Source organism: Micromonospora sp. URMC 103, from assembly GCF_051386435.1.
Taxonomy (GTDB): Bacteria; Actinomycetota; Actinomycetes; order Mycobacteriales; family Micromonosporaceae; genus Micromonospora.
The window spans coordinates 961,594-1,018,085 of the sequence record NZ_JBPQTR010000004.1; the positions used below are offsets into that span (position 1 = coordinate 961,594).

The following is a 56,492-nucleotide window of genomic DNA, read 5'->3' on the forward strand; positions in this document are numbered from 1 at the left end:
CAGCCGTCGGTGGCGGCGCGCATGGCGGCGCAGCGGTCGACGAGGTCGGCGAGCGGCGCGTACGAGTCGGGGCTGATCTCGCCGCGCCGGAGCCGGGAGACGAGGCTCTCCGGGCGGGTCGGGCCGTAGGTGAGGTCGATGGCGCGTAGCTCGGCCACCGCGTCCCGCAGCGCCTCGCCGACACCCCGTCGGCTTAGCGTGGCCGGAGCGTTGAGCAGCAGCGTGTACTCCGCCGTCGCGGTCCGGACGCTGTGCTGCACGGAGATCCGGTCCGCGCTCACGCCGCCGGCCCGGTCGATCCGGTGGGTGCGGCTGCCGAGCCGGAGGTCCGGGCGGCGGTGCCGAAAGGCGGACGGGTCGGGCCAGCGGGTCCTCGGCTGCTCGTCGATGCGCATGGGATCGCCCCCTCGCGACTGGCGGCCGCGCCATCGCGGTCGCCGGGCACGGGCCCCCGTGACCCGTACGCCGACAGGCTAGGCAGCCAAGATGACCGCAGCATGAAACTCACCTGGGAGGGTCCTGTGTATCCGTACTTCCCAGAATATGGACGTCGCGTACCGGGACGCGGGACGGCGACGTACGGTGGTCGGGACGGCGAGCAGAGGAGCGCAGGTGGCACGGATCGCGGTGGTGGCCGGGGATGGAATCGGTCCCGAGGTGGTCGCGCAGGCCCGCAAGGTCCTCGACGCGGTGCTTCCCGGCGTGCACGCCACCGAGTACGACCTCGGCGCCGCCCGCTGGCACCGCACCGGCGAGGTGCTGCCCGACTCTGTCCTGGCCGAGCTGGCCGGGCACGACGCCATCCTGCTCGGCGCGGTCGGCGACCCGACCGTGCCGCCCGGCGTGCTCGAGCGTGGGCTGCTGCTCAAGCTGCGGTTCGCCTTCGACCAGTACGTCAACCTCCGCCCGTCCCGGCTCTGGCCCGGTGTGGCCGGTCCCCTCGCCACCGTGAAGCCCGGCGAGGTCGACCTCGTGGTCGTGCGCGAGGGCACCGAGGGGCTCTACGCGGGCGCCGGCGGGACGCTGCACCGCGACACCCCGGCCGAGGTCGCCACCGAGGAGAGCCTGAACACCCGGCACGGCGTGGAGCGGGTCATCCGCGACGCGTTCGCCCGGGCGGCGCGCCGGGAGCGGCGCAAGGTGACCCTCGTGCACAAGACGAACGTGCTCACCCACGCCGGCTCGCTCTGGTCGCGCGCCTTCGAGGCCGTCGCCGCCGAGCACCCGGACGTCACCACCGAGTACCAGCACGTCGACGCGGCGGCCATGTTCCTCGTCACGCAGCCGCAGCGCTACGACGTGGTGGTGACCGACAACCTCTTCGGTGACATCCTCACCGACATCGCGGCCGCCGTGACCGGCGGCATCGGGCTGGCGGCCAGCGGCTGCATCAACCCGGAGGGGGCGTACCCCTCGATGTTCGAGCCCGTCCACGGCTCGGCGCCGGACATCGCCGGCCAGGGGGTGGCCGACCCGGTCGCCGCCGTGCTCTCCGCCGCCCTCCTGCTCGACCAGCTCGGTCACGTCGAGGCCGCGGCGCGGGTCACCAACGCGGTCGCCACCGAGCTCGCCAACCGCGCCCCCGGCGTACCGCTGCGCACCGCCGAGGTGGGCGACCGGCTCGCCGGTCACGCGGCCGGCTGACGCCCCTTTCCCACAGCCCGTCCGTCCGGCGGCGCCGGCCTGCGGGTCGCGGCGCCGCCACGCGCTGTCACGGACGCGGTCCGCCGCGGCACCCTCCGTTCGGCGCCGGCCGTCGGGCCGGGCGGCGCTACCCGCTGAACGAGCGTTCGGGGTAAGTTTCTGAGCACCAGTTAACCGGTGTGCGGTCCCGCACGCCGTTGTCCAGCAGGGAGGTCAGCGCGATGAGCGGTGGTGACAAGCTCGACTTCGAGATCCGTCCGAATCCCGCGCCGGTATCCGCGGCGGACCGGGCCGCCCTGCTGGCCAATCCCGGCTTCGGCCGGATCTTCACCGACCACATGGTGACCATCCGTTACGCCGACGGCAAGGGCTGGTACGACGCACGGGTCGAGGCGCGCGCGCCCATCCCGATGGACCCGGCGGCCGCGGTGCTGCACTACGCGCAGGAGATCTTCGAGGGGCTGAAGGCCTACCGCACCGCCGACGGCGGGGTCACGATGTTCCGGCCGGAGGCCAACGCCGCCCGGTTCGCCGCGTCCGCGCAGCGGATGGCGATGCCAGCGCTGCCGCCGGAGGCGTTCGTCGACTCCCTGCACCGGCTCATCGAGATCGACCGGGAGTGGATCCCCACCGACCCGGACGGCAGCCTCTACCTGCGACCGTTCATGTTCGCGAGCGAGGTCTTCCTCGGGGTCCGACCGGCCAACGAATACCTCTACGTGGCGATCGCGTCGCCGGTCGGGTCCTACTTCACCGGCGGGGTGAAGCCGGTGTCCGTGTGGGTCTCCCCGGACTACACCCGCGCCGCCCCGGGCGGCACGGGCGCCGCGAAGTGCGGCGGCAACTACGCCGCCTCCCTCGTGGCCCAGGCGGAGGCCATCGAGCACGGCTGCGACCAGGTGGTGTTCCTCGACGCGGTGGAGCGCCGGTACGTCGACGAGCTGGGCGGCATGAACGTCTTCTTCGTCTACGACGACGACACCCTGGTGACGCCGCCGCTGACCGGCACCATCCTGCCCGGCATCACCCGCGAGTCGGTGCTCGCGCTGGCCGCCGAGGCCGGCCAGCGGGTCGAGGAGCGGCCGGTGAGCTTCGCCGACTGGCAGGCGGACGCGGCCAGCGGCCGGCTGCGCGAGGTCTTCGCCTGCGGCACGGCCGCGGTCATCACGCCGATCGGCCAGGTGAAGTTCCCGGACGGGGAGTTCCTGGTGGGCGGTGGCGGGCCCGGGCGGGTCACCATGACCCTTCGTCAGCGCCTGGCCGACATCCAGCGCGGCAACGTCCCCGACACCCACGGCTGGGTCGACCGGGTGCTCTGAGCGCGCGGCGTTCTCTCCCCGCGGCCGTCGCCGCGGGGAGGGAAGGCGCGGTCAGTCGAGCAGATGGTCGCGCAGAGCGGCGAGCTGGGCGTCGGTGACCCCGGCGTGCCGCAGGTAGCCCTCGGCCGACCCGTAGCCCTCCCGCAGCTCGGCGAGGAAGAGCCGCATGGTCTCGGCGGGCGACGCGAGGAACGGCGGCGGCGGCTCCTCGGTCTCGGCGGTGCTCGCGGCCAGCCACGCGTGGAACCGCTCCGAGGCCGCGCTGCTCAACGCGTAGTCCGCGGCGATGTCGTCGTCGGAGACACCCAGCACCGCGAGGGTGAGCCCGCAGACGATGCCGGTGCGGTCCTTGCCGGCGTGGCAGTGGACCACCACCGGTGCGTTGGCCGAGTCCGCGATCAGCCCCACGGCCTCGGCCAGCCCGGCGGTGCCGGTCTGGGCGAGGTCGGCGTACCGGTCGGCGAGGTAGCGCGCCAGGTCGCTGCCCGAGCGGTAGGGGGTCTCGTCCCACTCGGCGTGCTCGGGGTGGATGTTGTGCCAGGTCAGCCCGTCGAAGTGCGGGACCCGGCCGTCTCGTTCGATCTCGTACGGGCGGCGCAGGTCGATGACGGTGCGGACGCCGAGAGCGGCGAACGCCTCGCGGTCGGAGTCGTCGATGCGGTGCAGCGAGTCCGAGCGGTAGAGCCGCCGGTGCCGGACGGTGCGGCCGTCGTGGCCGGCGTAGCCGCCGACGTCCCGGAAGTTGAACGTGGTGGAGAACGGGATGTGCCGGTTGACCTCGGTAGCGTCCACCCCCGACACGGTACCGGCCGGCGGGGCGCAGCCCCACCGGCCGGAAACAGGAACAACCGTTACCTGGCGGTACCCGGGGGGATGGCCGCGTACGTCTCGCCGTAGTAACCACCGAGCTTGTCCCGGTAGGCCGGGTCGGTGTCGGCGGTCTCGTCGAACTCGGGCGCGGCCTTGATCTGGTCCTTGCTCCGGTCGACGTAGACCTTCCGCTCGTCGTGGTCGACGTGGTTGACGGTGCCGGCGGGGATCATCACCTTCTTGCCGAAGATCCACGGGCCGGTGTCGACCACGAGGTAACTGGAGTTGACCTCGTGGCTGGACCGGTCCACCTTGCCGATGCCGCCGTCGGTCGCCTCCACCTTGTAGCCCACCAGGTCGACGCCGGTCACGCCGGCGTCGTCGCGGTAGCGCCACGGGTCGAAGATTCCGCCGGGCGCGCCGCCCGGGAAGGCGCCCTGTCCACCGTGCGCGAGCGGGTCCGGCGTCCCGTGGGTCGTGCGAGGATCGAGCCGCTCCATGGCGTTTCACTCCTCTACTCGACGTGTCGGGGTTGGTGCCCTGTCTGGGGACACTTCCTACCCGGCCGGCGTGATCGCTACACCCGCCGGTTTCCGCCCGCGTCCCGACATGTGGGTTTGGCTTCCCAAAATCGAGCGCCGAATGGCAGAGTAACGGTCGTGACCAGGACTGCCCTTCTTATTGGCAGCTAGCGCGCCGGCTTCCTCTCCGCCGAGCGCGCAGACCTCCCGCATCCGCGGGGGGTCTTTTTGTTGCTCCCGGCGGTCCTGCCCGGCCGCGGCCCGCTTCCGCACCCGTCCACGAGAGAGGCGCACCACGATGTTCCAGGTGTACGACACCACGCTGCGCGACGGCGCGCAGCGCGAGGGGCTCACGTACTCCGTGGTCGACAAGCTGGCCGTGGCCCGGCTGCTCGACGAGTTCGGCGTCGGGTTCATCGAGGGCGGCTGGCCGGGAGCGGTGCCGAAGGACACCGAGTTCTTCCGCCGGGCGCGTACCGAACTCGACCTGCGGCACGCGCTGCTCGTCGCGTTCGGCGCCACCCGCCGCGCGGGCGTCGCGGTCACCGCGGATCCACAGGTTCGCGCGCTGCTCGAGGCCGAGACACCGGCCGTGGCCCTCGTGGCGAAGGCCGACCTCCGGCACGTCGAGCGGGCGTTGCGCACCACGGCGGAGGAGAACCTCGCGATGATCCGCGACACGGTGGCGCACCTGGTGGCGGAGGGCCGCCGGGTCTTCGTCGACGGCGAGCACTTCTTCGACGGCTACCGCCACGACCCGGCGTACGGCGCGGCCGTCGTCGAGACGGCGCTCGCCGCCGGCGCCGAGGTCATGGTTCTCTGCGACACCAACGGCGGCATGCTCCCGTCCCAGGTCACGGCCGCCATCACGGACCTGGCCGGCCGGCTCGGCGTCGACCCGGAACGGCTCGGCATCCACTGCCAGAACGACACCTCCTGCGCGGTGGCCAACACCATCGCGGCCGTGGAGGCGGGCGTCCGCCACGTCCAGGGCACCGCGAACGGCTACGGCGAACGGCCGGGCAACGCCGACATCTTCGCGGTGGTCGCCAACCTCCAGCTCAAGCTCGGGCTGCCCGTCCTACCGGAGGGCTGCCTGGAACAGATGGTGCGGGTCTCGCACGCCATCGCCGAGATCGCCAACATCGCACCCGACACCCATCAGGCGTACGTCGGGGCCGCCGCCTTCGCCCACAAGGCGGGGCTGCACGCGAGCGCGATCAAGGTCGACCCGTTGCTCTACAACCACGTGGACCCCGCCGTGGTGGGCAACGACATGCGGATCCTGGTGACCGAGATGGCCGGCCGGGCCAGCGTCGAGCTCAAGAGCCGCGAGCTCGGGCTGGACCTGGCCGGCCATCCGGACACCCTGGCCCGGGTCACGAAGCGGGTGAAGGAACTGGAGGCGGGCGGCTGGTCGTTCGAGGCCGCCGACGCCTCGTTCGAGCTGCTCGTCCGCTCGGAGCTGCCCGAGGGCGCCCCGGCCCGGCCGTTCGCCCTCGAGTCGTACCGGGTGCTCGTCGAGCACCGCGAGGACGGCGCCGTGGTCTCCGAGGCCACCGTGAAGATCCGGGTACGCGGCGAGCGGGTGATCGCCACCGCCGAGGGCAACGGCCCCGTCAACGCCCTCGACGAGGCGCTGCGGGTCGGCCTGGCCCGGCACTATCCGGAGCTGCGCGGCTTCGAGCTCGCCGACTTCAAGGTGCGCATCCTGGAGGGCACCACCGGCACCGGGGCCGTCACCCGGGTGCTGCTGGAGACCGCCGACGGTGACGGCCGCGACTGGACGACCGTGGGCGTGCACCCGAACGTCGTGGAGGCGAGCTGGCACGCCCTCGTCGACGCCCTCACCTACGGCCTGGCCCGCACAAAGGTCTGACCCCCGTCCACCCTCCGTCGATCATGCACTTGTGGTGGTGGATGAATCGGGCTGGACCGGAATCCTTCGGGCACCACAACTGCATGATCGGCCGGGCGGGGGGCGGGCAGGGCGCGGGCGGGGGCGGGGTTAGGGGACTGGGAGTTGGAGGGTTGCCAGGACCGGGCGGTGGTCGGTGCCGGGGAGGTGGAGCACCTCGACCGCACGCGCGGCGATCCGGCGGTCGACCAGGACGTGGTCGATGGTGACCGGGGGGATCGGGTCGCCGTCGTACGGACCCCACGTGCCGCTGAGCCCCGCCCCGGTGGCGTCGGCCGCGTCGACGTAGCCGGTGCGGAGCAGGGCGCGCAGCGGGCCGTGGTCGAGGGTCGCGTTGAAGTCGCCGGCCAGGATGCCCAGCGTCCCGTCCGGGCTGGCCGGTGGCTGCGCCGCGAGGTCGGCGCGCCAGAAACCGACCTGGTCGAGCGCGTACGGCGCGGCCGGATGCGCGGACTCCACCCGCACCGGTGGGGCGCCGGGAACGTGGACGGTCCCGTACGCCTGCGTGAAGCCCCAGGCGCCGCGGTGCTGCCGTACGCCGACGTCGCTGAGCGGGAAGCGCGCGTAGAGGCCGGAGCCGGGGGTGCCGTCGAGTGGGTTGAGCTGCCGGTGCGGCAGCAGCCGGTCCAGCCCGAGCCGGTCGAGTTCGGCCTGCGCGCGGGGCGTGAACTCCTGGACGACCAGCACGTCGACCCGGTGCCGGCGGACCAGGTCCACCAGCGTGCCCGGGTCGGCACCGCCGGCGAGCAGGTTGGCGGTGAGCAGCCGCACGGTCGGCCCGGTCGCCGCGGGCGGCGTCGAGGCGAGCGCGCGGGGCGCCACCACGGCCACCAGGGCCGCGACGACGACCGCCGCGACCACGGCGGGCCAGCGACGCCGTAGGGCGAGCGCCAGCACCAGCGGCACCGCGCTCCAGGCCGCGACGTACGGGGTGAAGGCGAGCGCCTGCACGAGCGGGCCGCGGTCCAGACCGGCGAGCCGGAGCACGGCCCAGACCGCCCCGGGCGCCACGGCGAGCCAGCAGAGCAGCTCGACCCGTCGGGTCCGGGTGGCAGGCGTGCGTTCCGGGGCACCGACGGTCATCGGAGCAACCTATCCCACGACGGCCGAGCACGGTGGACCGCTCGAACGTGAATCGTCCACCGTTCACTTTTCACAATTTCCCGAGCCGCTTTCCGGACAGTTTTCGCAGGCGCGACGGCTATTGACTGCCGGCTTTTCCCGGTGCTACGTTCCACCTGGTCGAAATCCCGCAACTCTGAGTAGTAATACCTGCTCAGCCAGGGTCTAGATCGCCGAGGATCCGACGATTAAGGTGCGCTCGATCTTTTTCCTCGACGATTTATGGCGGGTCGCTCGACGATGGATAAATGGCATCATCCGTCCCGCCCCGCGGGTCGGCCGAATTCTCACGGTCACACAAGGGGGACCTGTCATGTCCACATCATTCCGACGCAAGGCGGCCGCAATCGCGTTCGCCGTCCTCGGCCTCACCCTGGCCGGCGGCGGCATCGCCGTCGCCCAGCCGGCGGCGAAGGCGCCCGACGCCGTCCAGCCGGCCGCGCGGGGCACGAGCGCCCAGCCGCCGGTGTCGGCGGAGTCGGCCCGCGTGTCGCGGGCCCTCCGGGCGAACGCGACCACCCTGGCGGCCACCACCAGCATCACGGTCGTCAACGCCAACGGCACCCGTGCGCGCGGCACCGGGACCGTCATCAAGTACGGCACGGGCCAGTACGAGGTCCAGTTCGCCTTCACCGTCAGCTCCGGCGTCTTCGTGGCCACCATCGGCCGGGCGGACGCCTGCTGCATCCCGCCGGCCGGCGAGATCTCGGTGTCGGCGCGGCTCAGCACGCCCAACGGAGTCTTCGTGCAGACCCGCAACTCCGCCGGCACCCCGGCGGACCTGCCGTTCCACCTCGTCGTCCACACCTCCTGACACATCCGACGTCGGCCCCCGCGCGATCCACGCGCGGGGGCCGCGTCGTGCCCCGGCGTCCCGTCTGCGTCCGCCCGTGCCGCTCGTGCCGGCCCGGGCCTTCCGTCCCACGCTCGGGCGCTGCGGCACCATCCGGCACCGGCACGTCCCGTCCGGCCCCGATAATCCGACGTTTGTCGGTCCGCCGGCCCGGGAAGCAAGCACCGTGACGGACATCTCGGACACCCTGGCCAGCGTGCCCAGCCCGGCGGAAGCCGAACCGACAGCAGACGAGCTGGAACAGACCCTCTCCGAGGTCAAGCGCGTGATCGTCGGGCAGGACCGGCTCGTCGAGCGCCTGCTCGTGGCCCTCCTCGCCAACGGGCACTGCCTGCTGGAGGGCGTTCCCGGCGTGGCCAAGACACTGGCCGCGCAGACCGTCGCCACCGTCGTGGGCGGCACCTTCTCCCGGATCCAGTTCACCCCGGACCTCGTGCCCTCGGACATCGTGGGTACCCGCATCTACCGGGCGTCGCAGGAGAACTTCGACATCGAGCTGGGCCCCGTCATGGCCAACCTGGTGCTCGCCGACGAGATCAACCGGGCGCCGGCGAAGGTCCAGTCCGCGCTGCTGGAGGCGATGGCCGAGCGGCAGGTCTCGATCGGCGGGCGCAGCTATCCCGTCCCCGCCCCGTTCCTGGTGCTCGCCACCCAGAACCCCATCGAGTCGGAGGGGGTCTACCAGCTGCCGGAGGCGCAGCGGGACCGCTTCCTGCTGAAGGTCACCGTCGGCTACCCCAGCGACGCCGACGAACTGGCCATCCTCTACCGGATGAGCACCGACCGGCCCACGCCGCGACCGGTGCTCGACCCCGAACGGCTCCGGCAGCTCCAGGCCCGGGCCGAGCGCGTCTTCGTCCACCACGCGCTGGCCGAGTACGTGGTCCGGCTCATCCTCGCCACCCGGGATCCCGGACGGTTCGGGCTGCCCGAGATCGAGCCGCTGCTCGCGTACGGGGCGAGCCCGCGGGCCACCCTCGGCCTGGTCGCCGCGGCGCGGGCCCAGGCACTGCTGCACGGGCGCGAGTACGTGCTGCCCGAGGACATCCGCGACCTGGCCGGTGACGTGCTGGCCCACCGCCTGGTGCTCTCGTTCGACGCGGTGGCCGACGGTGTCACGGCCGAGTCGGTGGTGCGTCGGCTCGTCGAGGCGGTGCCCCCGCCCCGGCTTGCCGCCCAGCCGGAACAGGCGTCGGACCTGGCGGCGGCATGAGGCGCGGCAGGGCGCCCGCGGCCGTGCCAGCCGATCCGGGCCTCGCCGAGCTGGCCCCCGACCAGCGGTTGCGGCGGCTGGAACTGACCGTCACCCGGCGCCTCGACGGGCTGCTGCACGGCCAGTACCGCGGCCTGCTGCCCGGACCGGGCAGCGAGCCCGCCGGCAGCCGCGAGTACCGGCCGGGCGAGGACGAGGTGCGCCGGATGGACTGGGCGGTGACGGCGCGCACCACGGTGCCGCACGTCCGCGAGGTCGACGCCGACCGGGAACTGACCACCTGGCTGCTGGTGGACGCCAGTCCCAGCATGGAGTTCGGCACGGCCGAGCTGGACAAGCGGGAGTTGTCGGTGGCCGCGGTCGCGGCCGTCGGCTTCCTCACGGCGGGCGTCGGCAACCGGCTCGGCGCCCACCTGCTCGTGCCGTCGGGGCTGCGCCGGTTCCCCGCCCGCAGCGGCCGCACGCACCTGCTCGGGCTGCTCCGGGCCCTCCTGGCCGCCCCGCGCACCGGCGGGTACGACGAGGAGACGGCCCCCCTCGCGCCGCCGGACCTGGCCGACGCGCTGGCCGCGGTGCACCGGGTGGCCAACCGGCGGGGCCTGGTCGTCGTGGTCTCCGATTTCCTCGACGGCCTGCCCGACGACCCCGACGAGCCACCGCCGTGGGAACGCACCCTGCGCCGCCTCGCCGTCCGCCACCAGGTGCTGGCCGTCGAGGTGACCGACCCGCGCGAGCTGGAGCTGCCCGACGTCGGCCTCGTCACGCTTGTCGACCCGGAGACCGGTCGCCGTCGCGAGGTCTGCACCTCCGACCGCGGGCTGCGGGACCGGTACGCGGCCGCGGCAGCCGCCCAGCGTGACCAGGTACGCCAGGCGCTGCGCCGCAGCGGCGCCACCCACCTGCCGCTGCGCACCGACCGGGACTGGTGCGCCGACATCGTGCGACACGTGCAGGCCCAGCGCCGGCTGGCCGTCGCGCCGGCGGGGCCCGTCCGGGGAGGTGGCGCGTGACCTGGTTGTCGCCGGGCCGGCTCTGGCTGCTGCTCGGGGTGCTCGCCCTGGTGGTGGGTTACCTCGCCATGCAACGGCGACGCAGCCGGTACGCCGTCCGCTTCACGAACCTGCGCCTGCTCGACCGGGTCGCGCCGCAGCGCCCCGCGTGGCGCCGCCACGTGCCGGCCGGACTGTTCCTGGCCATGCTGGCCCTGCTCGTGGTCGGATTCGCCCGGCCGACGGCCGAGGTGCGCGTGCCCCGGGAACGGGCGACCGTCATGGTGGCCGTGGACGTGTCCACGTCGATGCTCGCCACGGACGTCGACCCGGACCGGCTCGCCGCGGCCAAGAGCGCCGCGAAGCGCTTCGTGGACGGGCTACCCGAGGAGTTCAACGTCGGGCTCGTCGCGTTCGCCGGCAGCGCGGCGGTGCTGGTGCCGCCCGGCACCGACCGGGAGGCGCTGCACGAGGGGATCGGGCGGCTCGCCGAGGGTGTCACGGGCGTGCAGGGGACCGCCATCGGCGAGGCCATCAACACGTCGCTCGGCGCCGTGAAGGGCCTCGACAGTCAGGCGGCGAAGGAACCACCGCCCGCCCGGATCGTGCTGCTGTCGGACGGGGCCAACACGTCCGGGATGGATCCCATGGAGGCCGCCACCGAGGCCGTCGCCGCCAAGGTGCCCGTGCACACCATCTCGTTCGGCACCCCGGGCGGCTTCGTGGACCGCGGCGGACGTCCCATACAGGTGCCGGTGGACGGTCAGACCCTGCAGGCGGTCGCCGACGAGACGGGCGGGATGTTCCACGAGGCCAGCACCACCGAGGAGCTGCGCGCGGTCTACGACGACATCGGCACCTCGGTCGGCTACCGGACCGAGCGGCAGGACGTCTCGGCCCGCTTCATCGGCCTCGGGTTGGTTCTCGCCATGGGAGCGGCGGCCGGCTCGATGCGCTGGTTCTCCCGCCTGCCCTGACGCACCTCCGGCCGGTCCACGCCCGGCCGGCGCCGCAGGACACCGACGTGAGGAGTACGCATGGCAGTGCAGACCGGACTGGGTGAGCCCCGCGGTCCGTGGTTCGTCTCGCCGGAGCTGGATCCGGACGGGCGGGCCCGGTGGGACGGCCCCGGGTCGGGACGGGACCCCGGTGGCCGGCGCTGGCGGGGGCGGCTGCTGGCCGCGCTGGCGGTGGTGGCGCTCTCCACCGTCTCGGGCGCCGCGGCGGGAGGCTGGGTGGCGAGCCGTGGCGGCGCCCCGGGTGAGACGGCCGCGTCCGCGGCGCCGGTGCCGGCGGAGCTGGTCACGGCCGCCGAGCGGACGGTCCCCGGGGTGGTGTCCGTCCTGGTCGGCGGCGGCTCGGGCGGTGCGGCGGCCAGCGGGTCCGGCTTCGCGATCGACGACCAGCAGCACATCATCACCAACGACCACATCCTCGCCAAGGGCGGCGGGGGGTCGGTCACGGTCGAGCTGCCCGACGGGCGCCGGTATCAGGCGGAGGTGGTCGGCCGCGAGTCCGGCAGCGACCTCGCGGTGCTCAAGGTGCCCCCGTCCGCGGGGCTCGCGCCGCTGCCGCTGGCCAAGCCGGGCTCCACCCGGGTCGGTGAGCCGGTGCTCGCCGTGGGATCGCCGCTGGGCCTCTCCGGCACCGTCACCGCCGGCATCGTGAGCGCCCTGAACCGCCAGGTGCGGCTGGGTACGAACCGGCACACGGCCGTGCAGACCGACGCCTCGATCAACCCGGGCAACTCGGGCGGGCCGCTGGTCAACGCCCGCGGCGAGGTGGTGGGCGTCAACACGGCCATCGCCACCATCGACGGCAACGGGTCGATCGGCATCGGCTTCGCCATCCCGATCGACCAGGTGCAGCAGACCGCCGACACGATCATCGGCAAGGGAGGCTGAGCTGCGGGTACGGGTGGATCTCGCCGATGGGAAGGCCCCCACTGTCGGATATCCGGCCCGAAAGCATCGGGCCATGGAAATATTACGCTGAGTATGGATACTGGCGGAGGTGGACGGTCCTCTCATCGCGGTCCTCCTGCTGGTGGGCCTGCTCGTCGGAAGTGGTGTGGGGTCGGCGTACGCCCGCGCGAAACGCGGCTGGGCCGACTACCAGACGGTGAAGAAGAGCGTGCCGGGCGCCCGTAAGACGGCCTGGCTGCTCATCCGGGCGGTCACCACGAAGATCGGCGTGATCGCCCTGCTGCTCATCGGCGCCGTCGCGTACGCCGCCGTCGGCCCCGACGACGAGACGGCCGGCCCAGCGCCGAGCCCGTCCGGAACCCCGAGCCCATCCGTGACCTCGACCGGCCGTCCCGGGCGTTAGCCTCAGGGTGTGGATGGCGAACTGCGGGTGACCGACCGCTGGGCCGTTCCCGCAGCCGAGCTGAGGGAACGCTTCTCCCGGTCGTCCGGGCCGGGCGGGCAGGGCGTCAACACGGCCGACACCCGGGTCGAGCTGAGCTTCGACCTCGCCGGCTCGTCCAGCGTGCCCGAGTCCCTGCGGGCCCGCGCGCTGGACCGACTCGCCAACCGGCTGGTTGACGGCGTGCTCACGATCACCGCCAGCGAGCACCGGGCCCAACTCGCCAACCGCGAGGCGGCGCGGGAGCGGCTCGCCGCGCTCCTGCGCGAGGCCGTGGCCCCGCCACCTCCGCCCCGGCGGCCCACCCGCCCGTCCCGGGGCGCCAAGGAGCGCCGGCTCGCCGAGAAGAAGCGCCAGTCCCAGCGCAAGCGCGAGCGCCGCGTCGACGGCGAGTAGCCGCCACCGGGCCGGAATTGATGGCGGGCGCCGGAATTAATGGCGGGCGCAGCCGCCGCGCCGCCCGTACCGTTTCCGGGCATGACCACCGACACCCTGCGGGACCTGCACGGCGTACCCGTGCTCGACTGCGCCGACGACGGCCCGGTGCTGCGCGACGCCGGTGACGCCCTCGACGTGATCGGCGACGCCCTGGGCCGCGGCGCGGAACTCGTCGTGCTGCCCGCCGGCCGGCTCGCCGACGACTTCTTCCGGCTGCGCAGCGGGGTTGCCGGCGATTTCGTGCAGAAGTTCGTCAACTACCGGCTGCGGCTGGCCGTGGTCGGCGACATCTCGGCCCACCTGGACGCCAGCTCGGCGCTGCGCGACTTCGTGACCGAGTCGAACCGGGGCCGGCAGCTGTGGTTCCTGCCGACCCGGGCGGACCTCGACGAGCGGCTCCGGCCCGCCGACCGGGGCGGGGCGTGACGGGCGTTTCCCGTCCTCACCGGTAAGCGGGTCGTGCCGCGGGTGAGAGCACCCGGTCGCACTCGGCGAGCAGGCGTGCGCGTAGCGGGGCGGCCCGTTCGGTGAACGACCGCTGCGCCCGCACGTACTCCTGCCTGCCCTCGAAGGTCTCGACCTCGATGGGCGGGTAACCCAGGTCGGCGAGGTCGTACGGCGAGGCCCGCATGTCCAGGGTCCGGATCTCGCGCGCCAGCGCGAAGCAGTCGGCCACGAGTTCGGAGGGGACCAGCGGGGACAGCTTGTACGCCCACTTGTACAGATCCATGTTGGCGTGCAGGCAGCCCGGCTGCTCGTTCGCGTGCTGCGTCTCCCGCGTCGGGGTCAGCAGGTTCAGCGGTCGGGCCGGGGCCGTGAAGAACCGGTACGCGTCGAAGTGGCTGCACCGGATCCGGTTCGCCTCCACGGTCCGCGCGGTCTGCTCCGGGCTGAGCCGCAGCGGCCACGCGTTGTGCCGTACCTCCGCCTGCGTCTGCCGGTAGACCATGGCCCACTCGTGCATGCCGAAGCAGCCGAAGTGCGGCTGTCGCCCGGCGGTGGCGGTCAGCAGCGAGCGGATCCAGCGGATCGAGTCGGCGCGCCGGGCGCGTACGGCCTCGGTGTCGAGCGTCACCCCCGCGGCGGTGGCCCGGTAGTCCCGGCCGAACGCGGCCGGCTCGGCCCCGCGCAGCTCGACCCCCGCGCCCGGATGCCAGCGGCGCAACTGCGCGGGACGGTGCGAGTAGTAGGTGAAGAGGAAGTCCTCCACGGGGTGCTTCTCGCCGCGCCGCCGCCGCGCCAGGTGCGGGGTGAGCCAGGCGTCGACCCGTTCCTCGTGGGCGCGCTGCCGCGCCGCCCAGTCCGCCGTGTTGAGCACGGTGGCGGGGGCGAGGGCGGCGGTCACCGCACCAGGGTACGACCGCCGCCCGCCCGCCGGTCAGGGCACGTCGACCCGCACGCCGGCGGAGAACACCCCGCTGCGCAGCTCGAGCTGCTTCGGCGGCTCCCGCCCGTCGACGCTGAAGACCAGCGGCAGCACCAACCGGCTCCCGGCGGCCACCGGCTGGGCGAACACGTCGCGGCCGAGGTTCGCCGTCCGGGTGGCCGGTTCGTCGATGGTCACCCACCGGCCGCCCGGCAGGTACGCCCGTTGCAGCTCCCCGTGCCAAGCCTGGTGCTCCGGCGTGAGGTTGCGCACCCCGACGGTGGCCTGGCACTGCCGGCGGGACGCCGCACCGGCGGCCGAGCAGGCGACCCGGTACACGGTGAACTCGAACGCCGTCTCGCGCAGCGGCACACCCACCTGCCCGGTGGCCCCGGTGCCGCGCCACGCGCCACTCGTGGGCTGCTTGTCCGTGTCGATCGCGGCGACCCGGCGGGTGGCCGTCCAGCCGGCCAGGCCAGCCACCCCGGCGAGCACCGCGAGGGCCACAACCGTCAGCAGCCAGACCGGCGGTCTGCGCCGGCGGTCCACGAGGCGGGGGCTCGCCGGGCGAGGGTAGATCGTGCCCCGGCCCTGTCGGGGATCACCGGCCGGCGCTCCACCGGAGGCCAGGGCCGCCGCGACGATCGGGCGCCGCCGCCGCTGGCGGCGCCACAGCCACCAGCCCGCCCCGGCCAGGAGCAGCACCCCGGCCACGGCGCCCAGGAGCACGGGGAGCTGCTTCCACGGCGGCGTTCCGGCGGGTCCGGGCGCCGCGGCGGGCGCCGCGTTCCAGGTCGCGGTGGCGCAGTCGTACGGCCGGTTGCCGTCGCTCGTGAAGGCGCACGCGGGCGCCGTCACGGCCTGGCCCGCCGGGCCCGGGGCGAGGGACGTGTTCAGCGTGGTGACGCTCCGCGCCGGCAGCTTCAGCCGCCAGGTGACCTCGCTGGCCGAGTGGCCGGCCATGCGACTGGCCCGTCCACCGGCCGTGATGACCGACGGCGCGGCGCCGGCGGGCAGTTCCTGGCGGATGGTGGTGTCCACCGGCGCGTTGCCGGTGTTGCGGACGTGGATGCGGTAGGCCGGCGCCGGTGTGGGCGCCGGTGCCACCGCCACGGTGACCGGTGGCTTGGCCGGCGGCGGCAACGCCCGGGTGGGCGTCGGGACCGCCGGCGGCGCGGAGGGCAGCCGGGCCGGTGACGACTCGGACGGCGACGGCTCCGGGGCCGCCACCGCCGGTCGCGCACGGGCGGCCGCCGGGTCGGGCGCCACCGCCGGCAGGGCCGGCACGGCGGCGAGGATGCCGAGGCAGTGTACGAACACCGCGAGGGCCTTGTGGTGTCGTGTCGATGCAGGCATACGAACGAACCTCCGGAGCCGACGCTATGGGCGCGGGCACGTCGTGCGGGTATGAAGTCGTGAAACCCGCCCCGACCACCGCTCCCTCGCGTACGCTGCCCGCCGGCGACGCACTCCGGGGCGGTCCGCGCGGCGCGCGACCCGGTGGGGCCCGCCCGTGTCGCCGGCGGGGCTAGATTTGCCTGGTGCGTATCGCTCGTTTCGCTCATGCCAAGGGAATGTCGTTCGGGGTCGTCGAGGGGGAGTCGCAGGCCGGTTCGCAGGGCCTGACGATCGCCGAGATCGAGGGGCACCCGTTCGGCCAGATCAGTTTCTCGGGCGCCCGCTGGGCGCTGTCCGACGTCCGCCTCCTCTCGCCGATCCTCCCGAGCAAGGTGGTGTGCGTCGGCCGCAACTACGCCGAGCACGCCGCGGAGCACGGCAGCGAGGTGCCGAAGGAGCCGCTGCTGTTCCTCAAGCCGTCCACCTCGGTGATCGGGCCGCGCGACGCGATCCGGCTGCCGATCTTCTCCAAGCAGGTCGAGCACGAGGCGGAGCTGGCGGTCGTGATCGGGGCGCCGGGGGCCCGCCGCGCGGACCGGGCCGCCGCCGAGCGCGCCATCTTCGGTTACACCTGTGCCAACGACGTGACCGCGCGGGACCTCCAGCGCTCCGACGGCCAGTGGACCCGGGCGAAGGGGTTCGACTCCTTCTGCCCGCTGGGGCCGTGGATCACCACGGGGCTGGACGTCACGGACCTGGAGATCCGCTGCGAGGTGGGCCCGGACCCGGACGCGCTGGAGGTACGCCAGCTCGGGCGTACCAGCGACATGGTCTTCGACGTGCCGGCGCTGGTGTCGTACATCTCGCACGTGATGACGCTGCTGCCCGGCGACGTCGTGCTCACCGGCACGCCGGCGGGGGTTAGTCCGCTCACCGACGGGGATACGGTGAGTGTGCGGATCGAGGGGATCGGCGAGCTCAGCAACCCGGTCGTGCCCGTCGCCTGATCCGGCTCCGACACCCGCGTACCCCCTGGTCAGGTGGGGTTCGAGGGGTTGGATTTGGCCTGCTGGCAGCGGGAGGGTAAAGTTCATTCCCGGCGCCGCAAGGGGCCAATGGGGTATGGGGTAATTGGCAGCCCGACTGATTCTGGTTCAGTTAGTCTAGGTTCGAGTCCTGGTACCCCAGCAACCGGTGTTCGCAAGAGCGTCGGTCGTTGGATTCTGCTGGAGTCCGCGTCGATCCCGGAAGGGGTTCGGCAGCGGGCTCTGATAGGGTTCGGCGGCACCGCCCGCACGGTGGTGTGGAAGAAGGTTCTGGCCCCGTCGTCTAGCGGCCCAGGACGCCGCCCTCTCAAGGCGGTAGCGCCGGTTCGAATCCGGTCGGGGCTACATCCGGGCACGGCCCGTCCCGCTTCGGTGGGGCGGGCCGTGACGCTTCTTCTGCCCGGTCTACCCACCCTGACCCGGTCCACACCCCGGGAGGGGACGCCGCTAGACTACAGCGGCAGCCGCCCGGCAGGGCGGTGAGCACGGAAAGTGCCTGGCCCCGTCGTCTAGCGGCCCAGGACGCCGCCCTCTCAAGGCGGTAGCGCCGGTTCGAATCCGGTCGGGGCTACATCGAACGGCCCGTCCCGCTGCGCGGGACGGGCCGTCCCCATTCTTGCCCCACCCCCCAGCCCGCCCGGACCCCCTCGCCCCGGCGCCTCCCTGCCGGTTGATCAAGAGGTTTGCGTCAGCGGCGGGCCCGTTCCTGACGCAAACCTCTTGATCACCGGGATGGGTGCGGGGCGGGGGCGGGGGGGCGCGGGCCGGGTGGGGGTGCGGGGTGGGGGGTTAGAGGCCGGAGAGGCGTTGGCCGGCGCGGACGACCGCCATGGCGTGGCGTTCGCCGGGTCGGCGGCCGAGGCGCTCGATCGGGCCCGAGATGCTGATGGCCGCGATCACCCGGCCGGTCCGGTCGCGGATCGGCGCCGAGACGCTCGCCACACCGGCCTCCCGCTCGGCGACGCTCTGCGCCCAGCCGCGCCGGCGGACCTCGGCCAGGGTGCGGCCCGTGAACTTCGACCGGGGGAGCAGCGGCATGACCGCCTCCGGCGGCTCCCAGGCGAGCAGGATCTGCGCCGCCGAACCGGCCGTCATGGGCAGCACCGACCCGACGGGGACGGTGTCGCGCAGTCCGCTGGCACGCTCCGCCGCGGCCACGCAGATCCGTTCGTCGGCGCGGCGCAGGTAGAGCTGCGTGCTCTCGCCGGTGGCGTCGCGCAGGGCCGACAGCAGCGGCTCCGCGGCCGTCAGCAGCACGTCGGGTGCGGCGTTCGCGAGCTCGCCCAGCCGCGGCCCCGGACGCCACCGCCCCTGTGTGTCCCGGACCAGCATCCGGTGGATCTCCAGCGCCTGCGCGAGCCGGTGCGCGGTGGCCCGGGGCAGCTTCGTGCGTTCAACGAGTTCGGCCAGGCTGGCGCCGTCGACGCAGGCGGCCAGGATGACCACCGCCTTGTCGAGAACGCCGACACCGCTCATACTGTGTCCCACAAGCCGAAACTTACCTCCCAAATTTTAGGATGTCCAGATGGTGGGAGTCAATCCTGAGCCGAGGACCCTGGCCGAGAAGGTCTGGGACGCGCACGTCGTACGGTCCGCCGCCGGCGAGCCCGATCTGCTCTACATCGACCTGCACCTGCTGCACGAGGTGACCAGTCCGCAGGCGTTCGACGGGCTGCGGCTCGCCGGCCGCCGCGTACGCCGCACCGACCTGACGATCGCGACCGAGGACCACAACACCCCGACGGGGTACGCCGACCCGGCGTTCCGCGCGCGCCGCGGCGACCTGCTCACCGTCGAGGACCCGACGTCGCGCACCCAGCTCGAGACCCTACGGCGCAACTGCGCCGAGTTCGGGATCCGGCTGCACCCGCTCGGCGACGACAACCAGGGCATCGTGCACGTCATCGGCCCGCAGCTCGGGCTCACCCAACCCGGCACGACCATCGTCTGCGGCGACTCGCACACCGCCACCCACGGCGCCTTCGGCGCGCTCGCCTTCGGCATCGGCACCAGCGAGGTGGAACACGTCCTCGCCACCCAGACGCTGCCGCAGAGCCGGCCGAAGACGATGGCCGTGAACGTCACCGGCCAGCTCGCCCCCGGCGTCACCGCCAAGGACCTGGTGCTCGCGCTGATCGCGCAGGTCGGCACGGGCGGCGGACGCGGGCACATCGTCGAGTACCGCGGCGAGGCGATCCGCGCGCTCTCCATGGAGGGCCGGATGACCGTCGCCAACATGTCCATCGAGTGGGGCGCCAAGGCCGGCATGATCGCGCCGGACGAGACGACCTTCGCGTACCTCAAGGGCCGGCCCAACGCGCCGCGGGACGCCGACTGGGACGCGGCGGTCGCGTACTGGCGGACGCTGCCCACCGACGAGGGGGCGACCTTCGACGCCGAGGTGACCCTGGACGCCAGCCGGGTGACGCCGTTCGTCACCTGGGGCACCAACCCGGGCCAGGGCGTCCCGCTGGGCGCGCGGGTGCCGGACCCGGAGGAGTTCGTCACCGAGTCCGAGCGGGCCGCGGCCCGGCGCGCGCTGGAGTACATGGGCCTGCGCCCCGGCACCGCGCTGCGGGACGTGCCGGTCGACGTGGTCTTCGTGGGCTCGTGCACCAACGGCCGTCTCGAGGACCTGCGCGCCGCCGCCGACGTGCTCCGCGGGCACAAGGTCGCCGACGGCGTACGGATGCTCGTCGTGCCCGGCTCCGCCGCGGTGCGGGAGGCGGCCGAGGCGGAGGGCCTCGACAAGGTCTTCGCCGACGCGGGCGCCGAGTGGCGGTTCGCCGGCTGCTCCATGTGTCTCGGAATGAACCCGGACACGCTGCGGGCCGGTGAACGCTCGGCCTCCACCTCCAACCGCAACTTCGAGGGCCGCCAGGGCCGGGGCGGACGCACCCACCTGGTGTCCCCGCCCGTCGCCGCCGCCACCGCAGTGGCCGGTCGGCTGGCCGCTCCGGCCGACCTGTGAAGAGGGGACACCGCTGATGGAGAGCTTCACCACCCACACCGGCACCGCGGTGCCGCTGCGCCGGTCCAACGTGGACACCGACCAGATCATCCCGGCCGTCTATCTCAAGCGGGTCACCCGAACGGGTTTCGCCGACGGGCTCTTCAGCGCGTGGCGCGAAGATCCGACATTCGTACTCAACGATCCCTCCTATTCGGGAGCGTCGATTCTCGTGGCCGGCCCGGAGTTCGGCACCGGGTCGTCCCGGGAGCACGCCGTCTGGGCGCTGCGGGACTGGGGCTTCCGCGCCGTGATCGCGCCCCGCTTCGGTGACATCTTCCGGGGCAACGCGCTCAAGGAGGGTCTGCTGCCGGTCGAGTTGGAATTGAAAGCGGTCGAGGAGATCTGGGATCTCGTCGAGTCCGAGCCCGGCACGCCGGTGACGGTCGACCTCACCGCCCGCGAGGTCCACGCCGGGGATGCCACCTGGTCGTTCCCGCTGGACGACTTCAGCCGGTGGCGGCTCATGGAGGGCTTGGATGACATTGGACTCACCCTCCGGCACGAGGCCGAGATCGCTGCCCACGAGGCGGCCCGACCGTCGTTCCTGCCGTCCGTGGCATAGCCGTACGCCCGAGTCGCACAACGGATTCGCCCCCACCGGCCCCGCCCGTGGGGGCGAATCCGTTACGACACAAGGGCTTTTTTCCACCGAATGTTTGTGTCCCGGCAGCACAGGGCATACCGTGCGCGCAGAATGGCTCGCGTCGAGTCAGTTGCACAATCGGGAGGAAGTCGTGAACAAGGCCGAGCTCATCGAGGCGCTCGCCGTTCGCCTGGGGGACCGGAAGACGGCGACGGCCGCGCTCGACGCGGTCCTCGCTGAGGTCCAGGCGGCGGTCACCAAGGGCGAGAAGGTGGCGATCACCGGTTTCGGAGCGTTCGAAAAGCGCGTGCGGGGCGCGCGAACAGCCCGGAACCCCAGGACCGGCGAGGCGGTGAAGGTCAAGAAGACGTCCGTTCCGACCTTCCGCCCCGGCGCCGGGTTCAAGGAGATGGTGGCCAGCGGCAAGGTGCCGAAGGCCACGGCGGCGGCCAAGAAGACCACCACGGCCGCCAAGACCACCGGTGCCAAGGCGACCGGCGCGAAGGCGACCGGCACCAAGGCCACCACCGCGGCGAAGAAGACCGCGGCGAAGAAGACCACCGCCACCAAGACGACCACGGCGACCAAGACGGCCGCCAGCAAGAAGGCCGCTCCGGCGCGGAAGACCGCGGCGGCGGGCCGGACGGCGGCCGCGAAGAAGACCACCGCGGCGGCCAGCAAGAGCACGGCGGCGAAGAAGGCGCCGGCCAAGAAGGCCCCGGCCAAGAAGGCGGCCACCCGGCGCTGACCGGCCGGCCCGAAGGGCGTCCACCCCTGCGGTGGGCGCCCTTCGGCGTGTCCGGCCCGCCGTCCGCGCCGGCGACCGGTGCCCGGCCGCGCCAGCGGCGTCAGGGAATGGACGTCGAAGGTGCGGGGACCGATGTCAGAGACGCTCGGTGGCGAGCAGCCCGTCACCGGCGAAGGCGAGCAGCCAGCCGCCGCCCTTCGGCGTGGTGAAGTCCGCGCCCACGAGGCCCGTGAGGCGCTCCAGCGCCCCCGGAATCACCTTGCCCTGGCTGCACACCGCGAGCTGGCCACCGGCGACGGCCAGTTCCTGGAGGCGGGCCGCGAGGGCGAGCGCCCGCTCGTCGCGCTGTTGGCCGGGGCGCGGCTCGTCCAGGTCGCCGCAGACCTCGATGGGCAGGTCGAGCCGTGCGGCGGCCGGATCGAGCGTCTGCACGCACCGGCGGGCCGACGCCGACAGCAGCCGGGCCGGCCGGACCAGCGCCAGCAGGTCGGCCAGCGCCTGCGCCTGCGCCCGGCCCTCCGCGTCCAGCGGGCGGGCCGTGTCCGGCCCCGACCAGGTGGCCCGCGTGCCGGCGTGCGCGTGGCGGACCAGCGCCACCGTGGCCGTCACCGGCGGGAGCGCCGCGAACGCGGCCAGCACCTCGGCGTCGTGCGGGTAGCTGACCAGCCGGATCGCGTCGTCCACGGGGAGCCAGCGCACCTCGTCGACCTCGGTGCCGGGCTGGAAGCCGCCGCTGGCCACGGCCCGCATCGACCAGTAGTCGACCACCTTGGGCCGGCCCTCGCTGCGGTAGTGCGCGGACGGCAGACGGATCTGCGGCACCGCCCGTACGTCGGTCTCCTCGGCCACCTCGCGTACCGCGGCCATCAGCGGGTGCTCGGCCGGCTCCAACTTGCCCTTCGGCAGCGACCAGTCCCCGTAGCGGGGCCGGTGCACGAGGCACACCTCGGTCGCGCCGGCCGCCGGCCGCCACACGACGCCCCCGGCCGCGCGGATCTCCGTCACGGCAGCCAGCCCGTCCGCTTGCGGCGGGTGGCGCGGTGCCAGGCGGCCGGGAACGCCGCCCGCGTCCGCCGTACCGTGGCCCGTTCCCGTTCGGCGAGCCGGCCGGCGGTCACCGCGAGAGCCTGGTCGCCCGGATGCTCGACGGCGAGAGCCAGCCACGTCCGCGCGGCGACGGCCGCGTCCTGGTGCTCGCCGAGCAGGTCCTGCAGCCGGGTCAGCGCGGACGCCAGTTTGCCGGCACGTCCGCCGAGCGCCGGCGCGGCCGCGTCGGCCGCGTCGGCCGCGTACCGGGCCTGCTTGCCGCGCTTGCGCGCGGCGTGCCACGGCTCGTCCGGACCCACCGGGTCGAGGTCCGCCACCGCCCCCGGCCGTCCCTTCCCGCCGGCGAGCCGCCGCCACGGGCGGGCCACCAGACGGGGAAGCACCCGCGACGCCGGTCGAGCGGCCCGGGGTGTGAGCCGGGGTGCGCGCGCGGCCAGCACGAGGGCGTCCACGAGCGCCATGTAGCGGGGCGAGGTGAGGGCCTCGTCCACCGCCGCGAGGGCCGCGCGCTCCCGCTCGGCGAGCGCGGCGTCCAGCCGGTCCACGGCCGCCGGGTCGAGCGGACTGGTCGGGTCGGCCGAGGCGGTACGCCGCAGGCGGGCACGCAGCACCTCGACGTCCCGGGCGGCGCCGAGCACGCCGGCCAGCCAGCGCAGCTCGTCGCGCAGCGGACGCGCCCAGTCGGGACGTACGAGTGGCGCGAACGCCCGCAGGTCGCTGCGCAGGCGCCGGCAGGCCACCCGCATCTGGTGCACGGCCGTGTCACCGTCGAGCGGGGCGCGCAGCCGCACCAGCGGGTCGTGTTCCACCAACCGCCGTACGCCCCGCCGGACCGCCTCGGTGACCACGTCGCCGGCGGTCGGGTGGGCCGGCAGGCCGGTGGGGGGAACCAGGTCCGGCTCGCCCTCCGCCGCCGGGCCGAGTGCCCGGACGTGCTTCGGCACGAACGAGCCGCCCCGCGCCCCGGCGTCGCCCAGCACCGTCCCCACCCGGTCCAGCAGCCCCCGGTCACCGGCCTTGCGTTCCACCTCCAGCTCCCGGAACGCCCCGGTGACGGACCCGTCCGGCGTCGACGTCGTCACCCGGTCGTCGACCACCTCGGCGAGCACCTCGCCGTCCGGCCCGGTCACCTCGTACGCGTGCCGCTCGGTGCGGACGACCACGGCCGGAGCCAGCGGTGCGCCCCGGCTGTGGACGGTGACCAGGCCGGCGAGGTCCCCCGGCGGGTCGCCGGCGGGCCCGGGCCGGGAGATCTCCTGCCGGACGCCCGGGGCGTCGGTGGGCAGCTTCACGGTCCAGGGCAGCTCGTCGCCCTCGCGGCGGCGCAGCGAGACGCCGGCCCGGGCCAGCCGCAAGTCGGCGGTGTCGACGTAGGTGGCCACGAGGGTCGCCGGGGGCCGGGCACGGACCCGGCCGCCGGTAGGCGCAGTGGCGGACAGGTCGGGCAGCACGAAGGTGTCGTCCACCTCGTACTTCCGCTCCTCCTCCATCCCGTCAGCCTATGCCCGCCGGAGTCAGCTGGCCGTGTCACCGACGCGGCGCAGCAGCAGGTCCTGCAGGTGCGTGAGCGGCTCCTCCGCGGTGCTGGCCCGTCGCGTCCAGGTGCCGTCGCCGGCCAGCTCGAACGCCTCCACCTCGGGGCTCATGGCGGCGGTCAGCACGTGGTCCAGCTCGGCCCGGGCCACCGGGTCGGTGACCTGCACCAGCGCCTCGACCCGCCGGTCCAGGTTCCGGTGCATGAGGTCGGCCGAGCCGATCCAGAACTCGCCGTCGCCGTTGTTGCCGAACCGGAAGACCCGCGAGTGCTCCAGGAACCGGCCCAGGATCGAGCGGACCCGGATGTTCTCCGACAGGCCCGGCACACCGGGTCGCAGCGCGCACATCCCGCGGATCAGCAGGTCGACGTGCACACCGGCCTGCGAGGCGCGGTACAGCGCGTCGGTGACGGCCTCGTCGACCAGCGCGTTCACCTTGAACTGGACGAGGCCGGGCATGCCGAGCCGGACGTGCGCGATCTCCCGTTCGATCCGTTCGATGAGGCCGCTGCGGATCCCCTGCGGCGCCACCAACAACCGGCGGTACGCCGTCTGCCGGCTGTAGCCCGTGAGCACGTTGAACAGGTCGGTCAGGTCCGCGCCGATCTCCGGATCGGCGGTGAGCATGCCGAAGTCCTCGTAGAGCCGGGCGGTCTTCGGGTGGTAGTTGCCGGTGCCGATGTGGCAGTAGCGGCGGATCTGGTTGCCCTCCTGCCGCACCACGAGCGCGGTCTTGCAGTGCGTCTTCAGCCCCACCAGCCCGTACACCACGTGGCAGCCGGCCCGTTCCAGCGTCCGGGCCCAGCCGATGTTGGCGACCTCGTCGAAGCGGGCCTTCACCTCCACGAGCACGACGACCTGCTTCCCGGCGGCGGCCGCGTCGACGAGCGCGTCGACGATGGGGGAGTCGCCGCTGGTGCGGTAGAGGGTCTGCTTGATGGCCAGGACGTTCGGGTCGGCGGCGGCCTGCTCGATGAAGCGCTGCACGCTGGTCGCGAACGAGTGGTACGGGTGGTGCACGAGGATGTCCCCGTCGCGCAGGGTCGCGAAGACGCTGCGCGGCACCTCGCCCTCGGCGAGCCGCGGATGGGTGGCCGGCACGAACGGCTTGTCCTTGAGGTCCGGCCGGTCCGCCTCGTTGTAGACCTGCCAGAGCGCGGAGAGGTCGAGCAGGCCGGGCACCCGCAGCACGTCCTGGTCGTCCATGTCCAGCTCGCGGACGAGCAGGTCGAGCATGTGGTCGCTGATCGAGGCGGCCACCTCGAGGCGCACCGGAGGGCCGAACCGCCGCCGGGCCAGCTCCCGTTCGAGGGCCTGGAGCAGGTCCTCGTCGCGGTCCTCGTCGACCTCCACCTCGGCGTTGCGGGTGACCCGGAACAGGTGGCACTCGACGACCTGCATCCCGGAGAACAGCTGTCCCAGGTGCACCGAGATGAGGTCCTCCACCGGCAGCATCCGCACACCGGGGCGGTCCCGGCTCACCCGCACGAAGCGGGGCACGTTGTTGGGCACCTTCACCCGCGCGAACAGCTCCGACCCGCCGTCCGGGTCGCGTACGGCCACGGCCAGGTTGAGCGACCGTCCCGAGATGTACGGGAACGGGTGCGCCGGGTCGACGGCGAGCGGTGTGAGCACCGGGAAGATCTGCTCACGGAAGTACGTGCGCAGCCGCTCCCGCTCGGCGTCGTCCAGCTCGGCCCAGCGCATGATGCGGATGTCCTCGGCGGCCAGCCCGGGCAGCACGTCGTCGACGAAGCACGCGGCGTGCCGGGCGACCAGGTCGGCGGTCTTCTCGGCGACCAGCTCCAGCTGCGTGCGAAGCGGCGTCCGGTCACCGCCGCGGACCGGCAGCCCGGCCTGCAACCGGCGCTTCAGGCCGGCCACCCGGACCATGTAGAACTCGTCGAGGTTGCTCGCGAAGATGGCGAGGAACTTCGCCCGTTCCAGCAGGGGCGTGCGCGGGTCCTCGGCGAGCGCCAGGACGCGGGCGTTGAAGTCGAGCCAGGAGAGCTCCCGGTTGAGGAACCGGTCCTCGGGCAGCGGCGCCGGCGCGGCCGCCGCTTCGTCGTCGGGGCGCGCGGGCGCGGGACCGGGCGCGGCGACCGGGTCGAGGACCTCCTCCAACCCGGACGCGGCGCTCGCCGCGTCGGCGGCCGGGACGTCGGTGCGGGCGGCCCGGGTGTGCTCGGCCGTGTCGCCGTCGGCGGGCCGGTCGGTACGGAAGCGGCCGTCGCTGCCGCGCAGCCGGGTGCCGTTGCGGGCGCCGGAGGGGTCGGTGGCGGGGTCGGCGGGGTGCTCGCGGGGGGTGCTCACCCGCTCATAATCACCCGATTCCGGTGAACGCAAAATGAACTTCGCGGCGACGGGTCAGCTCATCGTCGGCAACGTCACCCGCACCACCTCGCCGGCGGCGTCGGTCTCCACCCGGACCCGCTGACCGAGGCGGAGCAGGCGCAGCCCGGAGGCGTCGAAGGCGCGGGCCGGAAAGGCCAGCTCCGTGCCGTCGTCGAGGAGCAGAACGCCGCTGCGGGTCGCCGCGTCGTAGGTGGCCACCGTGCCCTGCATGCGAGCACCGTACACCGGGGTGGGCGGGTCAGCCGGGCGTGCCGGCGGGGCGACGGGCGGTGAGCGCCGCGGTGCGCGGCCCGAGCCCGAGCGCGGCGGCGGCCGCGAGGTCGGCCGCCGTGTCGACGTCGCGGCGCAGGCTCGGCCAGTCACCGGTGAGCGGCAGCGCTCCGCTCGCCGCGTGCGCCGCCGCCGAGCCGACCCCGAAGCGGGGATCCAGCGGCAGCCCCGGCGGCGCCGCGAGCAGCACGGTGCCGCTGCCCGGGGCGTCCGCCACGAACGCCCGCGTCGCCGGGTCCTTCTGCGCGGCGGCGAGCGCGGCTGCCAGCTCCGCCGGGCGCAGCGCCGGCAGGTCGGCCGTGATGCCCGCCACCCAGCCGCCCCGCGCGGCGGCGGCGCCGTGCCGGAAGGCGGCGTTCAGCCCGGCGCCGGGCGGGTCGGGCAGCACGCGGGCGCCCGCCGCCCGGGCGACCGCGGCGACCCGGGCGTCGTCGGTCACCACGAGGACCTCGCCGACCGCGGGGCAGGCCCGCACCGCGAGGACCGTGTCGGCCGCCAGGGCGAGCGCCAGCTCCTCGTGCGGTACGCCCGGCAGCGCCCCCCGCAGGCGGCTCTTCGCCGCCGCCAGGTGCTTCACCGGCACCACGACGGCCCACCTCGGCTGACTCACACCGCAATCCTGCCAGCCGGCCGGCCGACCCTCGCTGGCCCGTACCCCGGGGGAGCAGGCATGATTTCCGCTGCGGGCGGCACCGGCGGGATCGGTGCGGGGAGCCCGGGCGGCACGAGGAGGCGTGGTGGCACGGCGGAGACTGGGATTCTGGCCACGGTTGGCCGCGGTGCTGGTGAAGCCGGTCCTGACCGTCTGGACGCGGCGGACGTGGCGGGGCATGGAGCACCTGGGCGGCGACGGCGGCGTGATCCTCGTGGCCAACCACCTGTCGCACGCCGACCCGCTGGTCTCGGCGCACTTCATCTACGACTCCGGCCGCTGGCCGCAGTTCCTCGCGAAGGCGAGCGTGTTCCGGGTGCCGGTGCTCGGGTGGATCCTGCACCGCTGCCGGCAGATCCCGGTGGAGCGCGGCACGGTGGACGCGGCCCGGTCGCTCGACAAGCTGGTCGCCGCGCTGAAGGCCGGCGGCACCGTGGTGATCTACCCGGAGGGCACCACGACCCGGGAGCCGGAGCTGTGGCCGATGAAGGGCAAGACGGGCGCCGCCCGGCTCGCGCTGACCACCGGGGCCCCGGTCGTGCCGATCGTCATGTGGGGGCCGGAACGGATGTTCGACCCTCGTACCGCCAAGCTGAGCCTGCGTCCGCGGACCCCCGTGACGGTGGTGGCCGGGCCTCCGGTCGACCTGAGCAGGTTCGCGGGCGCGTCGCCCACGCGGGCCACGCTGGAGGAGATGACCGACACGATCATGCTGCGGTTGCGGGACATGCTCGCCGAGATCCGCGGCGGCACGCCGCCGCCGCTGTGGGAGCGGCCGGGCCGTGCGCAGCGCCAGCAGCAGGGCGGGGCGGCGTGAGCGAGCGAAGCGAGCGAACCATTCGGCACAGCAGCGTGGCGCCTCGCGCCGCTGCGGAGCGAAGCGGAGCGGCGGCGTGAGCGAGCGGAGCGGACATGTGGCGGTGCTGGGCGCCGGCTCGTGGGGCACCGCCTTCGCCAAGCTCCTCGCCGACGCCGGCCGGGAGGTCACCATCTGGGCGCGACGCCAGCCGGTCGCCGACACCCTGCGGACCGAGCGGCGCAACCCGGAGTACCTGCCGCACCTGGTGCTGCCGGAGCTGGTGACCGCCACCGGGGACGCGGCGGAGGCCATCACCGGCGCCGAGCTGGTGGTCCTGGCCGTGCCGTCGCAGACGCTGCGCGGCAACCTCGCCGAGTGGGCCGGGTACGTGCATCCGGACGCCACGCTGGTGTCGCTCATGAAGGGCATCGAGCTGGGCACCACCAAGCGGATGAGCGAGGTGATCGTCGAGACCGCCGGGGTCCCGGGCGACCGGGTGGTCGTGGTGTCGGGCCCGAACCTGGCCCCGGAGATCGCCGCCGAGCAGCCGGCCGCGACGGTCGTGGCCGGCACGGACAGCCGGCGCACCGCGCTCGTGCAGGCGTCGATCCGTACGCCCTACTTCCGTCCCTACACCAACGACGACGTGACGGGCTGCGAGCTGGGCGGGGCCGTGAAGAACGTGATCGCCCTGGCGTACGGCATCGCCACGGCCATGGGCTTCGGCGACAACACCCGGGCCATGCTCATGACGCGGGGGCTGGCCGAGACGGCCCGCCTGGGTGTGGCGCTCGGCGCCGACCCGATCACCTTCGCCGGCCTGGCCGGGATGGGCGATCTCGTGGCGTCGTGCTCGTCGCCGCTGGCCCGTAACCGCACCTTCGGGGAGCACCTGGGCCGGGGCGAGACGTTGGAGCAGGCGCAGGCCGCCACCCGGCAGACCGCCGAGGGTGTGAAGAGCTGCCTGTCGGTCCGCGACCTGGCCCGCGCGCACGGCGTGGAGATGCCGATCACCGAGCAGGTCGAGCGGATCTGCCACGAGGGGATGGACCCGCGCATCGCCGTGGACACCCTGATGAGCCGGACCGCCAAACCCGAGTCGTACGAGTGAGGATCCGATGAGCGAGTGGGGGGACGGCACCCGCAGCGTGCACGCCGGGCTGCCGGAGCCGGTGCCCGGGCAGCCCTTCCTGCCCGGGCCGGTGTTCGCGGCGCCGTACCACCTCGATCCGTGGCAGGGGCCGGCGGGCGCGCCGAACGGCTACGGCCGTCCCGACAACCCGACCCGCCGGCTGCTCGAGGCGGCCGTCGGCGAGTTGGAGGGCGGCGAGTGCCGCGTCTTCGCGAGCGGACAGGCCGCGATCACCGGCCTGCTGCTCACCCTGCTGCGACCGGGTGACACCGTGCTGCTCCCGTCGGACGGCTACTTCCCGGTCCGCGCGTTCGCCACCGAGACGCTGGAGACGATCGGCGTACGGGTGGTCTTCGTGCCCACGGTCGGTCCGTACCCCGACCTGGACGGCGTCCGGCTCGTGCTGGTGGAGACCCCGGCGAACCCGGGGCTCGACGTGGTCGACGTGGCCGCGCTCGCGGCCCGGGCGCGCGCCGCGGGCGCGCTGCTCGCCGTGGACAACACCACCGCCACACCGCTGGGCCAGCGACCGCTGGACCTCGGCGCGGACCTGGTCGTGGCGTCCGGCACGAAGGCGCTCACCGGCCACTCCGACCTGCTGCTCGGCTACGTGGCGAGCCGGTCCGCGAAGCTGGTCGAGGCGCTCACGGGGTGGCGGAACACCACGGGGGCCGTCCCCGGCGCCTTCGACGCCTGGCTGGCGCACCGGTCGCTCGCCACCATGGACCTGCGGCTGGGCCGGCAGAGCGCCAACGCCGAGGCGGTCGCCGCGCTGCTCGCCGGCCGGGCGGAGGTGACCGGCCTGCGCTGGCCCGGCCGGCCCGAGGACCCGGCGTACGCGGTGGCGTCGGCGCAGATGCGCCGGATGCCCGGCGTGCTCTCGTTCGACCTGGGGGACGCCGACCGGGTCGCCCGGTTCGTCGACGCCGCGCGGCTGGTCGTGGCGGCCACGTCCTTCGGTGGCCTGCACACCACGGCGGACCGCCGTGCCCAGTGGGGGGACGACACGGCGCCGGGTTTCGTCCGGCTCTCCTGCGGGGTGGAGGACACGGTCGACCTGGTGGCCGACATCGCGGCCGCGTTGGACGCCGCCGGGCCGGTGCGTTGAGCGCCGCGGCGGCGGAGTAGGGTTCCGGTGGCCCGACCGGGCCGCGACCGAAGGAGGTGAGTCCGATCCACCAGACAGCAGGACCGGCGCTCCCTCCCGCGTCCACGCCGCGCCTCTAGCGGCCACCCGGAGCGCCGACGAGCGTTTCCGGAGGTTCCCCATGACCGTGCCGTTCACCACCGACCGTCCCGCCCTCGTCGACCGGCTGCGTGCCGCCGGCTGCGTCTACGCCGAGGACGAGGCGGATCTCCTGCTCCAGGCCGCCGATTCCCCCACCCTGCTGGCCGACCTCGTGGCGCGCCGGATCGCGGGCGAGCCGCTGGAGCACCTGCTCGGCTGGGCCGAGTTCTGCGGGTTGCGGGTCGCCGTCGACCCCGGCGTCTTCGTGCCGCGCGGGCGTACGGCCCTGCTCGTCGCCACGGCCGCGGCGGTAACCGGCCCCGCGCCGGCCGTGGTGGACCTCTGCTGCGGCTCCGGCGCCACCACGCTCGCGTTGGCGCGGCGGCTCGCGCCGCGCTGGCTCGCGGCCGCCGACATCGACCCGGCCGCCGTGGCGTGCGCCCGTCGCAATCTCTCCGCGCTGGGCGTCCCGGTGTTCCAGGGCGATCTGTTCGCGCCCCTGCCCGAGACCTGGCGGGGCCGGTTGGACCTCGTGGTCGCCAACGCCCCGTACGTCCCGACGGCCGCCGTGGAGCTGCTGCCGCCCGAGGCGCGGCTGCACGAGGCGCCGGTGGCCCTCGACGGCGGCCCGGACGGGCTGGCCGTGCTGCGCCGGGTGGCGGCCGGGGCGGGGCGCTGGCTCGCCCCCGGCGGGCACCTGGTGGTGGAGGCCGCGGTGACGCAGGTCGACAGCCTCTGTGCGGCGTTCGCCGACGCGGGGCTGGCGCCCGACGTGCGGCACGACGAGGAGATGGAGGCGACGGCGGTCGTGGGTCGCCGCGCGGCCTGAGGAGCTGTCGGGTGGGCCGCTCGGCGGTGCGCACCGGCCGGAACGGGCCGTGGCGGGCCGCCGGGCGCCGCACTAGCCTCTGATCAGGTTCGGTGGGAGGGGTGGCTGTGGGCAGCGCCGAAGCGCCGCTGGTCGTCGGGCTGGACAACGGTGGCACCAGCAACAACGCGACAGTCCTCACGGTGGACGGCCGCTTCCTGGTCGACGGCCTGGTGGAGACGCCGAGCGAGGTGCAGCATGGCCCGGAGGCGGCCATCGAGGCGTTGGCCCGGGCCCTGGACGGCGTGCTGGCCCACACCGGCGTGCCGCTCGACCGGGTGCGGGCGGTGGGCCTGGACACCCCCGGCCCGGCCAGCGCCGACGGGGTGATCTCGTCGCGCGGGTCGACCAACTTCTCCCAGCCCGCCTGGCGCGGTTTCGACGTGCGCGGGGCTCTCGAGCGGCGGCTCGGCCTGCCGGTGGTCTACCACAACGACGGGAACGCCGCGGCGCTCTACGCCCACCACGTCCACTTCGGACCCGACGCGATGGCGCGGTCCTCGGTCGCGGCGATCGTGGGCACCGGGCTCGGTGGTGGCGTCGTGGAGGGCGGCCGGGTGGTGGCCGGGGCGGCCGGGATGGCGGGCGAGCTGGGCCACGTGCACATCCCGCTCGACGGGCTGCTCGACCCGGAGCAGCCCACGCCGACCTGCGCGTGCGGGTTCGCGGGGGACGTGGAGAGTGTCGCCTCGCTCACCGCCATCGAGCGCAACCTGCTGCCGTACTGGCTGACCCGCTATCCCGGGCACCCGCTGGCCGCCGAGGCGCCGGCCGGGGCGGCCCGGCTCGTTCGGGGGTACGGCGAACGCGGCGACGCGCTGGCCCGCGCGATCTTCACCCAGCAGGCCGCGGCGATCGGCCGGCTGTTCACGATCGCCGCGAACTTCACCGACCCGCACGCGTACTTCGTGGGGGGTGGGGTGGTGGAGGCGGCCCCGGAGTTCCGTGACTGGTTCCTGGCCACCGTCCGCGAGCACACGACCCTGCGCGAGGAGCAGGCCGCGGTGGCCACCTTCGCCCTCGTCCCCGACCGGGACATGGCGGGCGCGCGCGGTGTGGCCATCGCGGCGTTGGAGTCGCTGCGCGCCGGGCCCGCGCCGCGCCCCGTGGTCGCCTGAAAGCAGCGCCGCGGCGCCGTTCCCACGTCCCGGGTCGACCACGCTGCACACCACCCTCGCGCCCCGCCGCCCTTCCCCCGGGCGATCATGCACTTGTGGTGCCGGATTCGCACCTGCTGGCGGCTTTTGTGAGGCACCACAACTGCATGATCGCCGGGGAGGGGGCGCGGGGGAGCGGAGGGTCGGCATCCGGCGCGTCCCGGTCGGGCGGCGGCGGCCGGCCACCGCCCACCGGTGGCCGGCCGTCGCGTACGGTCAGCGGCGCGGTGGGGACTGGGCGAACGCGGCCCAGGCCGCCGGGGCGAAGAGCAGTGCCGGGCCGGCCGGGTCCTTGGAGTCGCGCACGGCCACCAGCCCGGGGATCACCGCCACCTCGACGCACGCGCCCTCGTCGCCGCTGCGGCTGCTCTTGCGCCAGCCTGCCGCGGCCAGCGCCGCGCTGATCGTCGGTGTCATCGGTCCTACCGTCCCTTCAGGAGTTGGAGGAGCTGGTCGCGGCTGCCCGCCGGACTGAGCGCGACCGTCCGCAGGTGCTCCATGATCTTGGTGCAGGTGCGCAGGTCACCGGGCCGGTCGAGGATCATCTGACCGGCGACGGTCTCCACCGAGGCGATGATCGGGTCCTCGGGGTCGGCGAACTCGAGGATGTGCAGCGAGCCCCGGGTGCCCCGGTGGTAGCCGGCGGCCAGCGGGATCACCTGGACGGTGATGTTGGGCAGCTCGGCCATCTTCACGAGGTGCCGCAACTGGCCTTCCATGACGGACCGGTCGCCCACCGGCCGCAGCAGTGCGCCCTCGTCGATGATCGCGTCGAGGATGGGTGGCGTGTCCCCCGTGAGTCGCTGCTGGCGGTCCAGCCGCACCTTCACGCGCTGCTCCACTTGCTCGTCGGTGAGCGTGTGCGGGCCGCCGCGCATGACGCCGCGGATGTAGTCGGCGGTCTGGAGCAGGCCGGGGACCACGGAGGGCTCGAAGTTGGCGATCCCGGTCGCCTCGGCCTCCAGGGCGATGAAGTCGATGGTCCGGCGGTCCAGCAGGTACGAGTAGGAGACCCACCAGCCGGGCTTGCGGGCGTCCTTGGCCAGCTGCACGGCGGCAGTGACGTCGTCCGGGGCGACCCCGTAGAGGGTGAGCAGCGCCCGGACGGTGGCCGGCTTCACCGGCGACTGGGCGTTCTCGTAGCGCGAGAGCGTGCTGCGGGTGCTGTTGATCTCGTCGGCCGCGGCCTCCAGCGTCAGGCCGGCGGCCTCCCGGTGGGTGCGCAGCGCGAGACCGAGGCGGCGGGCGCGGGCGGTCTTCGGGGCCATGCATCGATGGTTGCACACATTTACGGGAAGCGGTACATGAGAGAACGTCGATGAGAGTTGCATTCACACCTGTACACCTGTCAATCTGTTACCGCGTCCTCACCGCCGGTTGTCGTGGCGACGGTGGCGGTGAGCGACCGGAGGGGATGGGGCGCGCGGCGATCGGGTTTCTCCCCCAGGCCCGATCGCCGCGTGCCGCGCCCCTTCCGTCCGTCCGAAGGGAGTCAGCGTGCGTACCGGTCCGCAGTTCCACGCCGACCGCCTCGGGGCCCGGCGATGACCCGCTTCCTCGTGGTGCTCACCGACGTGCGCCCGTTCGAGAGGGGCGGCCGTGACGAGCGGACCAGCCCGGAGCGGCGACGGCAGGTCGTCGGCGCCAGCAGCCGGGAGGCGGCCGACCGGATCGCCGGCGCCTTCATGGCGCTCGGGATGGTGCGTGCCGGCCGGCAGCGGGTGAAGGTGATCGCCGTGGGCCGCCGGCACGCGCGGGACTGACCGTGGCGCATCGCCGTACTTGGCCGCCCGGTGCGCCTCCGGTCGATCACGCACCGTATGCGACCGTTGACCGATTGCGGCGGGGCGCCGTGTCTCAGCGGGTATCGCCCTCGACCCGCCGCCACGCACAGTAAGGTCAACCGGTAGCGATCGGCGTGCGTCCGATCGGAGAGGTGACCGGAGTGACCACCCCAGGCAAGACCCGCGTGGCCGTCGTCTTCGGCGGTCGCAGCCCGGAACACGGCATCTCGGCCGTCAGCGCCGGCAGCGTGATCGGCGCGCTCGACCCGGACGAGTACGAGGTGGTGCCCGTCGGCATCACCCGGGCCGGGCAGTGGGTGCTCACCACCGGCGACCGGGAGCAACTCGCCATCCAGGCCCGGCGTCTGCCGGAGGTCACCGCCGACTCCGGCGTCGACCTGGTGCTGCGCGCCGACCCGACGGGCAGCGGGCTCATGGTGCTCGACCCGGCCGAGGGTCCGCGGGCGCTCGCCGACGTGGACGTGGTCTTTCCCGTGCTGCACGGCGCGTACGGCGAGGACGGCACCATCCAGGGCATGCTCGAGATGGCCGGCATCCCCTACGTGGGGGCGAACGTCTTCGCGTCGGCCGCCGCCATGGACAAGGAGTTCACCAAGAAGCTCTGCGCCGCCGAGGGAATCCCCGTCGGATCGTACGCGGTGCTGCGCAACGGCATGACCCTGAGCGAGGCGGACAAGGAACGGCTCGGGCTGCCGGTCTTCGTGAAGCCGTCCCGCGCGGGCTCGTCCTTCGGCGTGACGAAGGTCAGCGACTGGTCACAGCTGGACGCGGCGGTGGCCACCGCCCGCCAGATCGATCCGAAGGTGCTGGTCGAGGCCGCCGTCGTCGGTCGTGAGGTCGAGTGCGGCGTGCTCGAGGGGGAGGCCGGCGGCGCACCGGAGGCGTCCGTCCTCGCCGAGGTCCGGGTGGTGTCCGACCGCGAGTTCTACGACTTCGAGGCCAAGTACCTCGACGACGTGTGCGAGTACGACATCCCGGCGAACCTCCCGGAGCGGGTCACCCGGCAGGTGCAGGAGTACGCGACCCGCGCGTTCACCGCGCTGGACTGCGCCGGGCTGGCACGAGCCGATTTCTTCGTCACCCCGGAGTTGGACGTCTACCTCAACGAGGTCAACACGATGCCGGGCTTCACCCCGTCGTCGATGTTCCCGCGGATGTGGGCCGCGGCGGGCCTCGAATACCCGAAGCTGGTCGACCGCCTGATTCGGACCGCCCTCAGCCGCGGTGTCGGCCTGCACTGACCGGCCGCATCGGGCGTCGCCGGCCGTGACCGTGCCCGTGGCGCCCGCCCGGCGGGTGCCACGGGCTCACACGGGGTCAGCCCCGGCAGCCGGCCGGAATGTCGCCACCCGAGGGCACCGTGGCCACGATGGTGTCGGAGATCGGGGCCACCCACTGCAACGGCTGGTCGTAGGCGCGCGGCACCCGGACCGACACCGCGGTCTCCCGGTCGAGGGTGGTGAGCACGGTGGCGTCCGCCTGCTCCTCCGCGTACCAGCAGACCTTGTTCACGGCCCACACGTCGGAGGTCGCCGGGATGGCGGGCTCCGCGCCCCCGCAGGTCACCGTGATGGCCGGATCGCCGTACGCGGCGTTCTGCTCGTGGCCGGCGGTGACCGGCCGCTGCCGCAGGTCGCGGAGGTCGTCGGGCATCTGGGACAGCAGGGCGCGGCAGAGCGTGGCCGGGCGGGCGGCCAGCGCCGGGGCGGCCATCTCCACGGGGGCCGTCGACTGCGCCCGGGCCGTGGTCGCCGACGGGCTGGGGGCGGGCGCCGGGTCGTCCGGGGCGAGCTGGGCGAACGTGATCCCGGCCACCAGCAGCGTGATGGGCAGCGCCACCAGCGTCGCGATCAGGGCGGCGCGCCGGTTGGTCCGGTCCGCGCCCGGCCGGGTCTCGGCGGCCGGCTCCGGGCGCTCGTCGGCCCGGTCGCCGTCCACGGGGGTAGTAGTGATCTTGTCCACTTACAGGCGCACCACCGAACACGTGAGGGTGCGGGTGATGCCGGGCACCATCTGCACCTTGCTGACGATGAGTTTGCCCAGCTCGTCGACGGTGTTCGCCTCGGTGAGGACGACCACGTCGTACGGGCCGGTGACGGCGTCGACGCGCACCACGCCGGCGAGGTCCGCGATGAGACCGGCCACGTCACGCGCGCGGCCGACCTCGGTCTGGATGAGGATGTACGCCTGAACCACGACTCGACCTCCCTCCGTCGCCGCATCGAGCGGCCTGAAGGGTGAAACTACCGTACGGTGCAGGTCCGATCCCTATCGGTGGTCGAGGAGAAGCGGTGAGCGAGCACGGCGGGGCCGGGCGGCAGGAGCGGAGCGAGGGTGGCGAGGTGAGCGTCGCGGAGGTCGGCGAGTTCGGCCTGATCGAGCGGGTGACCGCCCGCCTGAAGTACGGGCCCGCCACCCTGCTGGGGCCCGGTGACGACGCGGCGGTGATCGCCGCTCCGGACGGTCGGGTCGCGGCGTCGACCGACGTGCTGGTCGAGGGCCGGCACTTCCGGCGGGACTGGGGGAGCGCCCGGGACATCGGGCACCGGGCGGCGGCGGCGAACCTCGCCGACATCGCGGCCATGGGTGCCACCCCGACGGCCCTGCTGGTCGCCCTCTGCATGCCGGCGGACCTCGATCCGAGCTGGGCGGAGGAGCTGGCCGACGGGCTGGCGGCCGAGGCGGCCACCGTCGGTGCGAGCGTGGTGGGCGGCGACATGTCGTCCAGCCCCACGCTGACCATCGCGGTGACGGCGCTCGGCGACCTCGGGGGCCGGCCGCCCGTGACCCGATCCGGCGCGCGTCCGGGGGACGTGCTCGCGCTGGCCGGCCGTACCGGGCACGCCGCGGCCGGGCTGACCGTCCTCTCCCGGGGGTTCCGCACGCCGCGGCTGCTCGTCGAGGCTTACCGCCGGCCGGAGGTGCCGTACGCGGCGGGGCCGCAGGCCGCCGACCTCGGGGCCACCTCGATGATCGACGTGTCGGACGGGCTCGTGGCCGACCTGGGGCACGTGGCGAAGGCCAGCGGGGTCGGGATCGACGTGCGGCGGGACGCCTTCGAGGTGCCCCCGCAGATGCGCGACGCGGCGCAGGCGCTCGGCGCCGACCCGTACGCCTGGCTGCTCGGTGGTGGCGAGGACCACGCGCTCGCCGCCACCTTCCCGCCCGGGGTGACGCTGCCACCGCAGTGGCGTCCGGTCGGCGCCGTGGTGGCCGGGTCGGGGGTGACCGTCGACGGGAAGCCGTACGCCGGAGTGGCCGGCTGGGACCATTTCCGGTAAGGCCCCTCGCTGGTCGTACCCTTTACCGGTGAGCGAGATCGAGATCCACGCCGTGCCGTTCGACGCGCCGGTGGCGCAGCGGCTGATCCGCGCCGCGTTGGCCGACCTCGGAGCCCGGTACGGCGGCAGCGGCGACGAGACGCCGGTGGACCCGGCCGAGTTCGTCCCGCCCGCCGGCGCCTTCCTCGTCGCCCACCTCGACGGTGAGCCGGTGGGCTGCGGCGGCTGGCGCAGTCACGGCGAGACGGGCGAGATCGCCGAGCTGAAGCGGATGTACACGGCGCCCGAGGCCCGGGGCCGCGGCGTGGCCCGCGCGGTGCTGGCGGCGGTCGAGCAGTCCGCCCGCGACCACGGCCGCAAGCGGATGGTCCTGGAGTGCGGCGACCGGCAGCCCGAGGCGATCGCCATGTACGGCTCGGCCGGCTACGAGCGGATCCCGAACTTCGGCTACTACCGGGACGAACCGGGCTGTATCTCCTTCGGCCGCACCCTGTGATCCAGCGCGACCGTTCCTGAGCGGCGGCGCGGCCGTGCCTGGGCGGCGCGGCGTGCCTGGGCGGCGCGGCCGGCGTGCCGTGCCGGGACGGCGACCCGCTCAGACGGTGACGATCCGGATCTGGTCCGCGGCCTTGGCGGCCACGGCGGTCGCCTCGGTCGCGTCGGCGCCCCAGGCCAGCACGTGACCGCTGCGGGCCAGCGAGTTGGTCACCTCGCCGACCGTGGCGCCCGGCGCGACGTCGAGCTGCACGTTCAGCACGCCCGAGACCCGGCGCGCCGCCCGTACGCCGTCGACGCCGGTCACGGTGCCCGGCGGAGCGAGCAGGAACTCCACGGCGGCTCCGCCCGTGGGCCGGGCCGGCAGTACGGGCCGCTCGCCGCGCAGCGTCCGCAGGTACGCCTCGATGAAGCCGCACTCGTACGCGACCGAGATGAGGGCGGTGATCATGTCGCCGGGGAGCCGGGCGGCGCACTCGATGAGGGTCGGTACGCCGTCGGCCACCATCCACTCGCTGTGCAGCACACCGGTGCGAAAGCCGGACGCCCCGGCGAGCCGGGTCGCCGCGTCGAGCAGCTCCCGCCGGACACCGTCGGGCAGCAGGGACGGAACGGTGTGCCCCGTCTCCACCGGGCGTCGCCCGGGCTGGACCCGCTTGTCGGTCACGTTGCCGAAGATGACCTCGCCGTCGGCGACCAGCAGCTCCACGCTGTGCTCCCGGCCGTCGAGCACCTGCTCGACGAGGACGGCGGTGGGCAGACCGCGATCGGTGGACTCGGGCGTCTCCGCCGGGGTCGCCGTCTCGGCCCAGGAGGCGACGACCTGGTCGGGGTCGGTGAGGATCTGCACGCCGAGGCTGCCGGAGCGGCGGGTCGGCTTCAACACGCACCGGCCGCCGTGGCGGCGGGCGAACGCCGTGGCGGCCGCGGGATCGTCGACCAGTTCGAACGCCGGGTTGGCGAGGCCGGCCTCGGTCGCCAGCAGCCGCATCCGGTGCTTGTCGGAGAAGACGTCCGCGGCGGCGGTCCCGGCGCCGGGCAGGCCGAGCGCCTCGGCGAGCCGGGCCGCGGCGCCCACCGCGTACTCCATGCCGGGCATCACCAGCCGGGCCGCGGCGAGCCCGGGCTCGCGGGCGAGCAGCGCGGCGGCGTCCAGGCCGGTCTGGTACTCGGCGGGGACGACCCGGGACAGGAAGGGCAGCCGACCCACGAGCGCCTCGACGTCGCGGCGGCGGATCACGTCCGGTTCCTCGACGAGCACCACGCTGTCGGTGGGCAGGTCGTCGACGAACCAGCGCAGCATGCCGTGCGAGGTGCCGATGATGATCAGATGCTCCCGGCCCAGGTCCAGCCGCACGATGGCCCTCCCCACGGTCGTCGCGCCCGGTCCGGCGGTCGGCGCAGGGAGAACCTAACGGAACGTACGGCAGCGGTCCACGATGCGTCGCCTACCCGTCACCGGGCACCGGCACGCCGTTGAACGACCCGTCGTTGATCGACTCGTCGTCGAGCCGTCTCGATCCACTCCGTTCCGGCGATGTGGCGCGGTCCCGGGGCGCCGGACACCGCCACATCGGCGAAACGGTGTCGATCAAGCCCCGGCAGGGCCGCGGATGCCGTGACGTCGCCACGTCCGGTCGTCCCGTCGTCCCGGCAGTCGGAGAGGGCACACATGGCAGAAGCCGGCGGACCGATGGGTCCGCCGGCTGTGCCGTCGATCAGGTGGTCTGCTGCCGGGTCAGGCGCGGGTGACCTTGCCCGCCTTGATGCACGAGGTGCAGACCTGCATCTTCTTGGTGGTGCCGCCACCGGCCGGGGTACGCACCGACTGGATGTTCGGGTTCCAGCGGCGGTTGGTCCGCCGGTGCGAGTGGGACACGTTGTGGCCGAAGCCCGGTCCCTTGCCACAGACGTCGCACACGCTAGCCACGGGATACTCCTGGGATTGAATCGTTCATGAGGTCGCCGGCGCAGCCGCTGCCCGGGCAACCTGGCCAGGTTACCCGATGACCGGCCGGTCCGCCCAACCGGGCTGCCGTACCGGCGTCCGCCCCGGCCTGCGACCGGAGCCGCCGGGCACCGGCCCCGGCCTGCGACCGGAGCGGCCGGCGCGCGGGGGACACGCCGGACGAGCCCGGCGGCTGTCGGCGTACGCCAGTAGGCTTCTCGCCGTGCTGGAGACCCTCGACGCCGCTGCGGTCCGCCGCTGGTGCACGGGCGGGCTCGCCGCGCTCCAGCGGCACCAGGCCGAGATCGACCGGCTCAACGTCTACCCGGTGCCCGACGGCGACACCGGGACGAACCTGGTGCTCACCCTCACCTCGGCGCAGCAGGCGCTCGCCATGGATCTGGACACCCTTCCCGACGGCGGTGTGACGCCGCACGGGCACGCGCTGCGGCTGATGGCACGGGGCGCGCTTCTCGGCGCCCGGGGCAACTCCGGGGTGATCCTGTCGCAGATCCTGCGCGGCTTCGCCGACGCGGCGGGCGCGGTGCCGGCGGTACGCGGCCGGGCGCTGGCCGGCGCGCTGCGTGACGCGACCGCCGCCGCCTACACGGCCGTGGCCCGACCGGTGGAGGGCACCGTGCTCACCGTGGTCTCCGCGGCGGCCGCCGCGGCCGAGGGGGCCGACAGCGACGACCTCTGCGCGGTCGCCGGCGCGGCGGCCGGCGCCGCCGCGCTGGCGCTGGCGCGCACCCCGGAGCAGCTTCCGGCGCTGGCCCGGGCCGGCGTGGTCGACGCCGGCGGGCGAGGGCTGTGCCTGCTGCTGGACGCCCTGCTGGAGGTGGTCACGGGGGAGCGGCCGGTGCGGCGGGCGCCCGCGCCGCGGGCCGCCGCCCCGCCGGCCACCGCCGTCCGCGAGACCGGGTCCGAGCAGTACGCGTACGAGGTGCAGTTCCTGCTCGACGCGGAGCGGGAGGCCGTCGACCGGCTGCGGCACGTGCTCGCCGGCCTGGGCGACTCCCTCGTGATCGTCGGTGACGGCGCCGCCGGAGGCACCTGGAACGTGCACGTGCACGTCAACGACGTGGGCGCGGCCATCGAGGCGGGCGTCGACGCCGGCCGGCCGCACCGGATCGCGGTGACCCGCTTCGCCGACCAGGTCGCGTCACCGGCTGCGGCGACCGACGGCCGGGGCGCCGTGGTGGTGGCGCCCGGCGCCGGGATCGCCGAGCTGTTCGGCGGCGAGGGCGCCACCGTGGTGCCGGGCAACCCGTCCACCGGCGAGCTGCTGGACGCCATCCGCGCCACGGGCGCCGCCCGGGTCGTGGTGCTGCCCAACGACCCGAACACGCAGGCCGTGGCGAACGCCGCCGCCAAGGAGGCGCACCGGCTCGGGGTCAAGGTCAGCGTGGTGCCCACCCGGTCCCCGGTGCAGGCGCTGGCCGCCCTCGCGGTGCGCGATCCGGGGCGCCGTTTCGAGGACGACGTCATCGCGATGGCCGAGGCGGCCGGCGCCTGCCGCTACGCCGAGGTGTGCCACGCGAGCCGGGAGGCGCTCACCGTGGCGGGGCCCTGCCGGCCGGGCGACGTGCTCGCCCTGGTCGAGGGGGAGGTGCACCTCATCGGCGCCGACCTGGTCGACACCTGCGTCGCGGTGGTCGACCGGATGCTCGGCGGCGGCGGCGAGCTTGTCACCCTGATCTCCGGGGCGGACGCCCCGGCCGGCCTCGTGGACGCCGTCCGCGCACACGTGGGGCAGCGCTGGCCCTTCGTCGAGGTGCACGCGTATCCGGGCGGGCAACCGCACTACCCGCTCCTGGTGGGGGTCGAATGAGCGAGCTGGGCGCCGAGCCGGGGGCGACCGTCGACACGCCGCTGAAGAAGCTGGTCGGGGAGAAGACGGCCAAGGCCCTGGCGAGTCACCTCGACCTGCACACCGCGGGCGACCTCATCTACCACTTCCCGCGCCGCTACGACGAGCGCGGCGAGCACACCGACATCCGGTCGCTGGCGGTCGGCGAGCAGGTGACGGTGCTGGCCCAGGTGCAGCGCACGGCGGTGCGGCCGATGCGCCAGCGCCGGGGCAACCTGCTCGAGGTCACCGTGGGCGACGGTTCGGGAGGGGTGCTCACCCTCACCTTCTTCGGCAACCAGGCGTGGCGGGAGCGCGAGCTGCGGCCGGGGCGCTGGGGGCTCTTCGCCGGCAAGGTCACCGAGTTCCGGGGCAAGCGCCAGCTCAACGGCCCCGAGTACGTGCTCCTCGGGGAGGGCGGTGACGGCGAGGCGGCGGCCAGCGAGGAGATCGAGGAGTTCGCGGGCGCGCTGATCCCGGTCTACCCGGCGGCGGCGGCCGTGCCGACCTGGGTGATCGCCCGGTGCGTCCGGGTAGTGCTGGACACCTTCACCCCGCCGGAGGACCCGCTGCCCGCGACGGTCCGCGCCACCCGCAACCTCGTGGGGTTGGGCGCCGCCCTGCGGGAGATCCACCGGCCGTCCAGCAAGGAGGAGCTCTACCGCGCCCGACGCCGGCTCAAGTGGGACGAGGCGTTCGCCGTGCAGCTCACGCTGGTGCAGCGCAAGCACCGCGCGGCCGACTGGCCGGCGCGGCCCCGCCCGGGGCGGGCGTCCGGGCTGCTGGACGCCTTCGACGCGCGGCTGCCCTACGAGCTGACGTCCGGCCAACGCGACGTGGGTCGGGAGATCGCGGCCGACCTGGCCACCCCGCACCCGATGCACCGGCTGTTGCAGGGTGAGGTCGGCTCGGGCAAGACGGTGGTCGCGCTGCGCGCGATGCTCCAGGTGGTGGACGCCGGCGGGCAGGCGGCGCTGCTCGCGCCGACCGAGGTGCTCGCCGCCCAGCACCACCGCGGCATCCTCGACCTGCTGGGCCCGCTCGGCCGGGCCGGTGAGCTGGACGCCGTGGCCGACGCCACCCGGGTGGAGCTGGTCACCGGCTCGCTCGGCGCGGCGGCCCGGCGGCGGGCGTTGGCCGAGGTGGCGCAGGGCCGCGCCGGGATCGTGGTGGGCACGCACGCCCTGCTCTACGAGGGCGTCGACTTCGCCGACCTGGGGCTCGTGGTGGTCGACGAGCAGCACCGGTTCGGGGTGGAGCAGCGGGACGCGCTGCGGGCCAAGGCCGACCAGCCTCCGCACGTGCTCGTCATGACGGCCACGCCGATCCCGCGCACGGTGGCGATGACCGTCTACGGCGACCTGGAGACCTCCACCCTCTCGCAACTGCCCCGGGGCCGGTCGCCGATCGCCTCGCACGTGGTGCCGGCCGCCGAGAAGCCGGCCTTCTTGGACCGCGCCTGGCGGCGGCTGCGCGAGGAGGTGGGCGCGGGGCACCAGGCGTACGTGGTGTGCCCGCGGATCGGTGACGGCCCGGCCAGCGAGGAGGAGGCGCCGCGGGAGGACGACTCCGGCCGGCGGCCGCCGCTCGCGGTCACGGAGGTGGCGCCGTTGCTCGCCGAGGGTCCGCTGCACGGCCTGCGGATCGGTGTCCTGCACGGACGGCTGCCGGCCGACGAGAAGGACGCCGTGATGCGCTCGTTCGCGGCCGGGCAGCTCGACGTGCTGGTCGCCACCACGGTGGTCGAGGTCGGGGTGGACGTGCCGAACGCCACCGTGATGATCGTGTTGGACGCGGACCGCTTCGGCGTCTCCCAACTGCACCAGCTGCGCGGCCGGGTGGGCCGTGGCGCGGCGGCGGGGCTCTGCCTTCTCGTGACCGAGGCGCCGGAGGGCAGCCCCGCCCGGGAACGGCTCGACGCCGTGGCGTCCACCACGGACGGCTTCAAGCTCGCCGAACTCGACCTGGAGCAGCGCCGGGAGGGCGACGTGCTGGGAGCCACCCAGTCCGGGCGCCGCTCACACCTGCGCCTGCTGTCCCTGCTGCGCGACGCGGACCTGATCCGGGACGCCCGGGCCGAGGCGATCACGTTGGTCGAGGAGGACCCGGACCTCGCCCGGCACCCCGCCCTGGCCGCCTCGGTGGCCGCGCTCGTGGACGAGGAGCGCGCCGAGTACCTGGAGAAGGGCTGAGCGTCGCCCGGAGCCGGGCGGGGTGCGCCGCCGGCGCGACGCACCCCGGACGCTCAGGCGGTGAACCGGACCCGTCGCCGGCGTGCCACCAGGTACAACGCCGCGCCGCCGAGCAGCAGCAGGCCGGCGCCGGAGGCGAGGCCGCCGGCCGGCACGCCGGTCACGGGGAGCGCGCCGCCGCCGTCCCCGCCGCCGGAGCCACCGGAGCCGCCGCAGTCGGCGGGCTGCTCCCACTCCCAGGGCCCGAAGTAGTCACCGTCGGGATCCCAGTAGTCGTAGGCGGCGACCACGTTCTGTCCCTCGCGGCCCACGAACGTCTCCTCGACGGTCTCACCCGGCTTCACGACCCGCTTGCGGGCCTTGCCGTAGGTGGGGGAGAACGTCACCGTCCAGGTGTCGCCGTCCGGTGGGTCGGTGAAGACCACCGTGAAGCTGTCGCAGGTGGAGCGGGTCGTGATCCGGGCCATGGCGCAGTTGCCCGGGTTCGTCCACCGGTAGGTGGCGAGCGGCTCGGTGGCCCCCACCACGGTGACGCTGACCCCGTCCCAGCCCTCGACCGGGAAGTGCACATCCTTCTTCTCGCCCGCGGCCAGTGTCACGGTCTGCGTCAGGAAGCCGGGCGGGACGGATTCGAGCACCACGTCGACGGCGGGCGCCGTACGCGGGTTGGCCAGGTGGACGTCGATCGCGGCGGCGCAGACCGAGGTGAAGCTGACGCTCGGCGTCGCGGGTGACGTACCGGTGCCGCAGGTGCCGTCGAGCGCCACCACACCCTCGTGGGCCGAGTCCTCGGTGTGGCCGTTGTTCCACTGTGCCCGGACGGTGAGGCGCGCCTCGGTCGCGTCGCCGGGCACGGTCTGGACCCCGACCACCGCCTCGCCCACGGAGTGCGGGAAGGTCCCCTCGGGGCTGGGTGCGAGGGCGCGGACGGAGGTGCCGGCCGGGGCGGCGTCGACGGCCGCGAGACGAAACCGGGTGGCCTCGGGCGGGGTGCTCTCGCTGCGCACCGTCCACCGGACCTGGTAGCTGCCGTCGACGCAGTCCGCCTCGCCCTGGACCGCCGTGTGGTGGGCGCTGGCCGGGGCACCGACGGCGACAACGCCGAGAAGGCCGATCGCCGCCGCCCCGAGGACGGCGAGCGCGCGACGCCGAACGGATCGATCGCTCTTCATGGATTCTCCTGTCGTGGGACGTGCCTCCCGAGAGGAGCCGGCGAGGCCGGGGCGGGCGTCCGATCGACGGCCGTGCGTCCGGCAGGTGGCCAGTTCGTTGCCCGACGGTAGCGACCGGGCGTCGACGCCACGTTCCCCTCCGGGTCCCGCAGCGGTGGGCCGTGGCCTAATCGTGACGTGGAACCGGGCGACCGCGCAGAGACGACGAGGGCGCGCCGACCGTTTCGGTCGACGCGCCCTCGCGGGTCGCTATCGGATCAGGCGGTGAAGCGCACCCGACGCCGGCGGGCGACGAAGAAGAGCACCGCGCCCAGGGCGAGCAGGGCCAGCGCGCCCGCGGCGATGCCGCCGGCCGCCACACCGGTCACCGGCAGGCCGGGCTCCTCGCCACCGGCGCCGCCGCCCCCGCAGGTGCCCTCGGGGGCGTAGACGGCCTCCATCTCCATGTCCAGGTCGGGCAGCGCCACGAGGGCGCTGTCGTCCTTACCGGCCTTGAAGGTCACGGTCTCGGCCTTGCCCGGCTGGACGGTACGGGTCTCGGTCTTGCCGCCGTAGGTGAACTCCACCTTGACCGGCAGGCCACCCTCCGGGTTGGTCGCGGTCAGGCTGAAGTCCTTGCAGTCGGCCTTCGTGGTGATGTCGGGCAGCGGGCAGTCCTCGGGGCGCGCCCACGAGTACGTGCCGTTCTCGATCACCTTCCCGTCGACCAGCACCTCGACCTTGCCGGCGTTCTCGGCGGGCACCACGACGCTGTTGTCGGCCTTGCCGGCCTCGACGGTGACCTTCTTGGACCAGCCGTTCTCGCCCTTGACCTCGAACTCGACCGGGTACTTGCCGTCCTTGCCGTCGTTGCTCAGCGACACGGCGACGGTGCCGTCGCAGTTGGACGCGAAGGTCGAGGCCGGCGTGGTGCAGCTCTTGTCGCCGCCGTTGTACCAGCCCGGCTTGCCGTGCGACCGGTTGCCCGGCGCGCCCGGGGAGCCCAGCTTCTTGTCGTTGTAGCGCGGGCCGCCGTCGGTGATCTCGTCGATGACCTCGTCCTTGCCGCCCCAGATCAGGTCGACCTGGGTGTGGCAGTTCGGGATCTCGACGTTCAGCTCGATCTCGGTCTTGGTCCCGCCGATGGTGTCGGTGTCCGGCGTGCCGTAGACGTACTGCGGGGTGGCGAACTGCGGCCGCGGCGCGAAGTACGAGACCAGCGTGAACGGCTGCTCGCTGCCCTCACAGAGCGGCAGGTCGCCGTCGAGCTTGACGGTGGCGGTGCCCTTCGGGCCGTCGAAGGTGTGGCTGTAGCTCGCCTCGCTGGCGTCCACGCACTTCGGGGCCGGCTTGCACGCCTCGTCGGCGGGCAGGTTGATGGTGCCCACGTCGTCGAACTTCTCGTCGTTGACCACCCACAGGGAGTGCAACTTGAGCGTGGCGGTCTTCGTGTCGGCGGGCACCCGCTGTACGGCCTTCGTGGTGCCGCCGTTGTCGATGACGACGCCCTCGAGCGGCGTCTTGCCGTCCGACTCGAGCACCACGGGGGTGTTCGGGTCGGACGTCACCGTCTGCAGCGTCGCGGCCTTGTCCTTCTCGCTGTTCTCGATCGTCCAGGTGATCACCCGCTCGCCGCTGAGCTGGTCGCACTTGGCGGTCGCGGTGGTGGTGGTGTGGTGCGCACTGGCGGGTGCGGCCAACGCGACCGCCCCGGTGAGGCCGAGCAGGGCGGCCCCCAGGACAGCCAGCGGTCGCCGCAGCGACAGCTTGGTACGGATCACGGGTACTCCCGGGGTGAAAGGAAGCGTTCGGGGGTATCGGCGTCGGGAGGACGGGCCGGACGGTCGCTGGCGGGCGCCGCGCGTCCGGTGAGGACCCTCCCCGCTGCCGTGGCCGGTGTTGCGTCACCGGCACCGGGCAGACCCTAGCGAGATCGCCGTCGTCGTTACAGCGCTCAGCATCCGCTAAGACTGATGTTATGAATTCGAGATCATTGATGTACGTGTGGTGATCAATTCATCGCGCTGACGATATCGACCGGGTCGGCTGCGGACGCCGGCCCATCGCGTAGCGTCGGGGCATGGACAGGAGGAGACGGTGACCCGGATCGTGGCCGGGGCCCTCGGCGGGCGCCGGATCGCCGCGCCGCCCGGCGCCGGCACCCGGCCCACCTCCGACCGTGTGCGGGAGGCGCTGTTCAGCGCGGTGCAGGCGGAGGTCGACCTCGTGGGCGCCCGCTTCGCGGATCTCTACGCCGGTTCCGGCGCCGTCGGGCTCGAGGCGCTGTCCCGGGGCGCCGAGCACGTGCTGCTTGTCGAATCCGATCCGCGGGCGGCCCGCGTGATCCGGGAGAACGTCGCGGCGCTCCGCGCCGCGCCCGCCGCCCGCCTCGTCACCGGCCGGGTCGCGACGGTGCTGGCGGGCGGGCCGGACGGTGAGCCGTACGACGTGGTCTTCGCCGATCCCCCGTACGCCGTGCCGGACGACGAGATCACCGCACTGCTGACCGCCCTCGTGGAGCACGGCTGGCTCGTGCCGGACGGGCTCGTGGTGGTGGAGCGTTCGAGCCGGGGCGACCCGCTCGCCTGGGTGCCGGGGGTCACCGGCGAGCGCAGCCGCCGGTACGGGGAGACCACCCTTTGGTACGGTCGCCGATCATGAGACGTGCGGTGTGTCCCGGCTCGTTCGACCCGGTCACCAACGGACACCTCGACATCATCGGTCGGGCGAGCCGGCTGTTCGACGAGGTGATCGTCGGCGTGCTGGTCAACCAGTCCAAGAGCGGCCTGTTCACCGTCGAGGAGCGGATCGACATGCTCCGGGAGGTGACCGCCTCGTACGACAACGTCCGGGTGGAGTCGTTCCGCGGGCTCCTGGTCGACTTCTGCCGCGCACAACACGCGAGTGTGCTGATCAAGGGTCTGCGGGCGGTCAGCGACTTCGACTACGAACTCCAGATGGCGCAGATGAACATCGGGCTGGCCGGTGTCGAGACGCTGTTCATGCCGACCAACCCGCTCTACTCGTTCCTCTCCTCGAGTCTCGTGAAGGACGTGGCCAAGTGGGGCGGCGACGTCTCGCCGCACGTTCCCGACCGGGTGCGCACCGAGCTCCTGGCCCGCCTGTCCCCGCCACCCCGCTCCTGACCGCACCGTCTTCCGGCAAGCGCCGCGGCGCGCCGGGAAGGCCGCGGGCGGGCGGGTGGCCGGGCGCACGCCATGATGGGTGGAGCGGGAAACCGGCCGGAGCCCGCATCATGTAGGTCGGCCGAAGAACGACAGGAGTGAGGTACCGGTGGACCCGCTCGATCGCATCGACGAACTGATCGCCATGGTGGAGACGGCGCGGTCCGTCCCGATGTCGCGGAACAACTGCATGCTCGACCGGGGCGAGGTGATCGCGGCCCTGGACGAGCTGCGCGCCGAACTCCCCGCCGACCTGCGCCGGGCCGCCGCCCTGCTCGATGAGCGCGACAAGATCATGGAGGCCGGCAAGCGCGAGGCCGACCGGATCATCAGCGAGGGTGAGGCGGAACACGCCCGGTTGGTCTCGGTGAACGAGATCACCGTTTCCGCGGAGCACGAGGGCGCGCGGATCATCGCCGAGGCCCGGGCCGAGGCCCAGCGGCTGCGCGACGAGGTCGACGACTACGTCGACACCGCCCTGGCCAACTTCGAGCAGTTCCTCACCCGGGCGCTGGCCTCGATAGAACGCGGCCGGGACAAGATGCACGCGCTGCGCGAGATCGGCACCTTCGCGGGCGACGAGGCGGAGCGCCCGCTACCCTTCTGAGCGGCACCACAACAGCCGACGCGTACGCGGGCGCGCCCCCGGTTCGACGGTCGGGCGGTCACCCAGGTAACCTCGTATGTCGGCCTCTCACCGGCCGGAGTCTGACTATGCCCAAGCACTCGCCAAGCCCACTCGACCCCAGGTCGCCGCTGGTCCTCGACACGAGAGACCTGCCGCGCCGGCCTGGCGCGTTGCGTACGGTCAAGCGGGTCGTGCCGGCGCCGGCGGACCTCGGCGTGGAGTTGATCGGCGTGCCGGAGGGCGCGGACCTCGACCTCGACCTGAGGCTGGAGTCGGTGTCCGAGGGCGTGCTCGTCTCCGGGACCGTGAGCGGTCCCGTCCGGGGCGAGTGCGGCCGCTGCCTGCGCGAGATCAACGACTCGGTGGCCGTGCGGATCCAGGAGCTGTACGCGTACGAGAACAGCACCACGGACACCACGACCGACGAGGACGAGGTGGGCCGGATGCAGGGCGATCTGATCGACCTGGAGCCGGCACTGCGGGACGCGGTGGTGCTCACGCTGCCGACCAACCCGCTCTGCCGGGAGGACTGCCCAGGCCTGTGCCCCGAGTGTGGGGTGCACTGGGACGATCTGCCGGCCGATCACAGCCACCAGCAGATCGACCCGCGATGGGCCAGCCTGTCGCAATTGACCCGTAAAGAGGAGTAAGAACCGTGGCCGTCCCCAAGCGCAAGATGTCGCGCAGCAACACCCGGGCCCGCCGGGCGCAGTGGAAGACCTCGGCGGTCGCGACCGTGGCGTGCCCGCAGTGCAAGTCCCCGAAGCTGCCGCACGCCGCCTGCTCCGTCTGCGGCACGTACAACGGCCGTCAGGTCCTCGAGGTCTGACCCGGACGCCGAGTGACGCTCCCGACCCCTGGTCGGGCGGCGCGCGCACCCTGGCATTCGCCCGGTGCCCCGGCTCCTTCCGACGCCGACCGGTCCGCTCCGGTCGCCGTCCCGGTGGAGCCGGGCACCGCGCGGATCGCCGTTGACCTCCTCGGCGGGGACGATGCTCCCGCCGTCGTGGTTGACGGCGCTCTGCGGGCCCTGCGCGCCGATCCGGACCTGCACCTGTTGCTCGTCGGCCCGCCGGAGGCTGCCGACGGGCTGATCGACGCCCTCGACCCGGTCCACCGGGTCCGGATCACGGTGCGCCCCGTACGGGACGCGGTCGGCATGGCCGATCACCCCAGCGCCGCGCGGGCGGAGAGCACGGTCCGCGCCGCCGTCGCCGCCCTGCGCGACGGCACCGCCGACGCCCTCGTCTCCGCCGGCTCGACCGGCGCCACCGTCACCGCCGCCGCCCTCGGCCTCGGCCGCTGGCCGGACGTCCGGCGGCCGGCCCTCGTGGCCACCCTGCCGGCGGTCACCGGCCCCGTGGTGCTGCTCGACGTCGGCGGCTCCCTGGAACCCCGTCCGGCCACCCTCGCCCGGCACGCCGTGCTCGGCGCCGCGTACGCCGCCGTGGCGCACGCCGTCGCCGCGCCCCGCGTCGGGCTGCTCTCCGTCGGCACGGAGGCGGGCAAGGGCGACCGAGTCCGCCGGGCCGCCGATCCGGTGCTTGCCGCGGAACCACTGCCGAGCGGAGCCCGCTACGTGGGCCTCGTCGAGGGGTACGACGTCTCGCGCGGCGCGCGCGCCGACGTGGTGGTCACCGACGGGTTCACCGGTAACGTGCTGCTCAAGGCGGTCGAGGGCGCGTACGCGATGGCCGGCGGTCCCCCCGCCAGCGGTGGCGCGCCCCGTGCGGCCGCCCTGCTCGGCGTCGCCGGCACCGTGGTGGTCTGCCACGGCGCCGCGGAGGCCGACGACGTCGCCTCCGGCATCGCGCTCGCCGCCCACCTGTGGCGGCGGCGCGCCATCGACCAGGTCGCCGCGCTGCTCACCGGGCACGCTCCGGTGGGCCATGACCACATCATCGACACCGAGGTAGCCACACCATGAGCAACGACAAGCGGCGGCGGGCGTCCGTCGGTCACCTCGAGGCCGCGTTCGGCGTGTCGCTCGACCCGGACCTGCTGGAGCGCGCCCTCACGCACCGCTCGTACGCGTACGAGAACGGCGGCCTGCCCACGAACGAGCGGCTGGAGTTCCTCGGTGACTCGGTCCTCGGCGTGGTGATCACCACGGCCCTGTTCCACAACCACCCGGACCTGCCCGAGGGCCAGTTGGCCAAGCTACGGGCCAGCGTCGTCAACATGCGGGCGCTCGCCGACGTGGCCCGGGGCCTCGGCCCGGAGGGGCTCGGGGCCTACCTGTTGCTCGGCAAGGGCGAGGAGACCACCGGCGGCCGGGACAAGGCGAGCATCCTCGCCGACACCCTGGAGGCGCTGCTCGGGGCGATCTACCTCCAGTACGGCCTGGACACCGCCTCCATCGTGATCCACCGGCTGTTCGACCCCCTCATGGCGGAGTCGGCCGGTCGGGGCGCCGCGCTGGACTGGAAGACGAGCCTCCAGGAGCTGACGGCGGCGCTCGGGCTGGGTGTGCCCGAGTACCGGATCGAGGGCACCGGCCCGGACCACCTGAAGACGTTCACGGCCTGGGTGGTGGTCGCCGGCAACCGGTACGGCGGCGCCGAGGGGCGGAGCAAGAAGGAAGCCGAGCAGCGGGCCGCCGAGGCGGCCTGGCGGACCCTCACCGAGCAGGCGGAGCAGGCCACGCAGGGCGACGGCGGTGCCAGCGGCGCCCGTGCCGGGGGCGGCAGCAACGGCAACGGCAACGGCACGCGGAACGCCCCGGAGGGCAGCGACCCGTCCGCCGGCGCGTCCGAGACCGCCAAGGAAGGAGCGGCCGGCGCCGGCGCTACCGGCGCCGAGCCGGACGGCGGCGCCACCGACACCGGGTCCGCCCGTGCCTGAGCTGCCCGAGGTCGAGACCATCCGGCAGGGCCTCGCCCCGTGGGTGACCGGCCGGAAGATCGAATCCGTCGAGGTACGTCATCCGCGGGCGGTCCGCCGGCACGCGCCGGGAAGCGCCCACTTCGCCGACGTGCTGGCCGGCCGGACGGTGCTCGACGTACGCCGCCGCGGTAAGTACCTCTGGCTGCCGCTCGACAGCGGCGACGCCGTCGTCGGGCACCTCGGCATGTCCGGCCAGCTGCTGCTGCAACCGGCCGACGCCCCCGACGAGACGCACCTGCGGGTGCGGTTCCGGTTCGCCGACGACGGCCCGGAGCTGCGCTTCGTCGACCAGCGCACGTTCGGTGGTCTCGCGGTGAGCGAGGGCGGCGCGGACCTGCCGCCGGAGATCGCGCACATCGCGCGGGACCCGATGGACCCCGAGTTCTCCGACGCGGCGTTCGTGGCCGCGCTGCGTCGCCGGCGTACCGAGGTGAAGCGGGCGCTGCTCGACCAGACGCTGATCTCCGGCGTGGGCAACATCTACGCCGACGAGGCGCTCTGGCGGGCCCGGCTGCACGGCGCGCGCCCGACCGACGCGTTGACCCGGCCCGCGGCGCAGCGGCTGCTCGGGCACGTCCGGGACGTGCTGGGCGAGGCCATCCGGTCCGGCGGCACGAGCTTCGACACCCTCTACGTCAACGTGAACGGCGAGAGCGGCTACTTCGAGCGGTCGCTCAACGTCTACGGCCGCGAGGGTGAGCCGTGCCGGCGCTGCGGCGCCCCGATCCGCCGGGAACCGTTCATGAACCGGTCCTCGTACAGCTGCCCGCGCTGCCAGCCCCGACCTCGGGGGTCGCTCCGGGGATGACCCCGACCCGCGTCGGGGTGGCTCCGGCGCGTCGGCGCCGGACCCTCCGGTGCGGACCCCGGCGACCCGTCCGTTCGGTGGGTCGGGGCTGGCCGTCCGTCCTCCGGGCCCGGCCCGGGCGGTTCCGGGACGGACCGGGGACGCTCCCGGATGTCCACGCACCGTCACCTCCCTAACGTCGGCAGCGACGACAGGGGGGTCGACGTGGCGGGGGGACCGGACATGGGCGCGAGACCGGTGACGGTGCGGTTGGCGCGGTGGAGCGCCGAGCATCCGTGGCGTGCCATCGGGCTGTGGGTGGTGTTCGTGGCGGTGTGCTTCGTGGGGGGCACCGCCGCCGGCCTCAACGAGGCGACCGACGCCGACCAGGCGATCGGCGAGTCCGGCCGGGCCGGGCTGATCGCGGACGCCGGTGACTTCCACGAGCCGGCCGTGGAGAACATCCTGATCACCGCCCGGTCCGGCACGCTCGACCCGGCGGCCGCCCGGGCGGCCGCCGACGACGCGGCGAGCCGGCTGCGCGGTGTCACCGGCGTGGCCGGGGTGGGGCAGCCGGTGCCGGCGCGGGACGGGTCGGCGCTGCTGCTGCCCATCACCATGTCCGGCGATCCGGAGACCGCGTCCGACCGGGTGCAGCCGCTGCACGACGCCACCGCCGGCGTGCAGGACGCCCACCCGCTGGTGCGTGTCGAGCAGGTCGGCGGGCCGTCGATCGGCAAGGCGCTGGACGACACCCTGGGCAAGGACTTCAAGCGGGCCGAGCTGCTCAGCCTGCCGGTCACGCTCGCAATCCTGATCGTCGCCTTCGGCGCCCTGATCGCGGCCGGCGTGCCGGTGCTGCTCGCCCTCTCCTCGGTGGCGGCCGCCATGGGCCTCTCCACCCTGGCGTCGCACCTGGTGCCGGCGACCGACGTCACGGCCAGCGTCATCCTGCTCATCGGCATGGCCGTCGGCGTCGACTACTCGCTGTTCTACGTGCGCCGGGAACGGGAGGAACGGGCGAAGGGACGCTCCGGGCTGGACGCTGTGGAGATCGCGGCGGAGACGTCCGGCCACGCCGTGGTGGTCTCCGGCGTCGCCGTGATCATCTCGATGGCCGGGCTGCTCCTCGCCAACGACGCCGTCTTCTCGTCCCTCGCCGTGGGGTCGATCCTCGTGGTGGCGGTGGCCGTGACCGGCTCCCTGACGGTCCTGCCCGCGCTGCTGGCCAAGCTCGGCCGCTGGGTCGACCGGCCCCGGGTGCCGCTGCTGTGGCGGTTGACCGCGCCGCGTACGGGGCGGCACGGCCGGCCGGCGGCGCCGCGGTTGTGGCCGGCGCTGCTACGCCCCGCGCTGCGGGCGCCCGTGGCCACACTGGTGATCGCGGTCGGCCTGCTGCTGGCCCTCGCCGCGCCGGCGCTCGGCATGAAGCTGAAGTTCCCCGGGATGGAGGACCTGCCGCGCAGCACGCCGGCCATGCAGGCGTACGACCGGCTGACCGCGGCCTTCCCGAGCAACGGCACGAGCCACCTGGTGGCGGTGCGGGCGCCCGCCGCCGAGGCGGCCCGGGTGCGCGCGGCGCTCACCGACCTGGCCGGTCGCGCCGGTGGCGACCCGCTCTTCGCCCCGGTGGAGGCGGACGGCCCGAAGATCCGGGTGTCGGACGACGGGACGGTGTCCGTGCTGGACGTGGCGACCCCGTACGCCAGCCGCGACGACAGGGCGGTCGACTCGCTGCACAGGCTGCGGAACGAGCTGGCCCCGGCCGAGTTGCGCGGGATCCCCGGCGTCGAGTACGCGGTCGGCGGGGGCGTGGCGGCCAGCGAGGACTACGCGCAGCACGTCTGGGAGAAGCTGCCTCTCGTGATGGGCTTCGTGCTCGCCCTCACCTTCCTGGTCATGACCCTGACGTTCCGCTCGGTGGTGGTGGCGGTCAGCTCGATCGCGCTGAACCTGCTCTCGGCGGGCGCCTCGTACGGCCTGCTGGTGCTCGTCTTCCAGGGCGGCTGGGCGGACGACCTGCTCGGATTCACCTCGATGGGCGCGATCGTCTCCTGGCTACCGCTGTTCCTGTTCGTGGTGCTGTTCGGCCTCTCCATGGACTACCACGTGTTCGTGGTGAGCCGGATCCGTGAGGGAATCCGCGCCGGGATGTCCAACCGCGAGGCGGTGGCGCACGGCATCACGTCGTCGGCCGGCGTGGTGAGCAGCGCGGCGGTCGTCATGGTCGGCGTCTTCTCGATATTCGCGACGCTGAGCACCATCGACATGAAGCAGCTCGGCATCGGTCTCGCGGCCGCGATCCTGCTCGACGCCACGATCATCCGGGCGGTCGTGCTGCCGGCCCTGATGACCATGCTCGGGGACGCGAACTGGTGGGCGCCGCGGTTCCTGCGCGGCCGGCCCGCCGCGACGCCGAACGATCCGCCGGAGCCAGAGCGGGAGCTGGCGACCGTCCGCTGAGCCGTCGGGTCGAGGCCGGTGCCGCGGGTACCGGCCTCGACCGTCGGCACGGCGGAGCCGGCAGGATTGAGGGGGCGCGCCGTTGGGCATGTGGCCGACCATGGACGAGCAGCGCACCCCGGTGGCCCGCCCGCGGGCCGGCGCACCGGCTGATCCCGAACCCCCCGGGAGCACGCGATGAGCGACGTGCAGACCGGCACCGTACGCACCAACGTCCCGGCCCGGCTCGACCGCCTCCCGTGGTCGCGCTGGCACTGGATGATCGTCATCGGCCTGGGCACCGTGTGGATCCTCGACGGTCTCGAGGTCACCATCGTCGGGAACCTCTCCGGCAAGCTCGCCGAGCCGGGCAGTGGGCTGGACATCACGCAGAGCCAGGTCACCGGGCTGGCCGCCGCGCTGTACGTCGCCGGCGCCTGCACCGGGGCGCTCTTCTTCGGCTGGCTGACCGACCGGTTCGGCCGCAAGAAGCTGTTCATCCTCACCCTGGCCGTCTATCTCCTGGCCACCGCGATGACGGCCCTGGCCTTCGACAGCTGGTGGTTCTTCCTGTTCCGGTTCCTCACCGGCCTCGGCATCGGCGGCGAGTACGCGGCCATCAACTCCGCCATCGACGAGCTGATCCCGGCACGGCACCGGGGCCGGATCGACATCGTCATCAACGGCACCTTCTGGCTGGGCGCGGCGCTCGGCGCGCTGCTGACCGTACCGCTGCTCAACGGCCTGCCGACGGCCCTCGGCTGGCGGGTGGCGTTCGGCCTCGGCGTGGTGCTCGGCCTGGTGATCCTGCTGGTCCGGCGGCACGTGCCGGAGAGCCCGCGGTGGCTGTTCATCCACGGCCACGGCGAGGAGGCCGAGCGGCTGGTCAGCTCGGTCGAGCAGGAGGTGAGCCGCGAGACGGGCCGGCAGCTCGACGAGGTGGACGACCACATCACCATCCGGCAGCGCCGCAGCACCAACTTCATGGCCATCGCCCGGACTCTCTTCGCCCGCTACCCCAAGCGGGCCGTGCTGGGCTTCGCCCTCTTCATCGGGCAGGCGTTCCTCTACAACGCGATCACCTTCGGGTTCGCCCAGATCCTGCAGACGTTCTTCGACGTCCCGCCCGGCAACAGCGGCTACTACTTCGCGGTGATCGCCGTCGGCAACCTGCTCGGCCCGCTGCTGCTGGGCCGGCTCTTCGACACCGTGGGTCGGGTGCCGATGATCGCCGGCTCGTACATCGTGTCCGGTCTGCTGCTGCTCGGCACCGCCTGGCTGTTCCACTCCGGGGTGCTCACCGCGACCACGATGACCGCCTGCTGGTGCGTGGTGCTCTTCTTCGCCTCCTGCGGAGCGAGCGCCGCGTACCTGACGGTCAGCGAGATCTTCCCGATGGAGACCCGGGCCATGGCCATCGCGTTCTTCTACGCGATCGGCACGGCGGTCGGCGGCATCACCGGCCCGCTGATCTTCGCGAAGCTGGTCGGCTCCGGGGAGGTCGGCCAGACC

At 73.9% G+C, this 56,492-nt stretch carries 56 protein-coding genes and 3 tRNA genes (2 of these 59 only partly in view); 39 read left to right on the forward strand and 20 right to left on the reverse strand.

Annotated features, from left to right (window positions below; translation table 11 throughout):
• Nucleotides 1–395: the start of an FAD:protein FMN transferase gene (locus tag ACSNOA_RS08125; protein WP_436657317.1), read on the reverse strand. The gene continues 451 nt to the left of window position 1, outside the view; the window shows 395 of its 846 coding nt (coding positions 1–395); the start codon lies at nt 393–395; its stop codon lies beyond the left edge, outside the window.
• Nucleotides 396–612: 217 nt separating this feature from the next.
• Here ACSNOA_RS08125 and ACSNOA_RS08130 point away from each other — a divergent pair, with 217 nt between their 5' ends.
• Nucleotides 613–1,644, forward strand: a complete 1,032-nt coding sequence (locus ACSNOA_RS08130; protein WP_436657318.1) for a 3-isopropylmalate dehydrogenase — start codon at nt 613–615, stop codon at nt 1,642–1,644.
• Between the two features lie 221 nt (nt 1,645–1,865).
• Complete coding sequence (locus tag ACSNOA_RS08135; protein WP_436657319.1) at nt 1,866–2,963, forward strand: branched-chain amino acid aminotransferase; 1,098 nt, start codon at nt 1,866–1,868, stop codon at nt 2,961–2,963.
• A gap of 51 nt (nt 2,964–3,014) precedes the next feature.
• On the opposite strand, the gene ACSNOA_RS08140 is transcribed toward ACSNOA_RS08135, so the two are convergent.
• Nucleotides 3,015–3,764, reverse strand: coding sequence for a tyrosine-protein phosphatase (locus ACSNOA_RS08140; protein WP_436657320.1), 750 nt, complete (start codon nt 3,762–3,764; stop codon nt 3,015–3,017).
• 50 nt (nt 3,765–3,814) lie between these two features.
• Entirely contained in the window at nt 3,815–4,273 is a 459-nt protein-coding gene (locus tag ACSNOA_RS08145) for a PRC-barrel domain-containing protein (RefSeq protein WP_436657321.1), read from the reverse strand.
• A gap of 319 nt (nt 4,274–4,592) precedes the next feature.
• Here ACSNOA_RS08145 and cimA point away from each other — a divergent pair, with 319 nt between their 5' ends.
• Entirely contained in the window at nt 4,593–6,173 is a 1,581-nt protein-coding gene (cimA, locus tag ACSNOA_RS08150) for a citramalate synthase (RefSeq protein WP_436657322.1), read from the forward strand.
• A gap of 129 nt (nt 6,174–6,302) precedes the next feature.
• Here cimA and ACSNOA_RS08155 read toward each other — a convergent pair whose 3' ends face one another.
• Nucleotides 6,303–7,295 (reverse strand): endonuclease/exonuclease/phosphatase family protein, encoded by a 993-nt coding sequence (locus ACSNOA_RS08155; protein ID WP_436657324.1) that lies wholly within the window; start codon nt 7,293–7,295, stop codon nt 6,303–6,305.
• A gap of 352 nt (nt 7,296–7,647) precedes the next feature.
• Between ACSNOA_RS08155 and ACSNOA_RS08160 the strand changes: the two genes are divergently transcribed.
• The 8 genes from ACSNOA_RS08160 to ACSNOA_RS08195 all read left to right on the forward strand — a co-directional run bounded on the left by ACSNOA_RS08160 (nt 7,648) and on the right by ACSNOA_RS08195 (nt 13,620).
• Entirely contained in the window at nt 7,648–8,148 is a 501-nt protein-coding gene (locus ACSNOA_RS08160; protein ID WP_436657325.1) for a hypothetical protein, read from the forward strand.
• A gap of 205 nt (nt 8,149–8,353) precedes the next feature.
• Complete coding sequence (locus ACSNOA_RS08165) at nt 8,354–9,400, forward strand: AAA family ATPase (RefSeq protein WP_436657326.1); 1,047 nt, start codon at nt 8,354–8,356, stop codon at nt 9,398–9,400.
• Between the two features lie 23 nt (nt 9,401–9,423).
• Nucleotides 9,424–10,410 (forward strand): DUF58 domain-containing protein, encoded by a 987-nt coding sequence (locus ACSNOA_RS08170; protein ID WP_436657327.1) that lies wholly within the window; start codon nt 9,424–9,426, stop codon nt 10,408–10,410.
• Entirely contained in the window at nt 10,407–11,366 is a 960-nt protein-coding gene (locus ACSNOA_RS08175) for a VWA domain-containing protein (protein ID WP_436657328.1), read from the forward strand. The genes ACSNOA_RS08170 and ACSNOA_RS08175 overlap by 4 nt, the downstream gene beginning before the upstream one ends.
• Nucleotides 11,367–11,426: 60 nt before the next feature.
• Complete coding sequence (locus ACSNOA_RS08180) at nt 11,427–12,293, forward strand: S1C family serine protease (RefSeq protein ID WP_436657329.1); 867 nt, start codon at nt 11,427–11,429, stop codon at nt 12,291–12,293.
• Nucleotides 12,294–12,402: 109 nt separating this feature from the next.
• On the forward strand, nt 12,403–12,717 hold the full coding sequence (locus ACSNOA_RS08185; RefSeq protein ID WP_436657330.1) for a hypothetical protein: 315 nt from the start codon (nt 12,403–12,405) through the stop codon (nt 12,715–12,717).
• 9 nt (nt 12,718–12,726) lie between these two features.
• Nucleotides 12,727–13,152, forward strand: coding sequence for an alternative ribosome rescue aminoacyl-tRNA hydrolase ArfB (arfB, locus tag ACSNOA_RS08190; protein ID WP_436657331.1), 426 nt, complete (start codon nt 12,727–12,729; stop codon nt 13,150–13,152).
• Between the two features lie 81 nt (nt 13,153–13,233).
• Nucleotides 13,234–13,620, forward strand: a complete 387-nt coding sequence (locus ACSNOA_RS08195; protein WP_436657332.1) for a DUF4180 domain-containing protein — start codon at nt 13,234–13,236, stop codon at nt 13,618–13,620.
• 16 nt (nt 13,621–13,636) lie between these two features.
• On the opposite strand, the gene ACSNOA_RS08200 is transcribed toward ACSNOA_RS08195, so the two are convergent.
• Together ACSNOA_RS08200 and ACSNOA_RS08205 are read right to left on the reverse strand one after the other, a co-directional pair.
• On the reverse strand, nt 13,637–14,539 hold the full coding sequence (locus ACSNOA_RS08200; RefSeq protein ID WP_436657333.1) for a 3-methyladenine DNA glycosylase: 903 nt from the start codon (nt 14,537–14,539) through the stop codon (nt 13,637–13,639).
• Between the two features lie 33 nt (nt 14,540–14,572).
• Entirely contained in the window at nt 14,573–15,916 is a 1,344-nt protein-coding gene (locus ACSNOA_RS08205) for a hypothetical protein (RefSeq protein ID WP_436657334.1), read from the reverse strand.
• A gap of 185 nt (nt 15,917–16,101) precedes the next feature.
• Here ACSNOA_RS08205 and ACSNOA_RS08210 point away from each other — a divergent pair, with 185 nt between their 5' ends.
• The 4 genes from ACSNOA_RS08210 (at nt 16,102) to ACSNOA_RS08225 (ending at nt 17,515) form a co-directional block, all read left to right on the forward strand.
• A complete protein-coding gene (locus ACSNOA_RS08210; RefSeq protein WP_436657335.1) occupies nt 16,102–16,905 on the forward strand; it encodes a fumarylacetoacetate hydrolase family protein in 804 nt (267 codons plus the stop codon).
• Nucleotides 16,906–17,014: 109 nt separating this feature from the next.
• A tRNA-Gln gene (locus ACSNOA_RS08215) sits at nt 17,015–17,086 on the forward strand.
• 130 nt (nt 17,087–17,216) lie between these two features.
• A tRNA-Glu gene (locus ACSNOA_RS08220) sits at nt 17,217–17,289 on the forward strand.
• A gap of 153 nt (nt 17,290–17,442) precedes the next feature.
• Nucleotides 17,443–17,515 (forward strand) — tRNA-Glu (locus ACSNOA_RS08225).
• 218 nt (nt 17,516–17,733) lie between these two features.
• On the opposite strand, the gene ACSNOA_RS08230 is transcribed toward ACSNOA_RS08225, so the two are convergent.
• Entirely contained in the window at nt 17,734–18,420 is a 687-nt protein-coding gene (locus ACSNOA_RS08230; protein WP_436657336.1) for an IclR family transcriptional regulator, read from the reverse strand.
• A gap of 49 nt (nt 18,421–18,469) precedes the next feature.
• Between ACSNOA_RS08230 and leuC the strand changes: the two genes are divergently transcribed.
• The 3 genes from leuC to ACSNOA_RS08245 all read left to right on the forward strand — a co-directional run bounded on the left by leuC (nt 18,470) and on the right by ACSNOA_RS08245 (nt 21,288).
• Nucleotides 18,470–19,915, forward strand: a complete 1,446-nt coding sequence (gene leuC, locus ACSNOA_RS08235; RefSeq protein WP_436657337.1) for a 3-isopropylmalate dehydratase large subunit — start codon at nt 18,470–18,472, stop codon at nt 19,913–19,915.
• Between the two features lie 16 nt (nt 19,916–19,931).
• Complete coding sequence (gene leuD, locus ACSNOA_RS08240) at nt 19,932–20,519, forward strand: 3-isopropylmalate dehydratase small subunit (protein WP_436657338.1); 588 nt, start codon at nt 19,932–19,934, stop codon at nt 20,517–20,519.
• Between the two features lie 172 nt (nt 20,520–20,691).
• Nucleotides 20,692–21,288: an HU family DNA-binding protein gene (locus ACSNOA_RS08245; protein ID WP_436657339.1), complete on the forward strand. Its 597-nt coding sequence runs from the start codon at nt 20,692–20,694 to the stop codon at nt 21,286–21,288.
• 135 nt (nt 21,289–21,423) lie between these two features.
• On the opposite strand, the gene ACSNOA_RS08250 is transcribed toward ACSNOA_RS08245, so the two are convergent.
• The 5 genes from ACSNOA_RS08250 to cofC are packed head-to-tail and all read right to left on the reverse strand — an operon-like array spanning nt 21,424 to nt 27,105.
• On the reverse strand, nt 21,424–22,302 hold the full coding sequence (locus ACSNOA_RS08250) for an NUDIX hydrolase (protein ID WP_436658346.1): 879 nt from the start codon (nt 22,300–22,302) through the stop codon (nt 21,424–21,426).
• The gene (locus ACSNOA_RS08255) at nt 22,290–23,825 is read right to left on the reverse strand and encodes a CHAD domain-containing protein (protein WP_436657340.1); all 1,536 of its coding nucleotides are present in this window, start codon (nt 23,823–23,825) and stop codon (nt 22,290–22,292) included. The genes ACSNOA_RS08250 and ACSNOA_RS08255 overlap by 13 nt, the downstream gene beginning before the upstream one ends.
• 24 nt (nt 23,826–23,849) lie before the next feature.
• Nucleotides 23,850–26,183, reverse strand: a complete 2,334-nt coding sequence (locus tag ACSNOA_RS08260; RefSeq protein ID WP_436657341.1) for an RNA degradosome polyphosphate kinase — start codon at nt 26,181–26,183, stop codon at nt 23,850–23,852.
• Nucleotides 26,184–26,237: 54 nt separating this feature from the next.
• Nucleotides 26,238–26,435 (reverse strand): cold-shock protein, encoded by a 198-nt coding sequence (locus ACSNOA_RS08265; protein ID WP_436657342.1) that lies wholly within the window; start codon nt 26,433–26,435, stop codon nt 26,238–26,240.
• 28 nt (nt 26,436–26,463) lie between these two features.
• Complete coding sequence (cofC, locus tag ACSNOA_RS08270; RefSeq protein WP_436657343.1) at nt 26,464–27,105, reverse strand: 2-phospho-L-lactate guanylyltransferase; 642 nt, start codon at nt 27,103–27,105, stop codon at nt 26,464–26,466.
• Between the two features lie 127 nt (nt 27,106–27,232).
• On the opposite strand from cofC, the gene ACSNOA_RS08275 reads away from it, so the two are divergent.
• The 5 genes from ACSNOA_RS08275 (at nt 27,233) to ACSNOA_RS08295 (ending at nt 32,292) form a co-directional block, all read left to right on the forward strand.
• On the forward strand, nt 27,233–27,964 hold the full coding sequence (locus tag ACSNOA_RS08275) for a lysophospholipid acyltransferase family protein (protein ID WP_436657344.1): 732 nt from the start codon (nt 27,233–27,235) through the stop codon (nt 27,962–27,964).
• A gap of 76 nt (nt 27,965–28,040) precedes the next feature.
• The gene (locus ACSNOA_RS08280; RefSeq protein WP_436657345.1) at nt 28,041–29,057 is read left to right on the forward strand and encodes an NAD(P)H-dependent glycerol-3-phosphate dehydrogenase; all 1,017 of its coding nucleotides are present in this window, start codon (nt 28,041–28,043) and stop codon (nt 29,055–29,057) included.
• A 7-nt stretch (nt 29,058–29,064) separates the two neighbouring features.
• Nucleotides 29,065–30,186: a cystathionine gamma-lyase gene (locus ACSNOA_RS08285; protein WP_436657346.1), complete on the forward strand. Its 1,122-nt coding sequence runs from the start codon at nt 29,065–29,067 to the stop codon at nt 30,184–30,186.
• A gap of 160 nt (nt 30,187–30,346) precedes the next feature.
• Nucleotides 30,347–31,135: a putative protein N(5)-glutamine methyltransferase gene (locus ACSNOA_RS08290; RefSeq protein WP_436657347.1), complete on the forward strand. Its 789-nt coding sequence runs from the start codon at nt 30,347–30,349 to the stop codon at nt 31,133–31,135.
• Nucleotides 31,136–31,242: 107 nt separating this feature from the next.
• A complete protein-coding gene (locus tag ACSNOA_RS08295) occupies nt 31,243–32,292 on the forward strand; it encodes an ROK family protein (RefSeq protein WP_436657348.1) in 1,050 nt (349 codons plus the stop codon).
• 255 nt (nt 32,293–32,547) lie between these two features.
• On the opposite strand, the gene ACSNOA_RS08300 is transcribed toward ACSNOA_RS08295, so the two are convergent.
• Nucleotides 32,548–32,748 (reverse strand): DUF397 domain-containing protein, encoded by a 201-nt coding sequence (locus ACSNOA_RS08300; protein WP_436657349.1) that lies wholly within the window; start codon nt 32,746–32,748, stop codon nt 32,548–32,550.
• A gap of 5 nt (nt 32,749–32,753) precedes the next feature.
• On the reverse strand, nt 32,754–33,599 hold the full coding sequence (locus tag ACSNOA_RS08305) for a helix-turn-helix domain-containing protein (RefSeq protein ID WP_436657350.1): 846 nt from the start codon (nt 33,597–33,599) through the stop codon (nt 32,754–32,756).
• A 276-nt stretch (nt 33,600–33,875) separates the two neighbouring features.
• Between ACSNOA_RS08305 and ACSNOA_RS08310 the strand changes: the two genes are divergently transcribed.
• Both ACSNOA_RS08310 and ACSNOA_RS08315 read left to right on the forward strand, forming a co-directional pair.
• Complete coding sequence (locus tag ACSNOA_RS08310; protein WP_436657351.1) at nt 33,876–34,094, forward strand: hypothetical protein; 219 nt, start codon at nt 33,876–33,878, stop codon at nt 34,092–34,094.
• 182 nt (nt 34,095–34,276) lie between these two features.
• Nucleotides 34,277–35,377: a D-alanine--D-alanine ligase family protein gene (locus ACSNOA_RS08315; RefSeq protein ID WP_436657352.1), complete on the forward strand. Its 1,101-nt coding sequence runs from the start codon at nt 34,277–34,279 to the stop codon at nt 35,375–35,377.
• 76 nt (nt 35,378–35,453) lie between these two features.
• Here the strand turns inward: ACSNOA_RS08315 and ACSNOA_RS08320 are convergent, their stop codons facing one another.
• Nucleotides 35,454–36,089, reverse strand: coding sequence for a DUF3515 family protein (locus ACSNOA_RS08320; RefSeq protein ID WP_436658347.1), 636 nt, complete (start codon nt 36,087–36,089; stop codon nt 35,454–35,456).
• A 9-nt stretch (nt 36,090–36,098) separates the two neighbouring features.
• Nucleotides 36,099–36,332 (reverse strand): Lrp/AsnC ligand binding domain-containing protein, encoded by a 234-nt coding sequence (locus tag ACSNOA_RS08325; protein ID WP_013284547.1) that lies wholly within the window; start codon nt 36,330–36,332, stop codon nt 36,099–36,101.
• 146 nt (nt 36,333–36,478) lie between these two features.
• On the opposite strand from ACSNOA_RS08325, the gene ACSNOA_RS08330 reads away from it, so the two are divergent.
• Complete coding sequence (locus ACSNOA_RS08330) at nt 36,479–37,417, forward strand: thiamine-phosphate kinase (RefSeq protein ID WP_436658348.1); 939 nt, start codon at nt 36,479–36,481, stop codon at nt 37,415–37,417.
• Between the two features lie 28 nt (nt 37,418–37,445).
• Nucleotides 37,446–37,913, forward strand: a complete 468-nt coding sequence (locus tag ACSNOA_RS08335; protein ID WP_436657353.1) for a GNAT family N-acetyltransferase — start codon at nt 37,446–37,448, stop codon at nt 37,911–37,913.
• A gap of 99 nt (nt 37,914–38,012) precedes the next feature.
• Here the strand turns inward: ACSNOA_RS08335 and ACSNOA_RS08340 are convergent, their stop codons facing one another.
• Together ACSNOA_RS08340 and rpmB are read right to left on the reverse strand one after the other, a co-directional pair.
• Nucleotides 38,013–39,269, reverse strand: a complete 1,257-nt coding sequence (locus ACSNOA_RS08340) for an ATP-grasp domain-containing protein (RefSeq protein WP_436657354.1) — start codon at nt 39,267–39,269, stop codon at nt 38,013–38,015.
• Between the two features lie 381 nt (nt 39,270–39,650).
• On the reverse strand, nt 39,651–39,842 hold the full coding sequence (gene rpmB / locus ACSNOA_RS08345; protein ID WP_073832489.1) for a 50S ribosomal protein L28: 192 nt from the start codon (nt 39,840–39,842) through the stop codon (nt 39,651–39,653).
• Between the two features lie 241 nt (nt 39,843–40,083).
• Here rpmB and ACSNOA_RS08350 point away from each other — a divergent pair, with 241 nt between their 5' ends.
• The gene (locus ACSNOA_RS08350) at nt 40,084–41,691 is read left to right on the forward strand and encodes a DAK2 domain-containing protein (RefSeq protein ID WP_436657355.1); all 1,608 of its coding nucleotides are present in this window, start codon (nt 40,084–40,086) and stop codon (nt 41,689–41,691) included.
• Nucleotides 41,688–43,901: an ATP-dependent DNA helicase RecG gene (recG, locus tag ACSNOA_RS08355; RefSeq protein ID WP_436657356.1), complete on the forward strand. Its 2,214-nt coding sequence runs from the start codon at nt 41,688–41,690 to the stop codon at nt 43,899–43,901. Before ACSNOA_RS08350 ends, recG begins: the two co-directional genes overlap by 4 nt.
• Nucleotides 43,902–43,954: 53 nt before the next feature.
• On the opposite strand, the gene ACSNOA_RS08360 is transcribed toward recG, so the two are convergent.
• On the reverse strand, nt 43,955–45,073 hold the full coding sequence (locus ACSNOA_RS08360) for a hypothetical protein (protein WP_436657357.1): 1,119 nt from the start codon (nt 45,071–45,073) through the stop codon (nt 43,955–43,957).
• Nucleotides 45,074–45,330: 257 nt separating this feature from the next.
• Nucleotides 45,331–46,833 (reverse strand): cell wall anchor protein, encoded by a 1,503-nt coding sequence (locus ACSNOA_RS08365; protein WP_436657358.1) that lies wholly within the window; start codon nt 46,831–46,833, stop codon nt 45,331–45,333.
• A gap of 316 nt (nt 46,834–47,149) precedes the next feature.
• On the opposite strand from ACSNOA_RS08365, the gene rsmD reads away from it, so the two are divergent.
• From rsmD to ACSNOA_RS08415, 10 genes are all read left to right on the forward strand, one after another.
• On the forward strand, nt 47,150–47,713 hold the full coding sequence (gene rsmD / locus ACSNOA_RS08370) for a 16S rRNA (guanine(966)-N(2))-methyltransferase RsmD (protein ID WP_436657359.1): 564 nt from the start codon (nt 47,150–47,152) through the stop codon (nt 47,711–47,713).
• Nucleotides 47,710–48,198, forward strand: coding sequence for a pantetheine-phosphate adenylyltransferase (gene coaD / locus ACSNOA_RS08375; RefSeq protein WP_436657360.1), 489 nt, complete (start codon nt 47,710–47,712; stop codon nt 48,196–48,198). The genes rsmD and coaD overlap by 4 nt, the downstream gene beginning before the upstream one ends.
• Nucleotides 48,199–48,346: 148 nt before the next feature.
• The gene (locus tag ACSNOA_RS08380; protein WP_436657361.1) at nt 48,347–48,844 is read left to right on the forward strand and encodes a hypothetical protein; all 498 of its coding nucleotides are present in this window, start codon (nt 48,347–48,349) and stop codon (nt 48,842–48,844) included.
• A 107-nt stretch (nt 48,845–48,951) separates the two neighbouring features.
• The gene (locus ACSNOA_RS08385) at nt 48,952–49,515 is read left to right on the forward strand and encodes a YceD family protein (RefSeq protein WP_436657362.1); all 564 of its coding nucleotides are present in this window, start codon (nt 48,952–48,954) and stop codon (nt 49,513–49,515) included.
• A 5-nt stretch (nt 49,516–49,520) separates the two neighbouring features.
• Entirely contained in the window at nt 49,521–49,694 is a 174-nt protein-coding gene (gene rpmF, locus ACSNOA_RS08390) for a 50S ribosomal protein L32 (protein ID WP_436657363.1), read from the forward strand.
• A gap of 114 nt (nt 49,695–49,808) precedes the next feature.
• Complete coding sequence (locus ACSNOA_RS08395) at nt 49,809–50,792, forward strand: phosphate acyltransferase PlsX (RefSeq protein ID WP_436657364.1); 984 nt, start codon at nt 49,809–49,811, stop codon at nt 50,790–50,792.
• A complete protein-coding gene (rnc, locus tag ACSNOA_RS08400; protein ID WP_436657365.1) occupies nt 50,789–51,709 on the forward strand; it encodes a ribonuclease III in 921 nt (306 codons plus the stop codon). Before ACSNOA_RS08395 ends, rnc begins: the two co-directional genes overlap by 4 nt.
• Nucleotides 51,702–52,559: a bifunctional DNA-formamidopyrimidine glycosylase/DNA-(apurinic or apyrimidinic site) lyase gene (gene mutM, locus ACSNOA_RS08405; protein WP_436657366.1), complete on the forward strand. Its 858-nt coding sequence runs from the start codon at nt 51,702–51,704 to the stop codon at nt 52,557–52,559. The genes rnc and mutM overlap by 8 nt, the downstream gene beginning before the upstream one ends.
• A gap of 222 nt (nt 52,560–52,781) precedes the next feature.
• A complete protein-coding gene (locus ACSNOA_RS08410; RefSeq protein WP_436657367.1) occupies nt 52,782–55,001 on the forward strand; it encodes an MMPL family transporter in 2,220 nt (739 codons plus the stop codon).
• Between the two features lie 177 nt (nt 55,002–55,178).
• Nucleotides 55,179–56,492: the 5' portion of an MFS transporter gene (locus tag ACSNOA_RS08415; RefSeq protein WP_436657368.1), read on the forward strand. It continues 189 nt past the right edge of the window; the window shows 1,314 of its 1,503 coding nt (coding positions 1–1,314); its start codon is at nt 55,179–55,181; its stop codon lies beyond the right edge, outside the window.

Excerpts from the sequence above, each read along its gene's own strand:
- ACSNOA_RS08195 (WP_436657332.1), top strand. The coding sequence starts at position 13,234 with ATGACCACCGACACCCTGCGGGACCTGCACGGCGTACCCGTGCTCGAC.
- ACSNOA_RS08230 (WP_436657336.1), bottom strand. The coding sequence starts at position 18,420 with ATGAGCGGTGTCGGCGTTCTCGACAAGGCGGTGGTCATCCTGGCCGCC.
- ACSNOA_RS08255 (WP_436657340.1), bottom strand. The coding sequence starts at position 23,825 with ATGGAGGAGGAGCGGAAGTACGAGGTGGACGACACCTTCGTGCTGCCC.
- leuC (WP_436657337.1), top strand. The coding sequence starts at position 18,470 with ATGGTGGGAGTCAATCCTGAGCCGAGGACCCTGGCCGAGAAGGTCTGG.
- recG (WP_436657356.1), top strand. The coding sequence starts at position 41,688 with ATGAGCGAGCTGGGCGCCGAGCCGGGGGCGACCGTCGACACGCCGCTG.
- ACSNOA_RS08300 (WP_436657349.1), bottom strand. The coding sequence starts at position 32,748 with ATGACACCGACGATCAGCGCGGCGCTGGCCGCGGCAGGCTGGCGCAAG.
- leuD (WP_436657338.1), top strand. The coding sequence starts at position 19,932 with ATGGAGAGCTTCACCACCCACACCGGCACCGCGGTGCCGCTGCGCCGG.
- cimA (WP_436657322.1), top strand. The coding sequence starts at position 4,593 with ATGTTCCAGGTGTACGACACCACGCTGCGCGACGGCGCGCAGCGCGAG.
- ACSNOA_RS08305 (WP_436657350.1), bottom strand. The coding sequence starts at position 33,599 with ATGGCCCCGAAGACCGCCCGCGCCCGCCGCCTCGGTCTCGCGCTGCGC.
- ACSNOA_RS08155 (WP_436657324.1), bottom strand. The coding sequence starts at position 7,295 with ATGACCGTCGGTGCCCCGGAACGCACGCCTGCCACCCGGACCCGACGG.
- ACSNOA_RS08145 (WP_436657321.1), bottom strand. The coding sequence starts at position 4,273 with ATGGAGCGGCTCGATCCTCGCACGACCCACGGGACGCCGGACCCGCTC.
- ACSNOA_RS08160 (WP_436657325.1), top strand. The coding sequence starts at position 7,648 with ATGTCCACATCATTCCGACGCAAGGCGGCCGCAATCGCGTTCGCCGTC.
- ACSNOA_RS08410 (WP_436657367.1), top strand. The coding sequence starts at position 52,782 with ATGGGCGCGAGACCGGTGACGGTGCGGTTGGCGCGGTGGAGCGCCGAG.
- ACSNOA_RS08285 (WP_436657346.1), top strand. The coding sequence starts at position 29,065 with ATGAGCGAGTGGGGGGACGGCACCCGCAGCGTGCACGCCGGGCTGCCG.
- coaD (WP_436657360.1), top strand. The coding sequence starts at position 47,710 with ATGAGACGTGCGGTGTGTCCCGGCTCGTTCGACCCGGTCACCAACGGA.
- ACSNOA_RS08360 (WP_436657357.1), bottom strand. The coding sequence starts at position 45,073 with ATGAAGAGCGATCGATCCGTTCGGCGTCGCGCGCTCGCCGTCCTCGGG.
- ACSNOA_RS08135 (WP_436657319.1), top strand. The coding sequence starts at position 1,866 with ATGAGCGGTGGTGACAAGCTCGACTTCGAGATCCGTCCGAATCCCGCG.
- ACSNOA_RS08205 (WP_436657334.1), bottom strand. The coding sequence starts at position 15,916 with ATGCCTGCATCGACACGACACCACAAGGCCCTCGCGGTGTTCGTACAC.
- ACSNOA_RS08310 (WP_436657351.1), top strand. The coding sequence starts at position 33,876 with ATGACCCGCTTCCTCGTGGTGCTCACCGACGTGCGCCCGTTCGAGAGG.
- ACSNOA_RS08180 (WP_436657329.1), top strand. The coding sequence starts at position 11,427 with ATGGCAGTGCAGACCGGACTGGGTGAGCCCCGCGGTCCGTGGTTCGTC.
- ACSNOA_RS08290 (WP_436657347.1), top strand. The coding sequence starts at position 30,347 with ATGACCGTGCCGTTCACCACCGACCGTCCCGCCCTCGTCGACCGGCTG.
- ACSNOA_RS08385 (WP_436657362.1), top strand. The coding sequence starts at position 48,952 with ATGCCCAAGCACTCGCCAAGCCCACTCGACCCCAGGTCGCCGCTGGTC.
- ACSNOA_RS08265 (WP_436657342.1), bottom strand. The coding sequence starts at position 26,435 with ATGCAGGGCACGGTGGCCACCTACGACGCGGCGACCCGCAGCGGCGTT.
- rnc (WP_436657365.1), top strand. The coding sequence starts at position 50,789 with ATGAGCAACGACAAGCGGCGGCGGGCGTCCGTCGGTCACCTCGAGGCC.